Annotated in this window: 53 protein-coding genes, 5 tRNA genes and 3 rRNA genes (2 of these 61 running past the window's edge); 36 read left to right on the forward strand and 25 right to left on the reverse strand. The window is 55.4% G+C overall.

Features of this window, described 5'->3' with window-relative positions; all coding sequences use genetic code 11:
• On the reverse strand, positions 1-497 hold the start of the coding sequence (nnr, locus tag AC4OVS_RS20055; protein WP_491922667.1) for a bifunctional ADP-dependent NAD(P)H-hydrate dehydratase/NAD(P)H-hydrate epimerase. The gene continues 1,027 nt to the left of window position 1, outside the view; only the first 497 of its 1,524 coding nucleotides appear in the window; its start codon is at positions 495-497; its stop codon lies off the left edge, out of view.
• Here nnr and queG point away from each other — a divergent pair.
• The gene (queG, locus tag AC4OVS_RS20060) at positions 496-1,635 is read left to right on the forward strand and encodes a tRNA epoxyqueuosine(34) reductase QueG (RefSeq protein ID WP_491922668.1); all 1,140 of its coding nucleotides are present in this window, start codon (positions 496-498) and stop codon (positions 1,633-1,635) included. The two genes, nnr and queG, sit on opposite strands and share 2 nt — an antisense overlap.
• 270 nt (positions 1,636-1,905) lie before the next feature.
• Here the strand turns inward: queG and AC4OVS_RS20065 are convergent.
• The 4 genes from AC4OVS_RS20065 to orn all read right to left on the reverse strand — a co-directional run bounded on the left by AC4OVS_RS20065 (position 1,906) and on the right by orn (position 2,965).
• A tRNA-Gly gene (locus tag AC4OVS_RS20065) sits at positions 1,906-1,981 on the reverse strand.
• 45 nt (positions 1,982-2,026) lie between these two features.
• A tRNA-Gly gene (locus AC4OVS_RS20070) sits at positions 2,027-2,102 on the reverse strand.
• A 45-nt stretch (positions 2,103-2,147) separates the two neighbouring features.
• A tRNA-Gly gene (locus AC4OVS_RS20075) sits at positions 2,148-2,223 on the reverse strand.
• A gap of 196 nt (positions 2,224-2,419) precedes the next feature.
• On the reverse strand, positions 2,420-2,965 hold the full coding sequence (gene orn / locus AC4OVS_RS20080; RefSeq protein WP_038415130.1) for an oligoribonuclease: 546 nt from the start codon (positions 2,963-2,965) through the stop codon (positions 2,420-2,422).
• A 107-nt stretch (positions 2,966-3,072) separates the two neighbouring features.
• Here orn and rsgA point away from each other — a divergent pair, with 107 nt between their 5' ends.
• The 3 genes from rsgA (at position 3,073) to mscM (ending at position 8,534) form a co-directional block, all read left to right on the forward strand.
• Complete coding sequence (gene rsgA, locus AC4OVS_RS20085) at positions 3,073-4,125, forward strand: small ribosomal subunit biogenesis GTPase RsgA (RefSeq protein ID WP_072202591.1); 1,053 nt, start codon at positions 3,073-3,075, stop codon at positions 4,123-4,125.
• A gap of 97 nt (positions 4,126-4,222) precedes the next feature.
• Positions 4,223-5,191, forward strand: a complete 969-nt coding sequence (asd, locus tag AC4OVS_RS20090; RefSeq protein WP_491922669.1) for an archaetidylserine decarboxylase — start codon at positions 4,223-4,225, stop codon at positions 5,189-5,191.
• A gap of 19 nt (positions 5,192-5,210) precedes the next feature.
• A complete protein-coding gene (gene mscM, locus AC4OVS_RS20095) occupies positions 5,211-8,534 on the forward strand; it encodes a miniconductance mechanosensitive channel MscM (protein WP_022646812.1) in 3,324 nt (1,107 codons plus the stop codon).
• A 40-nt stretch (positions 8,535-8,574) separates the two neighbouring features.
• On the opposite strand, the gene yjeM is transcribed toward mscM, so the two are convergent.
• Positions 8,575-10,074 carry a glutamate/gamma-aminobutyrate family transporter YjeM gene (gene yjeM, locus AC4OVS_RS20100; RefSeq protein ID WP_032625184.1) on the reverse strand — a complete coding sequence of 500 codons (1,500 nt, stop codon included), beginning with the start codon at positions 10,072-10,074 and terminating at the stop codon, positions 8,575-8,577.
• Between the two features lie 178 nt (positions 10,075-10,252).
• Positions 10,253-11,230, reverse strand: coding sequence for an elongation factor P--(R)-beta-lysine ligase (gene epmA / locus AC4OVS_RS20105; protein ID WP_003855960.1), 978 nt, complete (start codon positions 11,228-11,230; stop codon positions 10,253-10,255).
• Positions 11,231-11,540: 310 nt separating this feature from the next.
• Here epmA and frdA point away from each other — a divergent pair, with 310 nt between their 5' ends.
• From frdA to frdD, 4 genes are read left to right on the forward strand one after another with little or no spacing between them, the layout of a single operon-like run.
• Positions 11,541-13,331, forward strand: coding sequence for a fumarate reductase (quinol) flavoprotein subunit (frdA, locus tag AC4OVS_RS20110; RefSeq protein ID WP_023305293.1), 1,791 nt, complete (start codon positions 11,541-11,543; stop codon positions 13,329-13,331).
• Positions 13,324-14,058, forward strand: coding sequence for a succinate dehydrogenase/fumarate reductase iron-sulfur subunit (locus AC4OVS_RS20115; RefSeq protein ID WP_022646809.1), 735 nt, complete (start codon positions 13,324-13,326; stop codon positions 14,056-14,058). The genes frdA and AC4OVS_RS20115 overlap by 8 nt, the downstream gene beginning before the upstream one ends.
• Before the next feature lie 10 nt (positions 14,059-14,068).
• Positions 14,069-14,464 (forward strand): fumarate reductase subunit FrdC, encoded by a 396-nt coding sequence (gene frdC, locus AC4OVS_RS20120; RefSeq protein ID WP_003855953.1) that lies wholly within the window; start codon positions 14,069-14,071, stop codon positions 14,462-14,464.
• 10 nt (positions 14,465-14,474) lie between these two features.
• Positions 14,475-14,834 carry a fumarate reductase subunit FrdD gene (gene frdD / locus AC4OVS_RS20125; protein WP_000609653.1) on the forward strand — a complete coding sequence of 120 codons (360 nt, stop codon included), beginning with the start codon at positions 14,475-14,477 and terminating at the stop codon, positions 14,832-14,834.
• A 29-nt stretch (positions 14,835-14,863) separates the two neighbouring features.
• Here frdD and ampR read toward each other — a convergent pair whose 3' ends face one another.
• Positions 14,864-15,739 (reverse strand): LysR family transcriptional regulator AmpR, encoded by an 876-nt coding sequence (gene ampR / locus AC4OVS_RS20130; protein ID WP_063841700.1) that lies wholly within the window; start codon positions 15,737-15,739, stop codon positions 14,864-14,866.
• Positions 15,740-15,871: 132 nt separating this feature from the next.
• Between ampR and AC4OVS_RS20135 the strand changes: the two genes are divergently transcribed.
• Positions 15,872-17,017, forward strand: a complete 1,146-nt coding sequence (locus AC4OVS_RS20135; RefSeq protein WP_045309142.1) for a cephalosporin-hydrolyzing class C beta-lactamase ACT-47 — start codon at positions 15,872-15,874, stop codon at positions 17,015-17,017.
• Between the two features lie 157 nt (positions 17,018-17,174).
• Positions 17,175-17,705, forward strand: coding sequence for a lipocalin family protein (locus AC4OVS_RS20140; RefSeq protein WP_023299124.1), 531 nt, complete (start codon positions 17,175-17,177; stop codon positions 17,703-17,705).
• Here the strand turns inward: AC4OVS_RS20140 and sugE are convergent.
• The gene (sugE, locus tag AC4OVS_RS20145; protein WP_015572453.1) at positions 17,702-18,019 is read right to left on the reverse strand and encodes a quaternary ammonium compound efflux SMR transporter SugE; all 318 of its coding nucleotides are present in this window, start codon (positions 18,017-18,019) and stop codon (positions 17,702-17,704) included. The two genes, AC4OVS_RS20140 and sugE, sit on opposite strands and share 4 nt — an antisense overlap.
• A 262-nt stretch (positions 18,020-18,281) precedes the next feature.
• Between sugE and AC4OVS_RS20150 the strand changes: the two genes are divergently transcribed.
• Positions 18,282-18,881 carry a helix-turn-helix transcriptional regulator gene (locus AC4OVS_RS20150; RefSeq protein WP_023299123.1) on the forward strand — a complete coding sequence of 200 codons (600 nt, stop codon included), beginning with the start codon at positions 18,282-18,284 and terminating at the stop codon, positions 18,879-18,881.
• Positions 18,882-18,918: 37 nt separating this feature from the next.
• On the opposite strand, the gene ecnB is transcribed toward AC4OVS_RS20150, so the two are convergent.
• From ecnB to efp, 3 genes are all read right to left on the reverse strand, one after another.
• A complete protein-coding gene (gene ecnB / locus AC4OVS_RS20155) occupies positions 18,919-19,065 on the reverse strand; it encodes a lipoprotein toxin entericidin B (protein WP_006178941.1) in 147 nt (48 codons plus the stop codon).
• A 108-nt stretch (positions 19,066-19,173) separates the two neighbouring features.
• Complete coding sequence (locus AC4OVS_RS20160) at positions 19,174-19,305, reverse strand: entericidin A/B family lipoprotein (RefSeq protein ID WP_006810410.1); 132 nt, start codon at positions 19,303-19,305, stop codon at positions 19,174-19,176.
• 57 nt (positions 19,306-19,362) lie between these two features.
• Positions 19,363-19,929: an elongation factor P gene (gene efp / locus AC4OVS_RS20165; RefSeq protein WP_003855940.1), complete on the reverse strand. Its 567-nt coding sequence runs from the start codon at positions 19,927-19,929 to the stop codon at positions 19,363-19,365.
• A gap of 40 nt (positions 19,930-19,969) precedes the next feature.
• On the opposite strand from efp, the gene epmB reads away from it, so the two are divergent.
• Positions 19,970-20,998, forward strand: a complete 1,029-nt coding sequence (gene epmB / locus AC4OVS_RS20170) for an EF-P beta-lysylation protein EpmB (RefSeq protein ID WP_491922670.1) — start codon at positions 19,970-19,972, stop codon at positions 20,996-20,998.
• Between the two features lie 65 nt (positions 20,999-21,063).
• Here epmB and AC4OVS_RS20175 read toward each other — a convergent pair whose 3' ends face one another.
• Complete coding sequence (locus tag AC4OVS_RS20175; protein WP_022646802.1) at positions 21,064-21,417, reverse strand: DUF4156 domain-containing protein; 354 nt, start codon at positions 21,415-21,417, stop codon at positions 21,064-21,066.
• 234 nt (positions 21,418-21,651) lie between these two features.
• Here AC4OVS_RS20175 and AC4OVS_RS20180 point away from each other — a divergent pair, with 234 nt between their 5' ends.
• Entirely contained in the window at positions 21,652-22,299 is a 648-nt protein-coding gene (locus AC4OVS_RS20180) for a nucleoside recognition domain-containing protein (RefSeq protein ID WP_048965857.1), read from the forward strand.
• Positions 22,296-22,757: a YjiG family protein gene (locus tag AC4OVS_RS20185; protein ID WP_022646800.1), complete on the forward strand. Its 462-nt coding sequence runs from the start codon at positions 22,296-22,298 to the stop codon at positions 22,755-22,757. The genes AC4OVS_RS20180 and AC4OVS_RS20185 overlap by 4 nt, the downstream gene beginning before the upstream one ends.
• Positions 22,758-22,898: 141 nt before the next feature.
• Here the strand turns inward: AC4OVS_RS20185 and groL are convergent, their stop codons facing one another.
• Together groL and AC4OVS_RS20195 are read right to left on the reverse strand one after the other, a co-directional pair.
• A complete protein-coding gene (gene groL / locus AC4OVS_RS20190; RefSeq protein ID WP_006810416.1) occupies positions 22,899-24,545 on the reverse strand; it encodes a chaperonin GroEL in 1,647 nt (548 codons plus the stop codon).
• 39 nt (positions 24,546-24,584) lie between these two features.
• The gene (locus tag AC4OVS_RS20195) at positions 24,585-24,878 is read right to left on the reverse strand and encodes a co-chaperone GroES (RefSeq protein ID WP_003855929.1); all 294 of its coding nucleotides are present in this window, start codon (positions 24,876-24,878) and stop codon (positions 24,585-24,587) included.
• 178 nt (positions 24,879-25,056) lie between these two features.
• Here AC4OVS_RS20195 and yjeH point away from each other — a divergent pair, with 178 nt between their 5' ends.
• Positions 25,057-26,304 (forward strand): L-methionine/branched-chain amino acid transporter, encoded by a 1,248-nt coding sequence (yjeH, locus tag AC4OVS_RS20200; RefSeq protein WP_491922671.1) that lies wholly within the window; start codon positions 25,057-25,059, stop codon positions 26,302-26,304.
• A gap of 23 nt (positions 26,305-26,327) precedes the next feature.
• Here yjeH and AC4OVS_RS20205 read toward each other — a convergent pair whose 3' ends face one another.
• Positions 26,328-26,792 carry an FxsA family protein gene (locus AC4OVS_RS20205; RefSeq protein ID WP_003855925.1) on the reverse strand — a complete coding sequence of 155 codons (465 nt, stop codon included), beginning with the start codon at positions 26,790-26,792 and terminating at the stop codon, positions 26,328-26,330.
• A 335-nt stretch (positions 26,793-27,127) separates the two neighbouring features.
• Here AC4OVS_RS20205 and aspA point away from each other — a divergent pair, with 335 nt between their 5' ends.
• From aspA to AC4OVS_RS20230, 5 genes are all read left to right on the forward strand, one after another.
• The gene (aspA, locus tag AC4OVS_RS20210) at positions 27,128-28,564 is read left to right on the forward strand and encodes an aspartate ammonia-lyase (protein ID WP_003855923.1); all 1,437 of its coding nucleotides are present in this window, start codon (positions 27,128-27,130) and stop codon (positions 28,562-28,564) included.
• Between the two features lie 116 nt (positions 28,565-28,680).
• Entirely contained in the window at positions 28,681-29,982 is a 1,302-nt protein-coding gene (locus tag AC4OVS_RS20215) for an anaerobic C4-dicarboxylate transporter (protein ID WP_008502949.1), read from the forward strand.
• A gap of 113 nt (positions 29,983-30,095) precedes the next feature.
• Positions 30,096-30,419, forward strand: a complete 324-nt coding sequence (cutA, locus tag AC4OVS_RS20220; RefSeq protein ID WP_003855908.1) for a divalent cation tolerance protein CutA — start codon at positions 30,096-30,098, stop codon at positions 30,417-30,419.
• Positions 30,395-32,098: a protein-disulfide reductase DsbD gene (locus AC4OVS_RS20225; RefSeq protein ID WP_491922672.1), complete on the forward strand. Its 1,704-nt coding sequence runs from the start codon at positions 30,395-30,397 to the stop codon at positions 32,096-32,098. The genes cutA and AC4OVS_RS20225 overlap by 25 nt, the downstream gene beginning before the upstream one ends.
• Positions 32,099-32,147: 49 nt before the next feature.
• Complete coding sequence (locus AC4OVS_RS20230) at positions 32,148-32,723, forward strand: transcriptional regulator (protein ID WP_017383972.1); 576 nt, start codon at positions 32,148-32,150, stop codon at positions 32,721-32,723.
• On the opposite strand, the gene AC4OVS_RS20235 is transcribed toward AC4OVS_RS20230, so the two are convergent.
• A complete protein-coding gene (locus AC4OVS_RS20235; protein WP_063148794.1) occupies positions 32,720-33,310 on the reverse strand; it encodes a LysE family translocator in 591 nt (196 codons plus the stop codon). The two genes, AC4OVS_RS20230 and AC4OVS_RS20235, sit on opposite strands and share 4 nt — an antisense overlap.
• Before the next feature lie 35 nt (positions 33,311-33,345).
• Positions 33,346-34,191: an AraC family transcriptional regulator gene (locus AC4OVS_RS20240; RefSeq protein ID WP_063163231.1), complete on the reverse strand. Its 846-nt coding sequence runs from the start codon at positions 34,189-34,191 to the stop codon at positions 33,346-33,348.
• Positions 34,192-34,360: 169 nt separating this feature from the next.
• Between AC4OVS_RS20240 and AC4OVS_RS20245 the strand changes: the two genes are divergently transcribed.
• Positions 34,361-34,436 (forward strand) — tRNA-Phe (locus tag AC4OVS_RS20245).
• A gap of 244 nt (positions 34,437-34,680) precedes the next feature.
• Here the strand turns inward: AC4OVS_RS20245 and rrf are convergent.
• The 4 genes from rrf to AC4OVS_RS20265 form a co-directional block, all read right to left on the reverse strand.
• Positions 34,681-34,796 (reverse strand): 5S ribosomal RNA (gene rrf / locus AC4OVS_RS20250).
• A gap of 69 nt (positions 34,797-34,865) precedes the next feature.
• A 23S ribosomal RNA gene (locus AC4OVS_RS20255) occupies positions 34,866-37,770 on the reverse strand.
• A gap of 183 nt (positions 37,771-37,953) precedes the next feature.
• Positions 37,954-38,029, reverse strand: a tRNA-Glu gene (locus AC4OVS_RS20260).
• Between the two features lie 84 nt (positions 38,030-38,113).
• Positions 38,114-39,655 (reverse strand): 16S ribosomal RNA (locus tag AC4OVS_RS20265).
• Together the 16S, 23S and 5S rRNA genes with 1 tRNA gene alongside form the textbook arrangement of a ribosomal RNA operon.
• A gap of 484 nt (positions 39,656-40,139) precedes the next feature.
• Between AC4OVS_RS20265 and AC4OVS_RS20270 the strand changes: the two genes are divergently transcribed.
• Positions 40,140-41,093 (forward strand): nickel/cobalt transporter, encoded by a 954-nt coding sequence (locus AC4OVS_RS20270; protein WP_046618245.1) that lies wholly within the window; start codon positions 40,140-40,142, stop codon positions 41,091-41,093.
• A 32-nt stretch (positions 41,094-41,125) separates the two neighbouring features.
• Here AC4OVS_RS20270 and proP read toward each other — a convergent pair whose 3' ends face one another.
• Positions 41,126-42,628, reverse strand: a complete 1,503-nt coding sequence (gene proP / locus AC4OVS_RS20275) for a glycine betaine/L-proline transporter ProP (protein WP_022646793.1) — start codon at positions 42,626-42,628, stop codon at positions 41,126-41,128.
• 646 nt (positions 42,629-43,274) lie between these two features.
• Here proP and kdgT point away from each other — a divergent pair.
• Positions 43,275-44,267: a 2-keto-3-deoxygluconate transporter gene (gene kdgT, locus AC4OVS_RS20280; protein ID WP_022646792.1), complete on the forward strand. Its 993-nt coding sequence runs from the start codon at positions 43,275-43,277 to the stop codon at positions 44,265-44,267.
• 33 nt (positions 44,268-44,300) lie between these two features.
• On the opposite strand, the gene AC4OVS_RS20285 is transcribed toward kdgT, so the two are convergent.
• Together AC4OVS_RS20285 and crfC are read right to left on the reverse strand one after the other, a co-directional pair.
• Entirely contained in the window at positions 44,301-45,179 is an 879-nt protein-coding gene (locus AC4OVS_RS20285) for a diguanylate cyclase regulator RdcB family protein (protein ID WP_022646791.1), read from the reverse strand.
• On the reverse strand, positions 45,176-47,530 hold the full coding sequence (gene crfC, locus AC4OVS_RS20290) for a clamp-binding protein CrfC (protein WP_491922673.1): 2,355 nt from the start codon (positions 47,528-47,530) through the stop codon (positions 45,176-45,178). The genes AC4OVS_RS20285 and crfC overlap by 4 nt, the downstream gene beginning before the upstream one ends.
• A 591-nt stretch (positions 47,531-48,121) precedes the next feature.
• On the opposite strand from crfC, the gene AC4OVS_RS20295 reads away from it, so the two are divergent.
• From AC4OVS_RS20295 to phnM, 13 genes are all read left to right on the forward strand, one after another.
• Positions 48,122-48,457, forward strand: a complete 336-nt coding sequence (locus AC4OVS_RS20295) for a zinc ribbon domain-containing protein YjdM (RefSeq protein WP_022646789.1) — start codon at positions 48,122-48,124, stop codon at positions 48,455-48,457.
• 80 nt (positions 48,458-48,537) lie between these two features.
• Complete coding sequence (yjdN, locus tag AC4OVS_RS20300) at positions 48,538-48,969, forward strand: VOC family metalloprotein YjdN (RefSeq protein ID WP_022646788.1); 432 nt, start codon at positions 48,538-48,540, stop codon at positions 48,967-48,969.
• Between the two features lie 173 nt (positions 48,970-49,142).
• Positions 49,143-49,931, forward strand: a complete 789-nt coding sequence (phnC, locus tag AC4OVS_RS20305) for a phosphonate ABC transporter ATP-binding protein (protein WP_003860210.1) — start codon at positions 49,143-49,145, stop codon at positions 49,929-49,931.
• A gap of 23 nt (positions 49,932-49,954) precedes the next feature.
• The gene (phnD, locus tag AC4OVS_RS20310; RefSeq protein WP_022646786.1) at positions 49,955-50,971 is read left to right on the forward strand and encodes a phosphonate ABC transporter substrate-binding protein; all 1,017 of its coding nucleotides are present in this window, start codon (positions 49,955-49,957) and stop codon (positions 50,969-50,971) included.
• A gap of 115 nt (positions 50,972-51,086) precedes the next feature.
• On the forward strand, positions 51,087-51,866 hold the full coding sequence (gene phnE / locus AC4OVS_RS20315; RefSeq protein WP_022646785.1) for a phosphonate ABC transporter, permease protein PhnE: 780 nt from the start codon (positions 51,087-51,089) through the stop codon (positions 51,864-51,866).
• Positions 51,867-51,886: 20 nt separating this feature from the next.
• Complete coding sequence (gene phnF / locus AC4OVS_RS20320; RefSeq protein WP_022646784.1) at positions 51,887-52,612, forward strand: phosphonate metabolism transcriptional regulator PhnF; 726 nt, start codon at positions 51,887-51,889, stop codon at positions 52,610-52,612.
• Complete coding sequence (gene phnG / locus AC4OVS_RS20325; protein ID WP_023299115.1) at positions 52,613-53,065, forward strand: phosphonate C-P lyase system protein PhnG; 453 nt, start codon at positions 52,613-52,615, stop codon at positions 53,063-53,065.
• The gene (gene phnH / locus AC4OVS_RS20330) at positions 53,062-53,646 is read left to right on the forward strand and encodes a phosphonate C-P lyase system protein PhnH (protein ID WP_023305278.1); all 585 of its coding nucleotides are present in this window, start codon (positions 53,062-53,064) and stop codon (positions 53,644-53,646) included. The genes phnG and phnH overlap by 4 nt, the downstream gene beginning before the upstream one ends.
• On the forward strand, positions 53,646-54,710 hold the full coding sequence (locus tag AC4OVS_RS20335; protein ID WP_022646782.1) for a carbon-phosphorus lyase complex subunit: 1,065 nt from the start codon (positions 53,646-53,648) through the stop codon (positions 54,708-54,710). Before phnH ends, AC4OVS_RS20335 begins: the two co-directional genes overlap by 1 nt.
• A complete protein-coding gene (gene phnJ / locus AC4OVS_RS20340) occupies positions 54,703-55,548 on the forward strand; it encodes an alpha-D-ribose 1-methylphosphonate 5-phosphate C-P-lyase PhnJ (protein WP_023299113.1) in 846 nt (281 codons plus the stop codon). Before AC4OVS_RS20335 ends, phnJ begins: the two co-directional genes overlap by 8 nt.
• Entirely contained in the window at positions 55,545-56,300 is a 756-nt protein-coding gene (gene phnK, locus AC4OVS_RS20345) for a phosphonate C-P lyase system protein PhnK (protein ID WP_003860225.1), read from the forward strand. The genes phnJ and phnK overlap by 4 nt, the downstream gene beginning before the upstream one ends.
• A 156-nt stretch (positions 56,301-56,456) precedes the next feature.
• A complete protein-coding gene (phnL, locus tag AC4OVS_RS20350) occupies positions 56,457-57,137 on the forward strand; it encodes a phosphonate C-P lyase system protein PhnL (protein WP_491922674.1) in 681 nt (226 codons plus the stop codon).
• A protein-coding gene (gene phnM / locus AC4OVS_RS20355; protein ID WP_491922675.1) for an alpha-D-ribose 1-methylphosphonate 5-triphosphate diphosphatase crosses the window boundary here: on the forward strand, positions 57,134-57,281 show its 5' portion. The gene runs 989 nt beyond the window's last position; 148 of the gene's 1,137 nt are visible here — the first part of the coding sequence; the start codon lies at positions 57,134-57,136; its stop codon lies off the right edge, out of view. The genes phnL and phnM overlap by 4 nt, the downstream gene beginning before the upstream one ends.

Genomic DNA, 57,281 nt, shown 5'->3' on the forward strand with positions numbered 1-57,281 from the left:
GCCACCACCGGGGCGGGGTGCGCATTAGCGTGGGTAATCAGCGCGGCGACGTCATCGCGAGGCGCGCGCATCAGCCCCGTTCCCAGCAGACCATCAACAATCACGTCGACATCCTCGGGCCAGATAATATCAGGCGCATGAATAATGCCCCCCGCATTCAGCCAGGCCTCTCTCGCCATGCCAGCCTCTTCCGGTAGCGGCTTGTCGCTCTCCAGCGCCAGCAGGGTGACGCGCAGCCCCGCCGCCACCGCAAGACGAGCCACCACATAGCCATCGCCACCGTTATTGCCGTGCCCGCACAGAATCAGGTAGTGCGAGGCATCCGGATAAGCCGTGCGCGCTACGTTAAACGCCGCCTCGCCCGCGCGCTGCATCAGTTCATAAAGGGTAACGCCCAGGCTATCTGCGGCCTCTTTTTCGGCCCGACGGATGTCATCCGCATGCCAGATGGAATGTGGTATACTTGCGGGGTTTTTCTTCACAGTATGGTCCGTCATGTCACAGCCCCTCGATCTCAATGAATTAGCGCAAAAAATAAAACAGTGGGGTGCTGAACTGGGCTTCCAGAAGGTCGGTATTACCGATACCGACCTCTCTGCCAGCGAGCCTAAGCTACAGGCATGGCTGGATAAACAATACCACGGCGAGATGGAGTGGATGGCGCGTCACGGTATGATGCGTGCCCGCCCCCACGAGCTGTTGCCGGGTACGCTGCGCGTCATTAGCGTACGCATGAACTATCTGCCCGCTAACGCGGCCTTTGCGCGCACGCTAAAAAATCCTTCGCTGGGTTACGTCAGCCGATACGCTCTGGGACGTGATTACCATAAACTTCTGCGCAACCGTCTAAAAAAGCTCGGGGAAACCATTCAGCAGCACTGTGTTTCGCTGAATTTTAGACCCTTTGTCGATTCTGCGCCTATTCTTGAGCGCCCGATCGCCGAAAAAGCCGGGCTTGGCTGGACAGGTAAGCACTCACTTATCTTAAGCCGCGACGCGGGCTCATTCTTTTTCCTGGGTGAATTGTTGATTGATTTACCCCTGCCGGTAGACGGTCCGGTGGAAGAAGGGTGTGGCCGCTGCGTGGCCTGTATGACCATATGCCCAACGGGCGCTATCGTTGAACCCTATACCGTTGATGCGCGCCGCTGTATCTCTTATCTCACCATCGAGCTGGAAGGTGCTATTCCAGAGGAATTTCGTCCGCTTATTGGCAACCGCATCTACGGCTGTGATGACTGCCAGCTGATTTGTCCGTGGAACCGCTATTCACAGTTGACGGACGAAGAAGACTTCAGTCCCCGCAAGGCGTTACATGCCCCGCAGCTGATCGAACTGTTCGCCTGGAGCGAAGCCTGGTTCCTGAAGGTGACGGAAGGTTCCGCCATACGTCGTATCGGCCACCTGCGCTGGCTGCGTAATGTGGCCGTTGCGCTGGGTAATGCCCCATGGGATGAAGCCAATCTTCAGGCGCTCGAAAGCCGCAGAGGTGAGCACCCACTTCTTGATGAGCACATAGAATGGGCGATTGCGCAGCAAATTGAGAAGCGAAATGCCGGCGTGGTTGAAGTACAATTACCGAAGAAACAGCGCCTGGTCAGGATGATTGAAAAAGGGCTGCCACGGGATGTGTGATATATTCACAGGCTGTGAATAAAAATAAGAATTCAGGCGCCATAAGGTTTAGCAAACAGGTCAAGTGATCTCAATAACATTTTGAAATCAAATTTTCTTCATAGATTACAGTTAATTACGAAGATATTATTCACCCTGCTAACATTTTGTACAACTGGGATTTATCACAGTTTCTGTGGATAACTCTGTTTACAAGAGTGTTTCAGATACAATAGAAAACGTCCCCAACGAAGCATTTCGCTGTGGATAATTTAGGGAAGAAGAAGAATTTGGAGCGGGAAACGAGACTCGAACTCGCGACCCCGACCTTGGCAAGGTCGTGCTCTACCAACTGAGCTATTCCCGCTTGGGTATTCTGGTGCTGTGCGTATCTTGCGATACTTTCAAATTTTGGAGCGGGAAACGAGACTCGAACTCGCGACCCCGACCTTGGCAAGGTCGTGCTCTACCAACTGAGCTATTCCCGCTTGGGTGTTCTGGTGCTGGCGTATCTTGCGATACTTTTCAAATTTTGGAGCGGGAAACGAGACTCGAACTCGCGACCCCGACCTTGGCAAGGTCGTGCTCTACCAACTGAGCTATTCCCGCAAATCTGTACTGCTTTTGTTGCTGTCGTAACGTGTAATTCTCTGTCGTTACGGGAGGCGCATTATACGAGAAATCCGTTTAGCTGCAACCCCCCTCAAAGCGATTTTTTTGAAATTCAGTTCAAGTGCTTATTTAATCGGCAAGCTGAACAATTTAGCGACAAAAACCCGGCCACGCAAGGCGCCGGATCGCAAAATTAAAGCTTAATAAAGTTTTCGCGATAGTACGCCAGCTCCGCAACAGACTCACGGATGTCGTCCATTGCCTGGTGCGTCCCCTGCTTTGTGAAGCCGTCGAGAATTTCCGGTTTCCAGCGGCGGGCCAGCTCTTTTAAGGTGCTCACATCCAGATAGCGGTAGTGGAAATAGGACTCCAGCTCCGGCATGTACTTAAACAGGAAACGACGATCCTGACCAATGCTGTTGCCACAGATAGGCGATTTTCCTGCCGGCACCCACTGCTTCAGAAACTCAATCGTCGCCAGCTCCGCTTCGCGGTCGCCCAGAGTGCTGGCCTTCACGCGTTCCACCAGCCCGCTGCCAGTATGGGTACGCACGTTCCACTCATCCATCAGCGCAAGCTGGTCATCGGACTGGTGCACGGCAATCGTTGGGCCTTCCGCCAGAATATTGAGGTTGGCATCGGTGACCAGTGTGGCGATCTCAATAATGCGATCGCGCTCGGGATCCAGGCCGGTCATCTCCAGATCGATCCAAATCAGGTTGTTTTCGTCCGCGCTCATGTTATTTTCCACCCTTCTCGCTTAACCGGCAGTAGCAGGTTAACTAGTATTAATTAGAGTGTATCATAGAGGTTTTGCCCGCTATGGGCGACCAGGAGCCAGCGCGATTGAGTAAAAATAAACTCTCCAAAGGGCAGCAGCGCCGCGTGAATGCAAATCACCAGCGCCGTCTTAAAACCACTACGGAGAAACCCGATTACGACGACAACCTGTTTGGCGAAGCGACGGAAGGCGTGGTGATTAGCCGCTTCGGTATGCATGCCGATGTCGAGTCTGCCGACGGGGACATCCACCGTTGCAATATCCGTCGCACCATCCGTTCCCTGGTGACCGGTGACCGCGTGGTCTGGCGTCCAGGCAAAGCGGCTGCGGAAGGGGTAACGGTTAAAGGTATCGTTGAAGCCGTGCATGAACGCACGTCGGTTCTGACCCGTCCTGATTTCTACGACGGCGTAAAGCCCATTGCCGCCAATATCAACCAGATCGTGATCGTTTCAGCGATTTTACCCGAACTTTCGCTCAACATTATTGACCGTTACCTGGTGGCCTGCGAAACGCTACAGGTTGAGCCGCTCATCGTGCTGAATAAAATCGATCTGCTGGATGACGAGGCCATGGCCTTTGTGAATGAGCAGATGGATATCTATCGCAATATTGGTTATCGCGTTTTGATGGTTTCCAGCCGCACCAAAGATGGCCTGAAGCCGTTAGAAGATGCGCTGACCGACCGCATCAGTATCTTTGCAGGGCAGTCTGGCGTGGGTAAATCGAGCCTGCTTAACAACCTGCTCGGCCTTCAGCAAGAAATCCTGACCAACGATGTGTCGGACGTCTCCGGGCTGGGCCAGCACACCACCACCGCCTCACGTCTCTATCACTTCCCGCACGGCGGCGATGTGATTGACTCCCCGGGTGTGCGTGAATTTGGTCTCTGGCATCTTGAGCCGGAACAAATCTTTAACGGATTTGTCGAATTCCATGACTATATAGGCGCTTGCAAATACCGCGACTGTAAACATGACAACGATCCGGGCTGCGCCATCCGCGAAGCGGTGGAGAACGGTGAAATAGCGGAAACCCGTTTCGAAAATTACCATCGTATTCTCGAAAGCATGGACCAGGTAAAAACGCGTAAAAACTTTTCTGATTCTGATAACTGACAACTAAGCTAAGCGTCGCTAAAATCGTCCCCTTTTTTCAGGTTCCGGCAGCGTACTGCCGGATCAGGAACGACAAAACAATGGCCTGGAGGCTACCTTGTTAAACTCATTTAAACTTTCGCTTCAATACATTCTGCCTAAACTGTGGCTCACTCGCCTGGCGGGCTGGGGCGCGAGCAAACGAGCGGGCTGGCTGACCAAACTGGTCATCGACCTGTTCGTGAAATACTACAAGGTCGACATGAAAGAAGCGCAGAAACCGGATACGGCAAGCTACCGCACCTTCAACGAATTTTTTGTGCGTCCGCTGCGCGACCAAGTGCGCCCGCTGAATACCGACCCGAACGTGCTGGTGATGCCTGCTGACGGCGTGATCAGCCAGCTGGGTAAAATTGAAGACGACAAAATTTTGCAGGCGAAAGGCCATAACTACAGCCTGGAAGCGCTGCTGGCCGGTAACTACATAATGGCGGATCTGTTCCGCAACGGGACTTTCGCGACCACCTATCTCTCCCCACGCGACTACCACCGCGTTCATATGCCGTGTAACGGCATCCTGCGCGAGATGATCTACGTGCCGGGGGATCTGTTCTCTGTAAACCACCTGACGGCGCAAAACGTCCCTAACCTGTTTGCCCGTAACGAGCGCGTCATCTGCCTGTTTGATACTGAATTTGGCCCAATGGCGCAGATTCTGGTAGGTGCTACCATTGTGGGCAGCATCGAAACCGTCTGGGCGGGCACCATTACGCCGCCACGCGAAGGCGTGATCAAGCGCTGGACCTGGCCTGCCGGGGAAGAAGAAGGTTCTGTGGCCCTGCTGAAAGGTCAGGAGATGGGCCGCTTCAAGCTGGGCTCAACGGTAATCAACCTGTTCGCACCGGGCAAAGTTAACCTTGTCGACGAGCTGGAAAGCCTGTCCGTGACCAAACTCGGCCAGCCTCTGGCAGTATCGACGGAGGTCTTTGCAACGCCAGACGTTGCGCCAGTCCCGTTGCCGGAAGAAGAGATCAAAGCCGAGCACGATGCCAGCCCGCTGGTTGACGACAAAAAAGACGAAGGTTAACAACAGAAGGATCGCTGACGTGCGCCCGATTATCGTATTACTGATGGCCTGGTGCCTCAGCATGGGGGCGTACGCAGCGACGGCCCCCGACGCCAAACAGATAACCCAGGAGCTGGAGCAGGCAAAAGCGGCGAAACCCGCTCAGCCGGAGGCCGTTGAGTCGCTCCAGTCTGCACTGAACGCACTTGAGGAACGAAAGGGTTCTCTTGAGCGCGCCCAGCAATATCAGCAGGTTATCGACAACTTCCCCAAACTCTCTCAAACCCTGCGCTCGCAGTTAAACAGCCTGCGTGATGAACCACGCCAGGTACCCGCAGGGATGACGTCCGAGGCGCTGAATCAGGAGATCCTGCAAGTCAGCAGCCAGCTGCTGGAAAAAAGCCGTCTGGCACAGCAGGAGCAGGAACGGGCGCGTGAAATTGCCGACTCTCTCAGTCAGCTTCCACAGCAGCAAACCGATGCCCGCCGTCAGTTAAATGAGGTGGAACGCCGCATTGGGACGCAGACCGGCAACACCCCGCAGAATCAGGCCCAAAATCTTGGGCTACAGGCGGAATCCGCCAGACTAAAAGCGCTGGTTGATGAACTGGAGCTGGCACAGCTGTCTGCTAACAACCGCCAGGAGCTGTCGCGGATGCGTTCGGAACTGGCGCAGAAGCAGAGCGAACAGCTGGATGCGTATCTCCAGGCGCTGAGAAATCAACTCAACAGCCAGCGTCAGCGTGAAGCTGAACGTGCGCTGGAAAGCACCGAGTTGTTGGCCGAAAACAGCGCTAACCTGCCCGACAGCATCGTCGCCCAGTTTAAGGTTAACCGCGAGCTTTCTGCCGCGCTGAATCAGCAGGCGCAGCGCATGGATTTGGTGGCCTCGCAGCAGCGTCAGGCCACTAATCAAACCCTCCAGGTTCGTCAGGCTCTCAACACGCTGCGTGAACAGTCCCAGTGGCTTGGCTCGTCTAACCTGTTGGGCGAAGCGTTACGCGCACAGGTGGCTCGTCTGCCAGAGATGCCAAAACCGCAGCAGCTTGATACGGAGATGGCGCAGCTGCGCGTTCAGCGTCTTCATTATGAAGACCTTCTTAATAAGCAGCCGCAAATCCGCCAGATCCGTCAGGCTGACGGACAGCCGCTCACCGGCGAGCAAAGCCGTATTCTGGAAGCGCAGCTGCGCACCCAACGCGAACTGCTCAATTCCCTGTTGCAGGGGGGCGATACGCTGATCCTCGAACTCACCAAGCTGAAAGTCTCAAACAGCCAGCTGGAGGACGCGCTGAAAGAGGTCAACGAAGCCACGCACCGTTACCTGTTCTGGACCTCCGACGTGCGGCCGATGACCTTCGCCTGGCCGATCGAGATCGTGCAGGATCTGCGCCGCCTCATTTCGCTGGACACCTTCAGCCAGCTGGGTCTCGCCAGCGTGATGATGCTCACCAGTAAGGAGACCATCTTCCCGCTGCTGGGGGCACTGATTCTGGTGGGTTTCAGTATTTATTCCCGTCGCCACTTCACCCGTTTCCTTGAGCGCTCCAGCGCCCGTGTGGGGAAAGTGACACAGGATCACTTCTGGCTGACGCTGCGTACAGTGTTCTGGTCAATTCTGGTCGCGTCTCCGCTGCCGGTGCTGTGGATGACGCTCGGATACGGCCTGCGTGAAGCCTGGCCCTATCCGCTTGCCGTCGCAATTGGCGATGGCGTGACCGCCACCGTTCCGCTGCTGTGGGTGGTGATGATTTGCGCCACGTTTGCGCGGCCAAATGGTCTGTTCATCGCTCACTTTGGCTGGCCGCGTAATCGCGTGGCGCGGGCGATGCGCTATTACCTGATGAGCATCGGGCTGATTGTGCCGCTAATTATGGCGCTGATCATGTTCGATAATCTCAATGACCGGGAGTTCTCCGGCTCGCTGGGACGGCTGTGCTTTATGCTGATCTGCGGGGCATTAGCGGTAGTGACGCTCAGCCTGAAGCGCGCCGGGATCCCGCTCTATCTCGACAAGTCCGGCAGTGGCGATAACATGTTTAACCGTCTGCTGTGGAACCTGCTGCTTAGCGCGCCGCTGGCGGCGATGCTGGCGGCGGCTGTCGGTTATCTCGCCACATCGCAAGCGCTGCTCGCACGACTGGAAACGTCAGTAGCTATCTGGTTCCTGCTGCTGGTGGTCTACCATGTTATTCGCCGCGGCATGCTGATCCAGCGTCGTCGTCTGGCGTTTGACCGTGCCAAACATCGTCGCGCAGAAATACTGGCCCAGCGCGCGCGGGGTGAGGAAGAGCCGAACCACGTCAACAGCACCGAAGGGACTTCAGACGCCGATGACGTCGAACTGGATCTCGATGCGATCAGTACCCAGTCCCTGCGGCTGGTACGCTCAATTCTGATGCTGGTTGCCCTGCTGTCGGTGATCTTCCTGTGGTCGGAAATCCACTCTGCGTTTGGCTTCCTGGAGAACATCTCTTTGTGGGATGTGACGTCGACGGTGCAGGGGGTCGAAAGCCTGGAGCCCATCACCTTAGGGGCCGTGCTGATTGCGATTCTGGTACTCATTATCACCACGCAGCTGATCCGTAACTTCCCTGCCCTGCTGGAGCTGGCGCTGTTGCAGCATCTGGATTTAACCCCCGGCACAGGCTATGCGATCACCACCATTACCAAGTATTTAATCATGCTGTTTGGTGGGCTGGTTGGCTTCTCGATGATTGGTATCGAATGGTCAAAACTGCAATGGCTGGTTGCCGCCCTGACCGTAGGCCTGGGCTTTGGTTTACAGGAGATCTTTGCCAACTTCGTCTCGGGTCTGATCATTCTGTTTGAAAAGCCGATTCGAATTGGCGATACGGTGACCATCCGCGATCTGACCGGCAGCGTTACCAGGATCAACACCCGCGCCACCACCATCAGCGACTGGGACCGTAAAGAGATCATCGTCCCGAACAAAGCGTTTATCACCGAGCAGTTTATCAACTGGTCGCTGTCTGACTCCGTCACGCGTGTGGTGCTGACCGTACCCGCTCCGTCGGATGCCAACAGCGAAGAGGTGACGCAGATCCTGTATACGGCTGCTGAACGCTGTTCGCTGGTAATCGACAACCCGCCGCCGGAAGTCTTCCTGGTTGATTTGCAGCAGGGGATCCAGATTTTCGAGCTGCGTATCTACGCCGCCGAGATGGGACACCGTATGCCGCTGCGCCATGAGATCCACCAGCTGATCCTGGCTGGCTTCCGCGAGCACGGAATTGATATGCCGTTCCCACCTTTCCAGATGCGTCTGGAAACGCTGGACGGACGTAAGACAGGAAGAACGTTGACATCTGCGGCGCGTTCGCGCCCGGCGGGAAGTTTATAATCCATTTCCCCCTCCCTTCCGGGAGGGGTTTTTTCATCCGCTATGCCACTTCTGCCACGCAGGTCATCATGCGGCGGCGGTAGTTCTCATAAATCCCCATTGCCAGCAGCGAGAAGAAGATCGGTCCGCCAACCATCCACAGCGTGCTGCTCCAGTCATTTGCCTCAACCACGGGCTGAATGACGGTAAAGATGTTGGCGAACGCGACGACCAGCACCACAACAGTGGTCGCCAGCAGCGTCGCCACGCGGGTTTTGAAGATCACAAACGGTCGCTCCAGATCCCGCTTCGCCTTAAAGAACGGGAACGCCAGCGCCAGGAATAGGTACGGAAGCGTCATCGATACGTTTGCCATCAGGGTCAGCTTGTTATAGAACGCCGACGCGGTATCGCCGCCAAAGGACACCAGCAGAATGAACACGCACACCAGCAGGCACTGCATCCACATCGCGTTGGCAGGCATACCGGCAGCATTCAGCTGCGTCATACGTGCGGGCCACAGCGCCTTTGGCGTCCCCTGAATAATCGCTTTCAGCGGCGAGTAGATCAGCGTGAAGAACGCGCCAGTATAGGCGAGGAACATCGACAAACCGGTAATCCGCGCAAACCAGATCCCCAGGGTGGCCGACGTTTCCGGCGCGAGATCCATGGCGTTGCCCAGCGTCACCCCCAGGCTTTTCATCAACACGTAGGTAATGTTGCCGAGGTTGGTGGTGTTATTGCTCAGTACCTGCTGCCAGTTGGTGCTGACGCCCCAGAGGAAAATCGCCAGCGAGTAGCCAATGGAAATGACGATGGCGGCAAAGATAATGCCTTTGGCAAAGTTCTTTTCCGGGTTTTCGGTTTTATCGACCAGCCCGCCCACGGCTTCAATTCCACCGTAAGCAAAGATGGCAAACACCACGAAGGAGAGCATGGCCAGCCCGGACTGGTAACCCGGATTAGGCGATGAAACGAAGTTGACTTCCTGTGCGAAATGCCCGCCGTTCAGGCACAGAATAGCGATACTGACCAGCAGCAGCACCAGGTTCAGGCACATCACGGAAATTCCGCCAACGGCAGTGATACGGGCAATTTTGTTGATGCCTTTCGAGGCCACCCGCGTGACAACCACCATCCAGCACACCGCCAGAATACCGACCACCTGTGTGGAACTCAGCCCCGCCAGAGACCAGACCTGCGTTTTATCCGCACCGAAGAGAAACGTTGAGAACGGCACCCAGACCTTGGCCGCCGTGCTGACCATCCAGACGACATAGGATGAAAACCACATGAACGTACCGATAAACGCATAACGCGGACCGACGCTGTTGTTCATCCACGAATAGATGCCGCCTTCTTCTTTCCTGTACGCCGACCCCATCTCCGCCATCATTAGCGCAAACGGAATAAAGAAGAACAGCGCGGAAACGATATAAAACGGCGTCGCGCTGTAGCCCATCAGATAAAACGCGGACGGGCTATTGGCAAAGCCAAAAACTGACGTAAAAATCATCAGGATGAGCCCGGTAAGGGTCATTTTTTTGAGTGAGTGAGACATATAACCATCCGAAACGGAATTAAACTGCGCGGATGGTAGCAGATGACCAGACAAATATTGTGGCTATCCGAGTCAAATTAAGAAAAAGACCCGTGCATAGAGAAGATAGTAGTTTTTAATGTGGCAGAGTTAAATGACCGAGTAGACCGGGTAAGCGACAGCGCCACCCGGCAATTCTTTATGCGCGATCGACCGTAAAGGCAATCACATCGCCCAGTTGTTCTGCGCCCAGCGCCAGCATGACCAGGCGATCCACACCCAGCGCCACGCCGGAGCAGTCCGGCAGACCGGCTTTAAGCGCTTCCAGCAGGTTGGTGTCAATCGGCTGCTGCGGCAGACCGCGCGCGTTGCGCTTGCGGTTATCCTGCTCGAAACGCTGTTGCTGTTCGCGCGCGTCGGTCAGCTCATGGAAACCGTTCGCCAGCTCGATGCCTTTAAAGTACACCTCAAAGCGCTCCGCCACGCGGTGATCTTCGGTGCTGATCTGCGCCAGTGAAGCCTGGCTGGCCGGGAAGTGATAGACAAACGTCGGACGATCTTTGCCAATCTGCGGTTCAACACCAAAGGTGAACAGCAGTTGCAGCAGCGTGTCGCGATCCTCTTCGTTATCCGCCACGTTGCTCAAATCCAGTTTTGCCGCCACTTCACGCAGCTGTGTTTTATCAGCCGACAGCGGATCAATTTCCAGATGACGCTGGAAGGCCTGCTGATAGGAGAGCGTTTCAGCTTCCGCGCAATCCAGCACCTGTTGGAGCAGATCGTCGACTTCGTTCATCAGACGATACATGTCGTAGTGCGGGCGGTACCACTCCAGCATAGTGAATTCCGGATTATGGTGTCGGCCCATCTCTTCATTACGGAAGCTACGGCACAGCTGATAGACCGGACCACACCCGGCCGCCAGCAGACGCTTCATATGGTATTCCGGGCTGGTCATCAGATACAGATTCATGCCCTGAGAGTGGCCTGGGCCAACAAAACGGGTTTCAAACGGGACCAGATGAATATCCGTGACCGTCGCCTGACTCATGCACGGCGTTTCCACCTCCAGGACGCCGCGATCCGCAAAGAAGCGGCGGATCTCCGCCATAATTGCTGCGCGCTTTAGCAGGTTTGGAATGGATGCGCTCGGCTGCCAGGTGGCCGTTTCGCTCATGAGTTATTTCTCCGTTTTCAGACAAGGGCACGAAGTCTACTCGCAAGCCGGGGCAGAGACAAATTTTGCACAGTAAAAGCTCCTTTTCATTGCACAGAGAAATACTGTGACGCCATTCATTAATCACGATGATAAATCACCGCACAGAACAGCAAAAAAATCGAACACGTCAAATTTCCCTCACTTCTACGCGGTTATACTGTTTTACCCATAAAGGAGCAGTGGAATCGCTTCCGCAATCGTCCGTTCGGGCAGGTGAACGTCCTTTAGCTCATCACGTTGCGGGAAAACAAAAATCTGGAGGAATGTCGTGCAAACTTTTCAAGCCGATCTTGCCGTAATAGGCGCTGGCGGGGCTGGATTACGCGCTGCAATTGCTGCGGCACAAGCCAATCCGAACGCCAAAATCGCATTGATTTCAAAAGTCTATCCGATGCGCAGCCACACGGTAGCCGCAGAAGGAGGATCCGCCGCCGTCGCGCAGGATCATGACAGCTTCGAATACCATTTCCACGACACGGTTGCAGGGGGCGACTGGCTTTGCGAACAGGATGTCGTTGATTACTTCGTGCACCATTGCCCAACGGAAATGACCCAGCTGGAACAGTGGGGATGTCCTTGGAGCCGTCGTCCGGACGGGAGCGTCAACGTCCGCCGCTTCGGTGGCATGAAGATCGAACGCACCTGGTTTGCTGCCGATAAGACCGGCTTCCACATGCTGCACACCCTGTTCCAGACCTCCCTCCAGTTCCCACAAATCCAGCGCTTTGACGAACATTTCGTTCTCGACATTCTGGTCGACGACGGTCATGCGCACGGACTGGTAGCAATGAACATGATGGAAGGCACGCTCGTCCAGATCCGCGCTAAGGCGGTGGTGATGGCAACGGGCGGTGCGGGCCGCGTATACCGCTACAACACCAACGGCGGCATCGTCACCGGTGACGGTATGGGCATGGCGCTCAGCCACGGCGTCCCGCTGCGTGATATGGAGTTCGTCCAGTATCACCCAACCGGCCTGCCGGGCTCCGGTATTCTGATGACGGAAGGCTGCCGCGGCGAAGGCGGTATTCTGGTCAACAAAAACGGCTATCGCTATTTGCAGGATTACGGCATGGGTCCGGAAACCCCGCTTGGCGAGCCGAAAAACAAATACATGGAACTCGGCCCACGCGACAAAGTCTCTCAGGCTTTCTGGCACGAGTGGCGCAAAGGCAATACCATCTCAACGCCGCGCGGCGACGTGGTACATCTCGACCTGCGTCATCTCGGCGAGAAGAAACTGCTGGAGCGTCTGCCGTTTATCTGCGAGCTGGCGAAAGCCTATGTGGGCGTCGACCCGGTGAAAGAGCCGATCCCGGTGCGTCCAACCGCGCACTACACCATGGGCGGTATCGAAACCGACCAGCAGTGCGAAACCCGCATCAAAGGGCTGTTTGCGGTGGGTGAGTGTTCCTCCGTCGGTCTGCACGGCGCAAACCGTCTGGGCTCGAACTCGCTGGCTGAGCTGGTGGTCTTTGGTCGCATGGCGGGCGAACGCGCGATGGAGCGTGCCGCAACGGCAGGTGAAGCTAACAGCGCGGCGCTGGATGCGCAGGTTGCAGACATCGAAAAACGCCTGAAAGGCCTGGTGAACCAGGAAGGTAACGAAAACTGGTCGAAGATCCGCGACGAAATGGGGCTGTCGATGGAAGAAGGCTGCGGGATCTACCGTACGCCAGAGCTGATGCAGAAAACCGTCGACAAGCTGGCAGAACTCCAGGAACGCTTCAAGCGCGTGCGCATCACCGACACCTCCAGCGTCTTCAATACCGACCTGCTCTATACCATTGAACTGGGCCACGGCCTGAACGTCGCAGAGTGTATGGCCCATTCCGCCCTGGCGCGTAAAGAGTCCCGCGGCGCACACCAGCGCCTGGATGAGGGCTGCACCGAACGTGACGACGTCAATTTCCTTAAACATACTCTCGCCTGGCGCGATGCGGATGGTACCACCCGTCTGGACTACAGCGACGTGAAAATCACTACGCTGCCACCGGCGAAACGCGTGTACGGTGCAGAAGCAGAAGCCGCCGATAAGAAGGAGAAGGCGAATGGCTGAGATGCAAAAACTGAAAGTTGAAGTGGTGCGCTACAACCCGGAAGTGGACGCCGCGCCGCACAGCGCTTTCTATGAAGTCCCTTACGACGAGCAAACCTCCCTGCTGGATGCGCTCGGCTATATCAAAGATAACCTGGCCCCGGACCTGAGCTACCGCTGGTCCTGCCGCATGGCAATCTGCGGCTCCTGCGGCATGATGGTCAACAAAGTGCCGAAGCTGGCGTGTAAAACTTTCCTGCGTGATTACACTAAGGGCATCAAGGTTGAAGCGCTGGGCAACTTCCCGATTGAGCGCGATCTGGTGGTCGACATGACCCACTTTATCGAAAGCCTCGAAGCGATTAAGCCGTACATCATCGGCAACCCGCGCACGCCGGATCAGGGGCCAAACACCCAAACGCCCGCGCAGATGGCGAAATACCATCAGTTTTCCGGCTGCATCAACTGCGGCCTGTGCTACGCCGCCTGTCCACAGTTTGGCCTGAACCCTGAGTTTATCGGCCCGGCCGCCATTACCCTGGCGCACCGCTATAACGAGGACAGCCGCGACCACGGCAAAAAAGAACGTATGGCACAGCTTAACGGCCAGAACGGGGTCTGGACCTGCACGTTTGTCGGTTACTGCTCCGAAGTCTGTCCGAAGCATGTCGACCCGGCCGCCGCCATTCAGCAGGGAAAAGTGGAAAGCTCGAAAGACTTTCTTATCGCTACCCTGAAACCACGCTAAGGAGTGCATGATGACGACTAAACGCAAAGCCTACGTGCGACCAATGCCGTCCACCTGGTGGAAAAAACTGCCGTTTTATCGCTTCTATATGCTGCGTGAAGGCACGGCTGTTCCCGCGGTCTGGTTCAGCCTCGAACTGATGTACGGGGTGTATGCCCTCAAGCACGGCCCGGAAGCCTGGGCCAGTTTTGTGGGTTTCCTGCAAAACCCAATCATCGTAGTTCTGAATCTGATTGTGCTCGCAGCCGCGCTACTGCATACCAAAACCTGGTTTGAACTGGCGCCAAAAGCAGCGAACATCATTGTAAAAGGCGAAAAAATGGGGCCAGAGCCGGTTATTAAAGGGCTCTGGGCAGTGACGGCAGTTGTCTCTGTGGTCATTCTGTTTGTCGCACTGTTCTGGTAAGGAGACTACTGTGATCAATCCAAATCCAAAACGTTCAGATGAGCCGGTCTTCTGGGGGCTGTTTGGCGCAGGCGGCATGTGGAGCGCCATTATTGCCCCGGTCATTATCCTGCTGGTCGGTATTATGCTGCCGCTGGGGCTGTTTCCGGGCGATGCGCTGAGCTATGAGCGCGTACTGGCCTTTGCGAGCAGCTTTATTGGCCGGGTGTTCATCTTCCTGATGATCGTCCTGCCGCTGTGGTGTGGTCTGCACCGTATCCACCATGCGATGCACGATCTGAAAATCCATGTGCCAAGCGGTAAATGGGTCTTCTACGGCCTGGCAACCATTCTGACGGTCGTCACGTTGATTGCCGTGGTCACCATCTGACTGAACAGGCCCGCCATCCGGCGGGCTTTTTACTTTTTCATCTTCTCCACCAGCCACCGGGAAAATTCGCGCATGGCAGGCGTTTCTGCCCGGGACTGCAATCGGGTCAGCCAGTAACTGCCGAGTTCAATCTGCGTTGCAAAGGGCTGCACAATGCGCTCGCTGGCTAACAGATGGGTAAACATATCGACAGGTGCAATGGCAATACCTACCCCTGCCTGAGCGGCCTCCAGCATGGTCACGGACGAATCAAATACCATCACACGGTGCGTTGGCGAAGGGGGGTGCTCGCCGGCCGCCTGCATCCACGCGGTCCACTCGTCGCGTCGGTAGGAGCGCAGCAGCGTAAACCTGAGGATGTCGGCCGGACTGTGCAGACAGGCGGCGATATCGGGCGTACACAGCGGCGCGAGCGGCGCATGACAAAGAAATTCAGCCTCGGTGCCATGCCACGCCCCGCCACCGTAGCGGATCGTATAGTCAAGCCCTTCGGCAGCCGGATCAACGCGGTTGTTATGGGTAGAAAGCTGAAGATCGATGTGCGGATAGCCACGGCGAAAATCGTCCAGCTGTGAGAATAAAACCCCGATGGCAAACGTACCCACCACGCCGATTTTCAGCTTCTCCTGCGCACGATGGTTAGCGAAGCGATCCAGCATTCCGGCTATACGATCGAACGAATCATTCAGTACCGGCAGTAAGTTTTCTCCCTCGGTAGTCAACATCAGCCCGCGCGACACGCGAACGAACAGCTGACAGTTCAGATGCTGCTCCAGCGTTTTCACATGCTGGCTAATGGCTGAATGGGTCACGTTCAGCTCAATGGCCGCATGCGTAAAGCTGAGATGTCTCGCGGCGGCTTCAAAGGCTCGAAGCGAATTGAGGGGGAGATAGCTTCGCGTCATGGTCTCTTCCGTTAGAAAAATTAACAGCTAATGCTAAATTTAACCGTTTGTCAGGCACAGTCAAATCCAACAGACTACGCCTGTCTGACGGGCCCGGACATCCCCTTGACTCGCTATTACGGAAGATTACTGATGATGAAAAAATCTCTTTGCTGCGCCCTGCTGCTCGGCATCTCTTGCTCTGCTCTCGCCGCGCCAGTGTCAGAAAAACAGCTGGCGGAGGTGGTGGCGAATACGGTTACCCCGCTGATGAAAGCCCAGTCGATTCCAGGCATGGCGGTGGCCGTTATTTATCAGGGTAAACCGCACTATTATACGTTTGGCAAAGCCGATATCGCGGCCAGCAAACCCGTTACGCCTCAGACTCTGTTCGAGCTGGGTTCTATAAGTAAAACCTTCACCGGGGTTTTAGGAGGGGATGCCATTGCTCGCGGTGAAATTTCGCTGGACGATCCGGTGACCAGATACTGGCCACAGCTAACGGGCAAGCAGTGGCAGGGGATTCGTATGCTGGATCTCGCAACCTACACCGCTGGCGGCCTGCCGCTACAGGTACCGGATGAGGTCACGGATAATGCCGCCCTGCTGCGCTTTTATCAAAACTGGCAGCCGCAGTGGAAGCCTGGCACAACGCGTCTTTACGCCAACGCCAGTATCGGTCTTTTTGGCGCGCTGGCGGTCAAACCTTCCGGCATGGGCTATGAGCAGGCCATGACGACGCGGGTCCTTAAGCCGCTCAAGCTGGACCATACCTGGATTAACGTTCCGAAAGCGGAAGAGGCGCATTACGCCTGGGGCTATCGTGACGGTAAAGCGGTGCGCGTTTCGCCGGGAATGCTGGATGCACAAGCCTATGGCGTGAAAACCAACGTGCAGGATATGGCGAACTGGGTCATGGCAAACATGGCGCCGGAGAAGGTTGCTGATGCCTCACTTAAGCAGGGCATCTCGCTGGCGCAGTCGCGCTACTGGCGTATCGGGTCAATGTATCAGGGTCTGGGCTGGGAGATGCTCAACTGGCCCGTGGAGGCCAACACGGTGATCGAGGGCAGCGACAGTAAGGTGGCGCTGGCACCGCTTCCCGTGGCAGAAGTGAATCCACCGGCTCCCCCGGTCAAAGCGTCCTGGGTCCATAAAACGGGCTCTACTGGCGGGTTTGGCAGCTACGTGGCCTTTATTCCTGAAAAGCAGATCGGTATTGTGATGCTCGCGAATAAAAGCTATCCGAACCCGGCACGCGTTGAGGCGGCATACCATATCCTCGACGCGCTACAGTAAAACATTGCGGGTGGCGCTGCGCTTACCCGGTCTACACAACGCATGAACTTTGTAGGCCGGGTAAGGCGAAGCCGCCACCCGGCAAAACACCCTGCACAATCTCCCGCATTTTCCCTGCTGTCATCTACACTTAACAAAAAACAGTAAGGAAACTCCTATGCGCATTCTGCCTGTTATTGCCGCAGTAACAGCCGCGTTTTTAGTGGTTGCTTGCAGTTCCCCTACTCCTCCGCCTGGCGTCACGGTAGTCAGTAATTTCGACGCACAGCGCTTCCTCGGCACCTGGTATGAAATCGCCCGACTGGACCATCAGTTCGAACGGGGCTTAGAAAAAGTCACGATCAGCTACAGCGCGATGGATAACGGCGGGATCCGGGTCATTAACCGCGGCTATAACCCGGATCGCCAGATGTGGCAGCAGTCAGTTGGTCAGGCCTATTTCACCGGCGCATCTAACCGCGCGGCCATGAAAGCCTCTTTCATCGGCCCATACTATGGCGGGTATAACGTCATTGCGCTGGACAGAGAGTACCGCCACGCGCTGGTCTGTGGGCCGGATCGCAACTATCTGTGGCTCCTCTCACGCACGCCAACGATCTCGGCGGAAATGAAACAGCAGATGCTGGACATAGCGACCCGGCAAGGGTTTGATGTGACGAAGTTAATCTGGGTAAAACAGCCGCATTAGTGCGTACTGAGTTTTAACCCGATGATACCCGCGACAATCAACGCGAGGCTGGCGATGCGCGCCAGACTCGCAGACTCCCCCAGCAGCAGAATGCCGGTAATGGCAGCCCCTACTGCGCCAATTCCCGTCCAGACAGCGTAAGCTGTGCCGACGGGTAAGGTTCGCATCGCCCATGACAGCATGACGATACTGACAATCATTGCGGCGATAGTGATGACGCTGGGCGTCAGGCGGGTAAAACCGTGTGTGTATTTCAGACCAATTGCCCATACCACTTCGAGCAAACCAGCAATAACAAGAACGATCCAGGACATTTCAGGCTCCTTAACTTAAAGACAAGTTGGGGCCGTCCCCGATGAGTGAAGCGCTTACGGGTCGTCCCGCAAGGCAGAAGTTGCGCCTTATATTTTGGTTAGCGTGGAATTTTTTTTCAAACTTTTTCTGCTGAACACCTTAAAGCAAGAAATAGCCTCAGTAAGGCACGTAGTTCAGGCATTTATGACTCATCCGACTTCTCTATGATGATAGGCTTTCTGATGGCAGGAAGCCAAACCACTAGCCGACTGCGAAAATTTTATGTTCAAAATTCTTTTGATTGACCGTTGTCACTTCACCCGCGCGGGATTTGAAGCCTGGGTCAATCATTCAGACCTGTTTTCGGGTCATTTCGTCGTAACCGGGGTAAATAATCTTTTCCTCGCCAGAGAGCATATCCTGCAATGGAAACCTGCGCTGGTCATCGCTGATTTATCTGGCTTCCGGCAGGATTTACACCATTTTCAGCAGCTTTCCTCCCTGCTAATTGCCAGCGAAACACTGCCTTTTATTATGCTGCAATCAGGGCAGGAGCAGGAGATGACTGATTATCTGGCGCAGTTCCCGATATGGTCTTCGCTCTCCAAAAATACCGATCTGGAAGCACTGGCGGCGGTGATAAACGATGCGCTAACGTCATGCGCGAGCGCGGAGCTACCGAAAATGGCGGCACCGTTGCTGACGCGTCAGGAAGAAAGAGTTCTGACCTTGTGGATGGATGGTGCGAGCAACCAGAAAATTGCCAGCAATCTTCGCATTAACGGAAAAACGGTATATACGTACAAACGCAATATCCGCATGAAGCTGCATATGGATACGCGCTACTCGCCGTTTTTATCGCTACAGGAAGTGGAGAATTGACGGTACGGTGTAATAACTTGCCGTACCGTCGCTTACATTAGTTCTGAGCTTTAGTTGCTGCGCCAGAAATCGCGCTACCACCGTCGGAGATATCTTCCCCTACGCCACGGGTGGTGTTACATGCAGTCAGTACCGAAGAAAGCACCAGAACAGAAAAGATCGCTGCAATTGTTTTCTTAACCATAATATCTTCCTTTTATAGCCAAAGTTATTTTGTGTATAGCAACTTAAGAATAGACAAAATCTTGCCGTTTGACGGAAAAGGAAGAATTTTTAGGAAAATTAGACGGAATTAGCTGGCCGCATGGGAAATGATATGGCCGAGATCCTGGATATCTTCACCCACGCCACGCGCGGTGTTGCAGCCGGAGAGAATTGCGCTGGAGAGCGCTAACAGAAGCAGAATTTTAACGGTACGTTTCATCTTCCCTGCCTGCAAAATCAGGCGCAGCGGGCGCTGCGCCTTTAATCATGACGTAAATTACTTCACGCGGGATACGTATTCGCCGGAGCGGGTATCCACTTTGATCACTTCACCGATCTGTACGAACAGTGGCACTTTCACCACAGCGCCGGTAGACAGGGTGGCAGGCTTGCCGCCAGTACCTGCGGTATCACCTTTCAGACCTGGATCGGTTTCAACGATTTCCAGCTCAACGAAGTTCGGCGGCGTAACCGCGATAGGCTGACCGTTCCACAGGGTCACGATGCACTCAGCCTGATCCAGCAGCCACTTGGCGTTGTCGCCAATCGCTTTCGCGTCCGCAGACAGCTGCTCGAAGGTTTCGTTGTTCATGAAGTGCCAGAACTCACCGTCGTTGTACAGGTAAGTCAGGTTCATATCGACAACATCAGCGCCTTCAGCGGAGTCAGTAGATTTGAAGGTTTTCTCAACACGGGTACCGGTCAGCAGGCGGCGCAGCTTAACGCGCGCAAATGCCTGGCCTTTACCTGGTTTAACGAATTCGCTGGCTTCAACCGCGTACGGTTCGCCGTCCATCATGATTTTAAGACCAGCACGAAAATCGTTGCTATAGTACGTTGCCATAAGGCCCTCTAAATTTGTTAACTGGTAGCTAAGCCACAAAATGGCGCATATTGTAACCCTAAACACCCCGTCCAGAGAAGATTGGTTATCGCAACTTGCCGATGTAATCACCAGTCCTGATGAATTGCTGCGTCTTTTAGACCTCGAACAGCACGAAGCGTTGCGTGCAGGCCGTGAGGCGAAGCGCCTTTTCGCCCTGCGCGTTCCCCGCGCGTTTGTTACCCGAATGGAAAAGGGTAACCCTGATGATCCATTATTAAAACAAACGCTGACCTCTCAGGATGAGTTTATTACCGCCCCCGGATACAGCACCGATCCGCTGGAAGAGCAGAACAGTGTTGTACCGGGTTTACTGCATAAATACCGCAATCGTGCCCTGCTGCTGGTTAAGGGCGGGTGCGCGGTAAATTGCCGCTATTGCTTCCGTCGCCACTTCCCGTACGCCGAAAATCAGGGTAATAAGCGCAACTGGCAGGTGGCGCTGGACTACATCGCAGCGCATCCGGAACTGGATGAAATCATCTTTTCCGGCGGCGACCCGCTGATGGCAAAAGATCATGAGCTGGACTGGCTGCTGACTCAACTTGAGACCATCCCGCACATTAAGCGTCTGCGCATTCACAGCCGTTTACCGATCGTCATCCCGGCGCGTATCACCGACGCCCTGGTCACGCGCCTGGAGCAGTCCCGTTTACAGGTGCTGCTGGTAAACCATATCAACCATGCAAATGAAATTGACGCGGACTTTCGTGCGGCGATGACGCGTATGCGAATGGCAGGCGTGACGCTGCTCAACCAGAGCGTATTACTGCGCGGCGTGAACGACAGCGCCCACGTGTTGGCCGATCTCAGCAATGCCTTATTTGATGCGGGCGTAATGCCCTATTACCTGCATGTTCTGGATCGCGTCCAGGGCGCGGCGCACTTCATGGTGACGGATGAAGAGGCACGGAAGATTATGCGCCAGCTGTTAACGCTGGTTTCAGGTTATATGGTGCCGAAGCTGGCACGTGAGATTGGCGGAGAGCCGAGTAAGACGCCGCTGGATTTGCAGCTGCGGCAGCAGTAAAAAAAGCAGGTGGCGCTACGCTTACCTGCCTACAGGTAAAGCGGCAGCGCCATCAAAATGTTATATCAGTTCGGGCACTTATAGACCTGGCCGTTCATCTGGCTGGCGGTTGGCACAAAGCTGGACAGCATACCCTGCGTCGGGCTGCTTACCCCGTAAATCACGTTGCCGCCCATTGCCGCAGCCTGATTACGCAGGGCATTGGCCGCACCGCGCATAGAGCCGCCCTCCTCGCCGTGCTGCCCTGACATCCAGTTGCTTTGCTCGCCAGAGGCGGTGCCTAACAGCTGGCATTCGCTGCCCGGCTTATCTTCCACAAAGCGAACGCTCTGGCCCGCTGCCGTCAGCTCATTGCTGGTGCTACAACCCGCCAGCAGCAATGCTGCACCTACAATCCCTGCACAGACTTTTATGCGCATGTTATTCCTCGTTTTCAATAAGCTGGACAGTAGTTGTCCGCGTGTAAACCTTATACTAAAAAGATGACCAAAAGAAAAATGCTGAGCATTTCTGCGAGCCAGATTCCGCTGGCACTCCTCCGACATCTTAAATGAATTCTGATAATAACCTTTGGGATATCGTGTTTTAGCCCCCGATCGTTTTTAGTGATGCGACGTACAACTTTTGTACGGGACTAAAAAAAAGGGGGTTTCATGAGTGCATCATCCTCAGGAGAGGAAAAAGTAACCTGGGTGGGCTATCTGGCGTTCGTGCTCACCATCGTATTTTTCTCAGGTTTTTTCGCCAAAAGTACTGAATGGTGGCGCGTGCTGGATTTTACCGTTCTGAACGGCAGCTTTGGACCGGTGAACGGCGCCCTAACGTTTCGCGGCGAGGGTGGCACAGGAGCGAAAGACGGTTTTTTGTTTGCCCTTGAACTGGCGCCCTCGGTCATTTTATCGCTCGGGATCATTGCCGTTACCGAGGGGCTGGGCGGGCTGCGCGCCGCACAACAGCTCATGACGCCCATTCTGCGCCCGCTGCTCGGCGTGCCGGGCATCTGCTCTCTGGCGCTTATCGCCAACCTGCAAAATACCGATGCAGCCGCAGGGATGACCAAAGAGTTGACCGACGAAGGGTCGATTACTGACCATGAACGCGCCATTTTCGCCACCTTCCAGACCAGCGGTAGCGCCATTATTACCAACTATTTTTCTTCCGGTGCCGCACTTTTTACCTTTATTACCGTCCCGGTGATCGCGCCGCTTGCCGTCATTCTGGTGTTCAAATTCGTTGGCGCGAACTTCCTGCGACTGTGGATCGCCCACATGGAAGTTCGTCGCGTTCAGGAGGAAAAATGATCGCCCAGACGCGTAAAAATATCATGGACTTGTTTATCGATGGCGCCCGCCGCGGCTTTACCATCGCCACCACCAGCCTGCTGCCGAACGTGGTCATGGCGTTTGTCATCATTCAGGCGCTTAAGGTGACCGGCCTGCTGGATATTGTCGGCAGGGTATGCGAGCCCATCATGGCCCTGTGGGGGCTTCCGGGTGCGGCGGCAACGGTACTTCTGGCCTCGGTGATGAGTATGGGCGGCGGCGTGGGGGTTTGCGCCAGCCTGGTCGTCGCCGGCACGCTCAGCGGCCATGATGCCACCATCCTGCTGCCCGCCATCTACCTGATGGGCAATCCGGTGCAAAACACGGGCCGCTGCCTCGGCACCGCGGGCGTGAACCCGAAATATTACCCGCACATCATCGCTGTCTGCGTCATCAACGCCCTGCTCTCGATGTGGGTGATGCAGCTACTCTTCTGAGGAGATAAAAATGGATTTTTCAGTGCTGGAACCGCATCTCTTCCGCCATGCACATCTTGTTTGAGTAACGGCTCGACGGGCAATAAAAAACCCCGGGCATCGCTGCCCGGGGTTCATTCTGAGAGGTTCAGAACAACATGATTACATCATGCCGCCCATGCCACCCATGCCGCCCATACCACCAGCAGCACCTAAGTCAGGCGCGTCGCCTTTAGGCATGTCGGTTACCATGCATTCGGTCGTGATCATCAGGCCAGCTACAGATGCCGCGTACTGCAGAGCAGAACGGGTAACTTTAGTTGGGTCCAGGATACCGAAGTCGATCATGTTGCCGTATTCTTCAGTTGCTGCGTTGTAACCGTAGTTACCTTCGCCCGCTTTCACGTTGTTCGCAACTACTGATGGCTCTTCACCGGCGTTGGACACGATCTGACGCAGAGGGGCTTCCATTGCGCGAAGCGCAACTTTGATACCTACGTTCTGGTCTTCGTTCTGAGCGGTCAGGCCAGCCAGTTTAGCGGCTACACGCACCAGCGCGACACCACCACCAGCAACTACGCCTTCTTCTACCGCAGCACGGGTCGCATGCAGGGCATCGTCAACGCGTGCTTTCTTCTCTTTCATTTCAACTTCGGTCGCAGCACCAACTTTGATTACCGCAACGCCGCCTGCCAGTTTCGCTACGCGCTCCTGCAGTTTTTCACGGTCGTAATCGGAAGTTGCTTCTTCGATCTGCTTACGGATCTGACCAACACGGCCCTGAATAGCGGCTTCTTCACCCACACCGTCGATGATGGTGGTAGTGTCTTTGTTGATCACAACGCGTTTCGCCTGGCCCAGGTCTTCCAGGGTCGCTTTTTCCAGCTCCATACCAATCTCTTCGGAGATCACGGTACCGCCGGTCAGGGTAGCGATATCCTGCAGCATCGCCTTACGACGATCGCCGAAGCCAGGTGCTTTAACCGCTGCCACTTTCACGATGCCACGCATGGTGTTAACCACCAGAGTCGCCAGCGCTTCGCCTTCAACGTCTTCAGCAATGATTACCAGCGGCTTGCCTGCTTTCGCAACGGCTTCCAGCACTGGCAGCATTTCGCGGATGTTGGAGATTTTCTTGTCAGCCAGCAGGATGAACGGGCTTTCCAGCTCAACAGCGCCAGTTTCTGGCTTGTTGATGAAGTATGGGGACAGGTAACCTCGGTCGAACTGCATACCTTCAACCACATCCAGTTCGTCTTCCAGACCAGTACCGTCTTCAACGGTGATCACGCCTTCTTTACCGACTTTATCCATCGCTTCAGCGATCAGTTTACCTACGGTTTCGTCGGAGTTAGCGGAGATAGTACCAACCTGAGCAATGGCTTTAGAGTCAGAGCACGGTACGGACAGCGCTTTCAGCTCTTCAACAGCAGAGGCAACAGCTTTGTCGATACCACGTTTCAGATCCATTGGGTTCATGCCCGCAGCAACGGCTTTCAGGCCTTCGGTGATGATCGCCTGCGCCAGTACGGTCGCGGTGGTGGTACCGTCACCAGCAGCGTCGTTCGCTTTAGAGGCAACTTCTTTCACCATCTGTGCGCCCATGTTTTCGAACTTGTCTTCCAGCTCGATTTCACGTGCAACAGAAACACCATCTTTGGTGATGGTTGGCGCGCCGAAGGATTTGTCCAGCACGACGTTACGGCCTTTCGGGCCCAGAGTGACTTTCACTGCGTCTGCCAGTACGTTTACGCCGCGGAGCATTTTTACACGAGCGTCGTTACCGAATTTTACGTCTTTAGCTGCCATGTTCTTATTTCCTCAAATTCGTACAGTTTCGTGCGTTAATTACGCTTCAACAATTGCCAGAATGTCGCTCTCGGACATGATCAACACTTCTTCATTGTCGATCTTCTCGGATTTCACGCCGTAGCCATCGTTGAAAATGACGATGTCACCAACTTTAACGTCCAGTGGCTGCACAGTTCCGTTTTCCAGGATGCGGCCCTTACCGACAGCGATGATTTCGCCACGCGTTGATTTTGCTGCTGCTGAACCGGTCAGAACGATGCCGCCAGCAGACTTGGTTTCAACTTCTTTACGTTTGACGATCACACGATCATGTAACGGACGAATACTCATTGATAGCTCTCCTTTGAGAAAGTCATTATCAGTTATGGATGACGCCGGTCCGCATGCGGTTTTCCGGCTAGTGCCCTGAGAGATGGGGATAGCTTTTTACCCCTTCAAGGGGTAATCGAAAAAAAATTTGCGAAAGTGTTACCATCCACTCTCTTTTGATGGTGGCGGGACGAGGTAAATGAGTGGACTCAGGCAGGAGTTGGGGCTGGCGCAGGGCATTGGCTTACTCTCAACGTCTTTGTTAGGCACGGGCGTTTTTGCGGTTCCCGCGCTGGCGGCGTTGGTTGCCGGCAATAACAGTCTTTGGGCATGGCCGGTGCTGATCGTGCTGGTGTTTCCTGTGGCGATTGTCTTTGCCATACTCGGGCGGCACTTCCCGAGCGCAGGCGGCGTAGCGCATTTTGTCGGCATGGCGTTTGGGCCGCGAATGGAACGCGTCACCGGCTGGCTATTTTTGTCGGTGATACCCGTTGGCCTTCCGGCAGCCCTGCATATCGCAACCGGCTTCGGACAGGCGCTGTTTGGCTGGCACGATGAACAGCTGCTGCTGGCTGAACTCGGTACGCTGGCGATTATCTGGTGGGTTGGCTCACGCGGGGCCAGTTCCAGCGCCAACCTGCAAACGCTGGTCGCCGTGTTAATCGTCGCGCTGATCGTCGCCATCTGGTTTGCGGGTGACATTACGGTGGCGGATATTCCTTTCCCCGCGATTAATGACATCGACCACACACAGCTTTTCGCTGCACTATCCGTCATGTTCTGGTGTTTCGTCGGTCTGGAGGCGTTCGCTCATCTGGCATCCGAGTTTAAACAGCCCGAGCGTGATTTTCCCCGCGCGCTGATGATTGGCCTGCTGCTGGCGGGCACCGTGTACTGGGCCTGTACCGTACTGGTGCTGCACTTCAACGCGTTCGGTGAAGAGAAAGCCGCCGCCGCGTCGCTGCCGGGCATCGTGGTGCAGCTGTTTGGCGTTAAAGCCCTGTGGGTAGCCTGCGTGATTGGCTATCTCGCCTGCTTTGCCAGCCTCAACATCTATATTCAGAGCTTCGCCCGGCTGGTGTGGTCTCAGGCACTTTATAAACCGGATAGCCCCCTCTCACGCCTGTCAAAGCGTCAGCTTCCGGTGAATGCGCTGAATACCGTACTGGGCTGCTGCGTGGTGAGTTCCCTGGCCATTTATCTCCTCGACATCAACCTTGACGCGCTGATTATCTACGCCAACGGTATTTTCATCATGATCTATCTGTTGTGCATGCTGGCGGGCTGTCGGCTACTGAAAGGACGCTTTAAGGCGCTGGCGGCTATCGGGTGTGTCCTGTGCCTGCTGCTGCTGGCGATGGTGGGATGGAAGAGTGTGTACGCCATCGTCATGCTGGCGGGGCTGTGGGTGTTATTACCGAAGCGGCAAAATCCGCAGGCCCGGTGAGCGAGCGCCACCGGGCAAGAAACTTACCGATCGTCTTTATGATCTAACCGGTCGCGCTGCTCATCCTTACGCTGATATTCCCCTTCAAAGGTATCCCCCGGGCCGGTGCTGAAACCACCGCCTGGCATACGGCTGAAACGCAGGTGCGGCAGCAGCTTCATGGTCAGATGCTTCTGCACCGGCGGCAACAGCAACAGCAGGCCAAGGAAGTCAGTGAAGAACCCAGGCAGGATCAGCAGCAGGCCAGCAATAATCAGCGACACGCTTTTGATCATCTCGGCGGCCGGGCTTTCGCCTGCGGCCATCTTCTGCTGCATTAACAGGAAATTTTTGAAACCTTGATTGCGCACCAGCGACATGCCAATGACGGAGGTGAAGATCACCAGAATCAGCGTCAGCAGGACGCCCAGCACATGGGCAACCTGGATGAAAATCGAAATCTCAATGTAAACATAAAGAAAGAAAGCAATAAATGGTATCCAGCGCACTGGCATCTCCTGTGTGGCAGGTGCCTTCTGGCCCCTGACTGAATGTGTTCGCGAAGCGCGTAGATAAGAAATGGTGACGGTTAGCCAAAATTCAATCGGTTTGCACGGATATTTTTTCTGGAAATATTAAAGCGGTGACATATTTCACAGATTAATAATTATCATGAAATCGGGTCGATAATAAGTGATCCAGCTTACGGCAATTCGCTATCATCAGCATATGATCTCGAACATCTGGCCGATTGAGGGAATAATCGTCGGTCATAAAATATTCAAAACCACATATCTACTGTGTGTTTAGTACAATCCATCGGCAGCTTGAAAAGAAGGTTCACATGTTAAACAACATTCGTATCGAAGAAGATTTGTTGGGTACCAGGGAAGTTCCAGCGGATGCCTACTATGGTGTTCACACTCTGAGAGCGATTGAAAACTTCTACATCAGCAACAGCAAAATCAGCGACATCCCTGAATTTGTGCGTGGCATGGTGATGGTAAAAAAAGCCGCGGCTCTGGCAAACAAAGAGCTGCAAACCATTCCTAAAAGCGCTGCAAATGCGATTATCGCCGCGTGCGATGAAGTGCTGAACAACGGCAAATGCATGGATCAGTTCCCGGTTGACGTCTATCAGGGCGGCGCAGGCACCTCCGTCAACATGAACACCAACGAAGTGCTGGCAAACATCGGCCTGGAGCTGATGGGTCATCAGAAAGGTGAATACCAGTATCTGAACCCGAACGACCACGTTAACAAATGTCAGTCCACCAACGACGCCTACCCAACCGGCTTCCGCATCGCGGTGTATGCCTCTGTCGTCAAACTGGTCGACGCGATTAATCAGTTGGGTGATGGCTTCCAGCGTAAAGCCGTTGAGTTCCAGGACATCCTGAAAATGGGTCGTACCCAGCTGCAGGACGCGGTGCCAATGACCCTCGGCCAGGAGTTCCACGCGTTTAACGTGCTGCTGAACGAAGAGACGAAAAACCTGCTGCGCACGTCCGAACTGCTGCTGGAAGTGAACCTGGGCGCTACCGCCATCGGTACACGCCTGAACACCCCGGATGGCTATCAGCAGCTGGCGGTACAGAAGCTGGCTGAAGTGTCCAACCTGCCGGTTGTGCCTGCAGAAGACCTGATTGAAGCCACCTCAGACTGCGGCGCCTACGTGATGGTGCACAGCGCATTGAAACGTCTGGCGGTGAAACTGTCCAAAATCTGTAACGACCTGCGCCTGCTCTCCTCCGGTCCGCGCGCTGGCCTGAATGAAATCAACCTGCCAGAGTTGCAGGCGGGTTCATCCATCATGCCAGCTAAAGTGAACCCGGTAGTGCCAGAAGTGGTGAACCAGGTTTGCTTCAAAGTCATCGGTAACGATACGACCGTGACCATGGCCTCCGAAGCCGGTCAGCTCCAGCTGAACGTAATGGAGCCGGTGATTGGCCAGGCGATGTTTGAATCTATCCACATTCTGACCAACGCCTGCTACAACCTGCTGGAAAAATGCATTAACGGCATCACCGCGAATAAAGAAGTGTGTGAAGGCTACGTCTATAACTCCATCGGCATCGTCACCTACCTCAACCCGTTCATCGGCCACCACAACGGCGATATCGTCGGGAAGATTTGTGCCGAAACCGGTAAGAGCGTGCGTGAGGTGGTTCTCGAGCGAGGATTGTTGACCGAAGCCGAACTGGACGATATCTTCTCCGCCCAGAACCTGATGCACCCGGCATATAAAGCGAAACGATATACCGATGAAAGCGAACAGTAACCGTTCAGGCTAAGCTTCCGAAAGGCACGTCACTTGTGACGTGCCTTTTTTCTTTATGGCCGTTACCAAAACACAACAATTCAATATCAACTTGTTAATAAGCAAGGCAGGTCTTTATGTTTGGAGCAGAACTCGTCATCGTCCTGTTGGCGATTTATTTGGGCGCACGACTCGGGGGTATCGGCATCGGCTTTGCCGGCGGTCTCGGCGTGCTCGTACTTACCCTGATCTTTCAGATTAAACCCGGCGCAATCCCTTTTGACGTTATCGAAATCATCATGGCGGTTATCGCTGCCATTGCGGCCATGCAGGTCGCTGGCGGTATGGACTACCTGGTGAGCCTGGCGGAGCGTATGCTGCGTCGTCATCCAAAATACATCACCTTCCTTGCCCCACTGGTGACCTGGTTTATGACCATTCTCGCCGGTACTGGCCATACCGCTTTCTCCACGCTGCCGGTCATCACCGAAGTGGCGAAAGAGCAGGGTATTCGCCCGTCTCGCCCTCTTTCTATTGCTGTAGTCGCCTCCCAGATTGCGATCACCGCCTCGCCCATTTCTGCGGCAGTGGTCTTTTTCGCGGGTATTCTCGAGCCGATGGGCGTAAGTTATCTGACGCTGCTGGCGATCTGTATTCCGGTCACGCTGATTGCGGTAATGATCACTGCCGTGCTGTGTAACTTCCTCGGCGCCGAGCTGAAAGACGATCCGGTTTACCAGGAGCGTCTGGCAAAAGGTGAAGTGAGCCTGCGCGGTAGCCAGGTCTTTGAGCTGAAGCCGCATGCAAAACGCTCCGTGCTGCTGTTCCTGATTGGTATCGTCGCCGTGATGTTCTACGCGACCGCCATCAGCGATACGGTAGGTCTGATCCAGAACCCGGTTCTGCCGCGTAACGAAGCGATTGTGGTATTTATGCTGACCATCGCGACGCTGATCAGTATCACCTGTAAAATCGACACCAGCGAAGTGCTGAACGCCAGCACCTTCAAATCCGGTATGAGCGCCTGCGTGTGCGTGCTGGGTGTGGCGTGGCTCGGTGACACCTTCGTGAAAGCGCACATCAGCGATATCCAGACAGTTGCAGGCGACCTGCTGCACAACTATCCGTGGCTACTGGCGGTGGTGCTGTTCTTTGCCGCAACGCTGCTGTACTCCCAGGCTGCGACCACCAAAGCGCTAATGCCTGCGGCACTGATGCTGGGCGTGACGCCGCTGACGGCGATTGCCTCTTTCGCGGCGGTTTCCGCCCTGTTCGTGTTGCCAACCTACCCAACCCTGCTGGCTGCGGTAGAGATGGATGACACCGGCTCGACCCGTATCGGTAAATACGTGTTTAACCACGCGTTCCTCATCCCGGGCGTGGTGGCGATTACGCTCTGCGTGGTCCTCGGCTTTATCATCGGCGGCATTGTGCTGTAAACGGTTAGCCGTTGTAAAAATAGTTAAAAACGGGCCGCGCTGCGGCCCGTTTCATTAATGACCAATCACATGGCGTGATATAGTGAAGACTTTCGTGATGAGGAAGTCGACTTGTGAACACACCTGATGCTGTTGTTGTACTGTGTACCGCCCCTGATGAAGCTTCCGCCCAGGATCTCGCCGCCAAAGTGCTGGCCGAAAAACTGGCTGCCTGCGTCACGCTACTTCCCGGCGCCACCTCCCTTTATTACTGGGAAGGCAAGCTGGAGCAAGAGTACGAAGTCCAGATGTTGCTCAAAACCAATTTGACCAACCAGCAGGCGCTCCTCGACTGCCTCAAGTCTCATCATCCTTACCAAACCCCGGAGCTGCTGGTGCTGCCAGTGGTCCACGGCGATAACGATTATCTCTCATGGCTCAACGCTTCTTTACGCTGATCCTGCTGCTGTGCAGCACGTCAGTTTTTGCCGGGTTGTTTGACGCGCCCGGCCGTTCGAACTTTATTCCTGCCGACCAGGCATTCGTTTTCGACTTTCAGCAAAACCAGCACGATCTCAGTCTCACCTGGCAGGTGAAAGAGGGTTATTACCTCTATCGCAAGCAGGTCAGCATCACGCCGGCAAAGGCTGACGTCGGCGCATTGCAGATGCCCGCTGGCGAATGGCACGAGGACGAGTTCTACGGTAAAAGTGAAATTTATCGCCAGCGCTTAAGCGTGCCCGTCACGGTGAATCAGGCGGATAAAGGCGCAACCCTGACGGTGACGTATCAGGGTTGCGCCGATGCGGGCTTCTGCTATCCCCCTGAAACAAAGGTCGTTCCGCTTAGCGAAGTGAAAGCGGCGGCCTCCCCTCTCCCCTCAGGGGAAATGGCCAGTGTGAGGGGTGAAGGCGAAGCCGCTTCAGACCTTCCGTTCTCAGCGCTTTGGGCGTTATTGATTGGTATCGGCATCGCCTTTACGCCCTGCGTACTGCCTATGTACCCGCTTATCTCTGGCATCGTGCTGGGTGGTAAGCAACGCCTTTCCACCGCCCGCGCGCTGTTGCTGGCCTTTATCTATGTGCAGGGCATGGCGTTAACCTATACGGCGCTCGGCCTCGTGGTCGCCGCTGCCGGGTTGCAGTTCCAGGCCGCCCTTCAGCACCCCTATGTGCTTATCGGACTGTCAGCAGTGTTTATTCTGCTGGCGCTGTCGATGTTTGGCCTGTTCACTCTGCAACTGCCCTCTTCCCTGCAAACCCGTCTGACGCGAATGAGCAACCGTCAGCAGGGGGGCTCTGCGGGCGGCGTGTTCGCCATGGGTGCCATCGCCGGGCTGATTTGCTCCCCCTGCACCACCGCGCCGCTGAGCGCCATCCTGTTATACATTGCCCAGAGCGGCAACCTTTGGCTCGGCGGCGGCACACTGTACCTTTACGCGCTCGGCATGGGTCTGCCGCTGATCCTTGTGACGGTATTTGGCAATCGTCTGCTGCCGAAGAGCGGCCCGTGGATGGAGACAGTGAAAACCGCGTTTGGTTTTGTCATTCTGGCGCTACCGGTATTCCTGCTGGAACGCATCATCGGTGATGTGTGGGGTACGCGTCTGTGGGCTATGCTCGGCGTGGCCTTCTTCAGCTGGGCATTTATCGTGAGTCTGGGTGCGAAGAAACCGTGGATGCGCCTGCTACAGATCCTTCTGCTGGCGGCCGCGCTGGTGAGCGTCCGTCCGCTACAGGACTGGGCGTTTGGCACCCCGGCAGGTCAAACACAGGCTCATCTGAATTTTATACAGATTAAAAACGTGGATGACCTTAACCGCGCCCTGGTGCAGGCGAAAGGCAAACCGGTCATGCTCGATCTCTATGCCGACTGGTGCGTGGCCTGCAAAGAGTTTGAAAAATACACCTTCAGCGATCCGCAGGTACAACATGCGCTGAGCGATACCGTTCTGCTCCAGGCGAACGTTACCGCCAACAGCGCGCAGGATAAGGCTCTGCTGAAGCAACTTAACGTGCTCGGGCTGCCTACCATCCTGTTCTTCAATGAACAGGGGGAAGAACAGCTGACGCAGCGTGTAACCGGGTTTATGGACGCGACGACATTCAACGCGCATTTGCGCAATCGCCAACCGTAAACAACACTTTAGACGGGACAAACCGTTGGGAATAGCGGAGGAGATAACCGTGCAACGCGAAGACGTACTGGGACAAGCCCTGCAATTACTTGAGATTCAAGGGATCGCCAGCACCACGCTTGAGATGGTAGCCGACCGTATCGATTACCCTCTGGATGAACTTAAGCGCTTCTGGCCGGATAAAGAGGCGCTGCTGTATGATGCCCTGCGCTATCTCAGCCAGCAGGTGGATATCTGGCGCAGGCAACTGATGCTGAATGAAGAGCTGACCACCGAGCAAAAGCTGCTGGCACGCTATACCGCACTGACGGAGTGTGTCACCAACAACCGTTACCCAGGCTGTCTGTTTATCGCCGCCTGCACCTACTATCCGGATCCCGGACACCCCATCCATCAGCTGGCAGATCAGCAAAAACGAGCCGCGCACGAGTTCACACACGAGCTGCTGACCACACTTGAAGTGGATGATCCGGCAATGGTCGCGAAGCAGATGGAGCTGGTGCTGGAAGGTTGCCTGAGCCGCATGCTGGTGAACCGTAGCCAGGCGGATGTGGATACGGCGCACCGTCTGGCGGAAGATATTTTGCGGTTTGCGCAGTGCCGTATGGGTGGTGCACTGACCTAAGCCAGCATTCCCGTCCAGGCGGAAATAAACAAACACAGCGCCATTGCACGTTGAAATCGCACCATCGCCACGGTGGTGCGGAAAATCCGGTTCACCGCCTTCCCCAGCCACGCCCAGCACAACAAACAGACCACTGAGATCGCCAGAAACCATAGCGCCATCAGCGAAATATCCCGTAATGCATGGTCGCTTGCCGGAGCAAACAGGCTGACGACGGCCAGCGCCATCATCCAGGTTTTTGGGTTTACAACCTGTAATAACGCCGCCGCCCGCGCGGTAAATCGGACATGACGCCTGGAGGAGAGATTCGCGGCCGGGGCGCTAAACAGCTGCCAGCTCATCCAGGAAAGCCACAGCACGCCCGCCCAGCTCATCACCTGACGTATCAGCGGATACTGGCGTAACACTTCTCCTGCCCCAGCGCCTGAAACCAGAACAATAGCGCTGGCGGCAATACACCCGCCCAGGATCGCAGGAACCGTATTTTTTACGCCAAAGTGCTGACTGTTAGCCAGTACCAAAATATTGGTTGGCCCCGGCGTAATCGAGGCGACAAATGCAAACAGCAGGAAGGGTATTAAATTCACAGGTGGCTCCTTTTAGTAGAGCCATGAATGTGCCGTTATTTTCTGGAAACGTCTGGAAGGTTTGTGCACAACCGACGGTAGTGTGCCGGAGAAATACGGTACGCCCGCTGGAACCAGCGACCAAGATGGCTTTGATCGGCAAAACCTACTGCCGTCGCCACATCAACAGGCAGTTCCCCATACGCCAGCATCTGTCGGGCCTTTGCCAGGCGCAGCTGGATAAGCCAGGCGTGCGGCGCAAGGTGAAATTCGCGCTTAAAGCAGCGGGTGAGCGTAAAGCGATCCGTCCCCGTCTCCCGCGCAAGGTCTGACAGCCCCACGTTCTCGCCGATATGCGCATAGAGATAGTCGCGGGCACGCTGCGCCACAGCGGAGCTTTGTAACTGCGACGGGAGCTTCTTCCGCCAGTGGCAGTGGGCTGTAATCTTAGTGAGCAGGTTATCCATTGTGCTCTGTTGTACGATCTTCATCTCATCGTTATGCAGCGAGGCAAATGTATCACCAATAGCGCGCACCAGCTGAGGCTCTCGCGTCAGCGTTTGGGCAAAGTGGAGGGTGTAACTCCCGGGAGTAGAGTCATACAGCCCTTGAAGCGTACGGGTGAGCCAGTGTTCATCCAGATAAAAGGTCAGATAAGTAAAGCCACCCTCTACCGGTGCATCACCGTCATGAATTTCACCAGGCTCAAGTAAAAAAGCATCGCCCGGCTGGCTACGGTGGCGTTCACGGCGACAGTGGAACTGCTGCGTACCGGAAAGGGTTATTCCGACCAGATAGCTATCATGCCAGTGGGGATCAAAGGCGTGTCCTTCGAAATGCGCCTTAATTGTCTCAATACCTGTTTCTGCATGCTGACGCAGCTCAAGCCAGTCGTTTGCCATACTGCCCTCCTCTTACCGTCAGCATTGTCACATCTTGCCTGAACTGTCTGGAAGATTTGTGCATTTTCAGCGCACAAACGGACAGATTGCCGCAAACTTAAGCAGTTGAACAGCTTTTCCCGAAATAATGTTGACGATCGCGCGCGATTGCGGTTTAATGCGCTCCGTTGCCCGGATAGCTCAGTCGGTAGAGCAGGGGATTGAAAATCCCCGTGTCCTTGGTTCGATTCCGAGTCCGGGCACCACTATTTAAAGAACCCAGCCTATGGCTGGGTTTTTGCTTTTCTGCGCTTATCAAAACCTTACCTAAATTTTATTCCTGTATCTCTTCCCGATGAGGTCGTGCGGCCAGCATTGCCCGGTGGCGCTGCGCTTACCGGGCCTACAAAACCCGCAGGCCAGATAAGGCGAAGCCGCCATCCGGCATGTTTTTCCGCGCACAAAGCAAAAAACCCCGCACCTTCCGGTACGGGGTTCTTTCTGTTTGATGCCTGGCAGTTCCCTACTCTCACATGGGGAGACCCCACACTACCATCGGCGCTACGGCGTTTCACTTCTGAGTTCGGCATGGGGTCAGGTGGGACCACCGCGCTAAAGCCGCCAGGCAAATTCTGTTAATCTGTATCAGGCTGAAAATCGTGTCTGTCTCTTCGCCAAAACAGCTTCGGCGTTGTAAGGTTAAGCCTCACGGTTCATTAGTATCGGTTAGCTCAACGCATCGCTGCGCTTACACACCCGACCTATCAACGTCGTAGTCTTCAACGTTCCTTCAGGAGACTTAAAGTCTCAGGGAGAACTCATCTCGGGGCAAGTTTCGTGCTTAGATGCTTTCAGCACTTATCTTTTCCGCATTTAGCTACCGGGCAGTGCCATTGGCATGACAACCCGAACACCAGTGATGCGTCCACTCCGGTCCTCTCGTACTAGGAGCAGCCCCCCTCAATTCTCCAGCGCCCACGGCAGATAGGGACCGAACTGTCTCACGACGTTCTAAACCCAGCTCGCGTACCACTTTAAATGGCGAACAGCCATACCCTTGGGACCTACTTCAGCCCCAGGATGTGATGAGCCGACATCGAGGTGCCAAACACCGCCGTCGATATGAACTCTTGGGCGGTATCAGCCTGTTATCCCCGGAGTACCTTTTATCCGTTGAGCGATGGCCCTTCCATTCAGAACCACCGGATCACTATGACCTGCTTTCGCACCTGCTCGCGCCGTCACGCTCGCAGTCAAGCTGGCTTATGCCATTGCACTAACCTCCTGATGTCCGACCAGGATTAGCCAACCTTCGTGCTCCTCCGTTACTCTTTGGGAGGAGACCGCCCCAGTCAAACTACCCACCAGACACTGTCCGCAACCCGGATTACGGGTCTACGTTAGAACACCAGCCATTAAAGGGTGGTATTTCAAGGTTGGCTCCACGCAGACTGGCGTCCACGCTTCAAAGCCTCCCACCTATCCTACACATCAAGGACCAGTGTTCAGTGTCAAGCTATAGTAAAGGTTCACGGGGTCTTTCCGTCTTGCCGCGGGTACACTGCATCTTCACAGCGAGTTCAATTTCACTGAGTCTCGGGTGGAGACAGCCTGGCCATCATTACGCCATTCGTGCAGGTCGGAACTTACCCGACAAGGAATTTCGCTACCTTAGGACCGTTATAGTTACGGCCGCCGTTTACCGGGGCTTCGATCAAGAGCTTCGCGTTGCCGCTAACCCCATCAATTAACCTTCCGGCACCGGGCAGGCGTCACACCGTATACGTCCACTTTCGTGTTTGCACAGTGCTGTGTTTTTAATAAACAGTTGCAGCCAGCTGGTATCTTCGACTGATTTCAGCTCCGCCCGCAGGGGCTTCACCTACACATCAGCGTGCCTTCTCCCGAAGTTACGGCACCATTTTGCCTAGTTCCTTCACCCGAGTTCTCTCAAGCGCCTTGGTATTCTCTACCTGACCACCTGTGTCGGTTTGGGGTACGATTTCGTGTTACCTGATGCTTAGAGGCTTTTCCTGGAAGCAGGGCATTTATCACTTCAGCACCGTAGTGCCTCGTCATCACACCTCAGCGTTAATAAGGTACCGGATTTACCTGGAACCTCCGCCTACATGCTTAAACCGGGACAACCGTCGCCCGGCTGACATAGCCTTCTCCGTCCCCCCTTCGCAGTAACACCAAGTACAGGAATATTAACCTGTTTCCCATCGACTACGCCTTTCGGCCTCGCCTTAGGGGTCGACTCACCCTGCCCCGATTAACGTTGGACAGGAACCCTTGGTCTTCCGGCGAGCGGGCTTTTCACCCGCTTTATCGTTACTTATGTCAGCATTCGCACTTCTGATACCTCCAGCACCCCTCACAGGACACCTTCAACGGCTTACAGAACGCTCCCCTACCCAACAACACATAGTGTCGCTGCCGCAGCTTCGGTGCATGGTTTAGCCCCGTTACATCTTCCGCGCAGGCCGACTCGACCAGTGAGCTATTACGCTTTCTTTAAATGATGGCTGCTTCTAAGCCAACATCCTGGCTGTCTGTGCCTTCCCACATCGTTTCCCACTTAACCATGACTTTGGGACCTTAGCTGGCGGTCTGGGTTGTTTCCCTCTTCACGACGGACGTTAGCACCCGCCGTGTGTCTCCCGTGATAACATTCTTCGGTATTCGTAGTTTGCATCGGGTTGGTAAGCCGGGATGGCCCCCTAGCCGAAACAGTGCTCTACCCCCGAAGATGAATTCACGAGGCGCTACCTAAATAGCTTTCGGGGAGAACCAGCTATCTCCCGGTTTGATTGGCCTTTCACCCCCAGCCACAGGTCATCCGCTAATTTTTCAACATTAGTCGGTTCGGTCCTCCAGTTAGTGTTACCCAACCTTCAACCTGCCCATGGCTAGATCACCGGGTTTCGGGTCTATACCCTGCAACTTAACGCCCAGTTAAGACTCGGTTTCCCTTCGGCTCCCCTATACGGTTAACCTTGCTACAGAATATAAGTCGCTGACCCATTATACAAAAGGTACGCAGTCACCCCATAAAGAGGCTCCCACTGCTTGTACGTACACGGTTTCAGGTTCTTTTTCACTCCCCTCGCCGGGGTTCTTTTCGCCTTTCCCTCACGGTACTGGTTCACTATCGGTCAGTCAGGAGTATTTAGCCTTGGAGGATGGTCCCCCCATATTCAGACAGGATACCACGTGTCCCGCCCTACTCTTCGAGTTCACAGCAAGTGTGCTTTCGTGTACGGGACTATCACCCTGTACCGTCGGACTTTCCAGACCGTTCCACTAACACACAAGCTGATTCAGACTCCGGGCTGCTCCCCGTTCGCTCGCCGCTACTGGGGGAATCTCGGTTGATTTCTTTTCCTCGGGGTACTTAGATGTTTCAGTTCCCCCGGTTCGCCTCGTTAACCTATGTATTCAGTTAACGATAGTGCAACGAATTGCACTGGGTTTCCCCATTCGGACATCGCCGGGTCAAAGGTTCATATCACCTCGCCGGCGCTTTTCGCAGATTAGCACGTCCTTCATCGCCTCTGACTGCCAGGGCATCCACCGTGTACGCTTAGTCGCTTAACCTCACAACCCGAAGATGTTTCACTTCCGATTGCGAAAATTTGAGAGACTCGAACACACCATTAAAGATGTGTCGTTTCAATTTTCAGCTTGATCCAGATTTTTAAAGAGCAAATATCTCAAACATGACTCGCAAGTCAGTTTTGAGATATGACGGCAGGTGACTTTCACTCACGAACCAGCAAGTGGCGTCCCCTAGGGGATTCGAACCCCTGTTACCGCCGTGAAAGGGCGGTGTCCTGGGCCTCTAGACGAAGGGGACGTACAGTCTCAATCGCAAGACGCCTTGCTATTTACTTTTCATCAGACAATCTGTGTGAGCACTACAAAGGCAGGTTCTTTAAGGTAAGGAGGTGATCCAACCGCAGGTTCCCCTACGGTTACCTTGTTACGACTTCACCCCAGTCATGAATCACAAAGTGGTAAGCGCCCTCCCGAAGGTTAAGCTACCTACTTCTTTTGCAACCCACTCCCATGGTGTGACGGGCGGTGTGTACAAGGCCCGGGAACGTATTCACCGTGGCATTCTGATCCACGATTACTAGCGATTCCGACTTCATGGAGTCGAGTTGCAGACTCCAATCCGGACTACGACGCACTTTATGAGGTCCGCTTGCTCTCGCGAGGTCGCTTCTCTTTGTATGCGCCATTGTAGCACGTGTGTAGCCCTACTCGTAAGGGCCATGATGACTTGACGTCATCCCCACCTTCCTCCAGTTTATCACTGGCAGTCTCCTTTGAGTTCCCGGCCGGACCGCTGGCAACAAAGGATAAGGGTTGCGCTCGTTGCGGGACTTAACCCAACATTTCACAACACGAGCTGACGACAGCCATGCAGCACCTGTCTCAGAGTTCCCGAAGGCACCAATCCATCTCTGGAAAGTTCTCTGGATGTCAAGAGTAGGTAAGGTTCTTCGCGTTGCATCGAATTAAACCACATGCTCCACCGCTTGTGCGGGCCCCCGTCAATTCATTTGAGTTTTAACCTTGCGGCCGTACTCCCCAGGCGGTCGACTTAACGCGTTAGCTCCGGAAGCCACGCCTCAAGGGCACAACCTCCAAGTCGACATCGTTTACGGCGTGGACTACCAGGGTATCTAATCCTGTTTGCTCCCCACGCTTTCGCACCTGAGCGTCAGTCTTTGTCCAGGGGGCCGCCTTCGCCACCGGTATTCCTCCAGATCTCTACGCATTTCACCGCTACACCTGGAATTCTACCCCCCTCTACAAGACTCTAGCCTGCCAGTTTCGAATGCAGTTCCCAGGTTGAGCCCGGGGATTTCACATCCGACTTGACAGACCGCCTGCGTGCGCTTTACGCCCAGTAATTCCGATTAACGCTTGCACCCTCCGTATTACCGCGGCTGCTGGCACGGAGTTAGCCGGTGCTTCTTCTGCGGGTAACGTCAATCGACAGGGTTATTAACCCTGTCGCCTTCCTCCCCGCTGAAAGTACTTTACAACCCGAAGGCCTTCTTCATACACGCGGCATGGCTGCATCAGGCTTGCGCCCATTGTGCAATATTCCCCACTGCTGCCTCCCGTAGGAGTCTGGACCGTGTCTCAGTTCCAGTGTGGCTGGTCATCCTCTCAGACCAGCTAGGGATCGTCGCCTAGGTGAGCCGTTACCCCACCTACTAGCTAATCCCATCTGGGCACATCCGATGGCAAGAGGCCCGAAGGTCCCCCTCTTTGGTCTTGCGACGTTATGCGGTATTAGCTACCGTTTCCAGTAGTTATCCCCCTCCATCAGGCAGTTTCCCAGACATTACTCACCCGTCCGCCACTCGTCAGCGAAGCAGCAAGCTGCTTCCTGTTACCGTTCGACTTGCATGTGTTAGGCCTGCCGCCAGCGTTCAATCTGAGCCATGATCAAACTCTTCAATTTAAAAGTTTGATGCTCAATGAATTAAACTTCGTAATGAATTACGTGTTCACTCGTTGAGACTTGGTATTCATTTTTCGTCCGAGGACGTTAAGAATCCATGTCACTTTGAGTGCCCACACAGATTGTCTGATAAATTGTTAAAGAGCAGTTGCGACGCGCTTCAGCGCTCTGTCGCGAGGTGGCGTATATTACGCTTTCCTCTTTCAGAGTCAACCCGTTATTTCAGGATTTTTCTCTTCAACCGACCGGGTAGTCTGTGAAGTGATTCACATCTGCCGTGTCGATGGAGGCGCATTATAGGGAGTTCCCGAGCGACCGCAACAGAAAAGTTGCAAAAAAATGACTGACTGCTGTATTCCCCAGCAAAACCCCGCCTTATACCCTTTTACGCACAGAGTTATCCACAATCCATTGACGATCCCGGTGCGATCCCGCTAATTGAACACTATACTAGCGGCAAATATTCCTCTCGCAGACCAACCTGATGACGACACAACGACTTCAACGTGACTGGCGTATCCCAACCGCCGGGCTCGCCGTGCTGGTGTTACTTATGGCAGGTTTCGCACTGCATACGCACTGGAATGCTTTTATTCAGTGGTGCCTCGCCGCTCAGATCACCCTGCACCGTTATCTGGTGATGTATTTGCTGCAACTTAATAATCATCAGTACAGCGGTGGGCTGTGGTTGTTAACCGGTGCGTTTCTTTATGGTGTACTCCATGCCGTTGGACCAGGACACGGCAAATTTATCGTCGCCACGTATCTCAGCACCAATAAAGAGAGCCAGCTCGCGGCGCGCGTCGTACCGTTTATCGGTAGCCTGATGCAGGGCGTCAGCGCGATCCTCTTTGTGTTTATCCTGGCGGTTGGATTGAACCTCGCGTCAGGAGATATCAGTACCAGCCGTTGGTACGTCGAGAAAATCAGCGCCTTACTGATTGCCGCCTTCGGTGCGTTTATCATTTATCAGGCGCTCAGCAGCCTGCGTCCGCGCAAAATGGCGATTAGCGCCATCAAGCCGCATCATCAGCACAATGAACACTGTGGCTGCGGCCATCACGGCGTAGGGGTGGATCTGGCTAAAAGCGACTGGAAAACCCGTCTGGGCGTGGTGCTGGCCATTGGCGCACGCCCGTGCAGCGGAGCAATTATGATCCTGATGTTCTCGAATGCGCTCGGCATTATTAGCTGGGGAATTACTGCTGTGATGACAATGTCGCTGGGCACGGCGCTGTCGATTATGGGGCTGTCGCTGGCAGTACGTTACGCGCGTGAACGCACAGTAGCCTGGTTTAGTGGCGGCACTTCCCTGAACTGGGTAATGCCGATGGTCAAAATAGCCGGAGGAGTTGTTCTGATACTGTTCGCAACTATCCTCTTCCTGACGGTGATCCCCGTCAGCGTCAGCGGCGACTATATCGCCGCAGGATGCTAATAAAAGAAAACCCGCCAGCGGCGGGTTTTTTATCACTCGTTAATTCGCGGATGCTGGTCAACCAGGCGAGAACGTTTTTTCTGAAGCTCTTCAATCTCTGCGTCAATATCTTCAATCTTCTGCTCTACGTTATCGTAGTGCTCGCGCAGGATCTCCTTCGCTTCCTGAATATCGGACGCCGCAGGCGTTGCCCCTTTCAGTGGACGGTTCGCCGTCTCCTTCATAGTAATACCGGTAATCAGGCCAATCACCGCAATAACCATCAGATAGTAAGCAGGCATCATCAGGTTCTGCGTGCTCTCCACCAGTGAAGCAGCAAGCGTCGGCGTCAGGCCCGCAATCAGAACGGAGATATTAAAGGCTGCCGCCAGCGCACTGTAGCGAATATGCGTCGGGAACATTGCCGGTAGCGTAGAAGCCATCACCCCGATAAAGCAGTTGAGGATCACCGCCAGCATCAGCAGACCGGCGAAAATCAGCCCCAGCACATTGCTGTTAATCAGAATAAAGGCCGGGATTGCCAGCGCGAACAGCGCGACGCTACCGAGAATAATGAATGGCTTACGGCCAAAGCGGTCGCTCAGCAGACCCATAATCGGCTGCACGAACAGCATGCCTACCATGATGGCGATAATAATCAGCACACCGTGGTCTTCCGAGTAGTGCAGGTTATGCGACAGATAGCTCGGCATGTATGTCAGCAGCATGTAATAGGTCACGTTGGTGGAAATCACCAGACCGATACAGGTCAACAGGCTGCGCCAGTGTTTGGTCGCAATCTCCTTGAACGACACTTTCGGGCCATCCTGCAACCCTTCACGGTCGCCCTGCTCCAGCTTTTCAACGTGCTGCTGGAACGCAGGCGTCTCTTCCAGGGCGTGACGCAGGTAAAGACCGATGATGCCAAGCGGCAGCGCCAGGAAGAACGGAATACGCCAGCCCCAGTCGAGGAAGTTCTCTTCACCCACTACGGTTGAAATCAGAACCACAACTCCCGCGCCCATGACAAACCCGGCAATCGAACCAAAGTCGAGCCAGCTGCCCATAAAGCCGCGTTTTCGATCCGGAGAATACTCAGCGACAAAAATCGATGCACCGGTATATTCGCCGCCAACGGAGAAGCCCTGCGCCATCTTACAGATCAACAGTAGGATCGGTGCCCATATACCAATGGTCGCATAGGACGGAATAAGGCCGATACAGAATGTACTTATCGACATGATGACAATAGTAATAGCCAGGATCTTCTGGCGACCATATTTATCACCCAGCATGCCGAAGAACAGGCCACCGAGAGGGCGAATAAGGAAGGGAACAGAGAACGTACCCAGCGCGGCAATCATCTGCAAGCTGGGATCGGCACCGGGGAAGAACACTTTACCAAGCGCATAGGCAACAAAGCCGTAGACACCAAAATCGAACCACTCCATCGCATTACCGAGCGAGGCCGCCGTAATCGCTTTGCGCAGTTTCGCATCATCAATAATGGTGACATCGCGCAGCGTGATGGGTTTTACTTTTTTCCTTCTAAGCATAGCTTTCCTCGTAGACTCAGCCCCGTCCGTTTCACAGCGCATTTGCAAGCTGTGAACCAGAGATCCGCTCCATGCGAATCTCCTTATTCAAGCGTAGCAGGTTTACTTACATTGACGTTTTACCTCAATACAACCGAACCTGTTGACGCCTGTCTGGGCAGTTAAAGACCTTTTTACCCTACCAGCGTTTATATATGTGATCAACTTCACATATATTTTTCCGGTTCGTAAGTTGGCTTCAGGTTTTGTCAATTCACGATAAATAAGGTCATTCTCACCCCCTTTATCAAGCACATCTTAACACCCGTTATTATTCCTCTTAAAACAAAAAACAATCACATTTCTTCACATCGAATTTACACAAAATTTAATTATTAACAGCGGGCATTCCTGTTTACATTCAATATGTGACGCAGATAACTAAAACAGTGTTTTATTTTCATTGAATCGCAATTCCAAAGATCGCATGATAAACCCGAACACAATATCCCAGCGGCTTTCAAATGAAGGAATGCTAAGCACCTGAATTTCGCTTTACAGCATAAGTAACGAATCGATTGGTCTTCAAAAAAGGCAATCATTTGAATTTGTTGATCTATTTTTTGAGATTTCCGCCAGCCACGCGGGCGAGATGTGAGGGTTAATGATGAAGATTAAAGCAACAATAGAACGCATCCCGGGCGGGATGATGCTGGTCCCGCTGGTACTTGGCGCGATATTAAATACGCTGGCCCCGAATACCGGTGCTTATTTTGGCGGTTTTACAAAAGGTATGATCACCGGAACGGTGCCGATTCTGGCAGTCTGGTTCTTTTGCATCGGCGCATCTATTAATTTACGTGCAACTGGTACGGTATTACGTAAATCAGGGACGCTGGTCATTACTAAAATTGCGGTCGCCTGGGTCGTTGCCATGATCTGCGCGATGTTCATTCCGGAGAATGGCATACAGACCGGATTCTTCGCCGGATTATCCGTTCTGGCCATTGTTTCAGCAATGGATATGACCAACGGCGGTCTCTATGCCAGCCTGATGAATCAATATGGCACCAAAGAAGAATCAGGCGCGTTCGTGCTGATGTCCCTGGAGTCGGGTCCGCTGATGACCATGCTGATTCTGGGTTCTGCCGGCCTTGCCTCCTTTGAACCCCACCATTTTGTCGGGGCGATCCTGCCGTTCCTGATTGGTTTTGCGCTAGGCAACCTCGATCACGATCTGCGCGATTTCTTCAGCAAAGCCACCCCGGTACTGATCCCGTTCTTCGGCTTCGCGTTGGGCAATACCATCAATCTGAACGTGATTCTGGAAACCGGCCTGCTGGGTATTGTGCTGGGTGTTGCCGTCATCGTCATCACGGGTATCCCGCTAATTATTGCAGACCGCGTCATTGGGGGCGGTAACGGAACCGCAGGTGTGGCCGCCTCGTCGGCCGCAGGCGCTGCGGTAGCTAACCCGGTGATTATCGCCCAGATTAACCCGGCCTTTGAACCGGTGGCGGCTTCCGCCACGGCCCTGGTTGCCGCCAGCGTGATTGTGACGGCGATTCTGGTCCCGATCATCACGGCGCTGTACGCCAGACGTTTTGGACAGGTTCCGGAAACCCAGGCAGAGCCGAAAGCGGTAGAAATGCACCACTAAGCCGTTCGCCCCCTCCTTAAAAAGAGGGGGCAATCACGCACTAAATATCTCTTCCACCATGCCATCCACCAGTCGTTTTGCCGAACAGAGTCTCGGCATACCCAGCGCGACCGTTTGCCAGCTCTGCGTCACTGACCAGCTCACCGGATGTTTATCCGCCTGACACCAGTCCCCCAGCCAGCCAAGCATATCTTTATAATCCATCAGACCAGGAGAAGCGGGCGTCGTCAGCCACTGATGGTAAAAATGCCGGGTGGTGGGAGAAGCGTTAATCCCCTGTGCCAGATAGTTTGCGGCCATGCTGCGCAGGTTATCTTTCAGCATGGCCGCCACATCACTATTCGCCAGACGACAGGCATCGCCAAACGCGCCCCAGCGCAACTCTTCCAGCACGATAAAGCAGCGGCCAGCCAGCGACCAGCCGTCATACTGCCCGGCTCGCCAGCGGGTAAAAATTTGCTCGCTGTGCTCACCCGCCTGAACCGTAAGGCCGCGCTGCGCGAGCGCTTTCTCTTTATAGGCGGCACGCTGGTTGAAATGTGCGGAGAGCGCCTCGTACTGTTGCAACAATCCGGAAGGTTGAGGGAGGCGTGGATTAACCTGCTGGCGCAGGGCTACCAGCTTGTCGGACATGCGGGTCAGCGCCAGGTGTCCCGGGTCGAGCATACCGGCCAGTTTCTCCGCCAGACCCAGCCGCAGTGCTGCATTTTCGTTGAGCATTCCCGCCATTGCCCATGGCCGCAACCGGGTCTGCGTAACGATCTCCTGCGTCAAACGCTCACGAAATTGCAGTTGCTGTGGCCCCAGGAGGGTGTGACGAGCAGCATCCGCCCCCTGGACCAAATCGACCATAAATTTTGGATGAATACACTCCAGCGTCCGCCCGGGACCGTCCAGTAGCTGTGTTGTCATGGTTGCTCTGCCGCGAATAAGGTTTGAATATCATCGCGTAACAGTCGGGTATCTTCCTGAATCCACGCCGCTGTGGTCATACTTTGCTTCAACAACTGGCTAAGCGCCCGGGTTGAATGCTCATTCTGCTGCCGCACGGCAAGGCTATCACGCAAGCTTTCCTGTAACCCGGTCAGGCACAACGAAAACTCTGCAAAGAACGTTGCCATACCTGCCGTAACAGAGACATCGACCTGCGCGGCCAAAGCTTTACGTATTTGATCGCAAAACTGATCGGTATGCTGCGTAAATTTGCCATGAAGCTGGGCGATATCGATGACATATCGGGTGCGCGTCTCCACATACGCTTCCCAGCCCCAGCCGGGATGATTGAGCCAGCGCGAGACGGTATTACGTACGCTGCCCGCCCCTGCAGGCTGACTGGCGGGAGGGGTGTCCTGCACAATGGCATCATTAAATAAGCCGCGCGTATTGAAGTTAAGCTGGTTTGCCTGAAACGCCGGAAAGCTAATCCGCGCCCGAAAGCCGGCATGACTGAGCTGTTCCTTAATTTGCATCTCGATGGGGCGCATCGCCTCATTCAACGATCGGGCGAGCGTAGACTCCAGCTGATCGAAGCGTAACGCCAGCTCCCGGCTAATTCTGCTCTGCGCATTCAGCAAAATCTGCTCGCATGACGATCGGATCTTGCTCAGGACAATCTGTGCCTGCCCTTCATCGTCAAGCACCAGTTGCTGGTTCCCATCCGTGTCGTCTGTACGCATGCTGGATGGCTCGCGCCCGGCTAAATCAAGAATTAACGGGCGGCTAAACATGTCGTCCAGCGCCTGGTGAAGTTCGCCTTTCTGACTAAGCAGAAATGTATCCGCTGCGTTGAGCGCCTCTTCAACTTCATGCTGGACCTCATCGCTCACTACGCTCTGCCGCTGACGCAGCATCGCCATGTCCTCTTCCAGGCGCTTAATATTCCGCTCCAGCTCATCAAAGGCGACCGTCAGTCCCTGATGGCGAAAATCCAGGTATTCTCTGGCATTTTGCGCATAGTTCAGCAGCTTATGCGATGCCGACCGCAGGGCGAACAGCGAGGCGTTGGCGTAAGCCGCGTAAATCAGCTTGCGGATGGGCTGTTCGAACAGCGAATCCTCCCACAGCAGATCCGCCGCATGGCGAATATGGTCACTATCGTCGAGATCGGCCGTACGCCAGCGGCGGCCCAGCGCGGCCTCGGCAAAATCCTGTACCCAACGCTGATCCTGATGATCGGGAAGCCGCCCATGGGTGTTCATCTCATAGCGGGCGCGGTTTGCCAGGTAGGCCCACATGGAAGAGACCGGATAAATTTGTCCCGGAGAAATATTCCCTTTCATCAGCGTGCCGGAAATCATCGCCCGTACCTGCTCTTCATCGTCGCTGTTACGATCTTTCTGATCGAATTTATTGACCAGGGCGTAAAGCGGCAGGGATTTCCCCGCCGCCGAAATTGCCTGACGAACCTCGGCGTCGGAAATAGATTTAAGCTGGGTATAGTCCATCACCGCCAGCACGGCGGAGGCGCGCGCCAGCTGCTCGCTGAGCATTTTTTGCAGGTGCGGCTGTCCGGCCTCGTTCGGCCCCGGCGTGTCGAGCAGCGTCAGTTGCCCCAGGTGCGCATCCAGACCGGCGAGGTGCACAAATTCCACCTCAATCACCGGAATATGTTCAATCGCGGCGTACTCAGAAAAAGGAAACTCCACGCCCAGCGCCTGAGAAAGCCGCACCAGATCGTTCAGGCTTTTCAGACAATGAAAGATGGGCTCCGCGCCCAGGTGATGTTTTCCGAACGCCTCACCTCTTTCGATGCGCTCCAGCAGCGTATTCATGTCCTTGTCGATTTCCAGACGCCGCGCCAGCTTGCCGCGATCTTTATCGCACAATTTCGTCTGCAACTGGGAAATCAGGGTATCAATGGGCGCAACGTGCAAAAAATGCAGCACCGGCTCCTTCTGGCCCGGCGTATGGCGGATCAGCGTGGGCAGCGCCGTCATCGGACGATTGCGGTTCGGCAGCACTTCCGTGCCCACAATCGCATTAATGGTGGTCGATTTTCCCGCTTTCATGGTACCCACAATCGCCAGCACCATTTCGAGGCGGGTTATTTTGCGTAATTCGTTATTCAGCAACGCCTGCTGAGCGTCGACACCCCGCGCGCTAAAATGTAATGGCAAAACGTTGTTATTAACGCCGCTCATGGCAGCGGCTGTGCTATCCAGCTTTGCAATCGGCATTGATTTTAATGAATCAAGATTGTTCAGAGCCAGCTGTAACAAACGTTCGGCTTCCTGGCTTAATTCAAATATGGTCTGTGTGTGCATGATAAAAGCCTTCCCTTAACGCAAATTTATTACTTTTATTAAGCCACGTTTTTTTAATTATACTGTTCAGGCTTATATGATCACGTATGGAAAACATGTTCATTTAATACAAGCCACTGAAGATAATGAGAATTTAAATCTCACCCTTCTAATACGTGTAAAACATCCCTCTGGTCAGAAGACCAAAAGTAAATAGACAAAACGCATTTTCAGGAAACATCAGGAGATATCATCGTTATTTACCCACCAAAAAAGAGAGGTATTCCCTGACACCAAAAGATGTATAGCATCAGAAAGGATAGATAAATAACGGCTTGTTCCTTCACCTTATCCGAAATGGCACAGCGTAGCAATTTGCTGTAATAAAATATTCGATATATTTATCATCATAACGATCACTGCCGTGCAGGGCATAAGCTTCCCCTAATTCACTGACAGTTCGTGTCATCTTTTACGCATTTTTGCGCTATTTTTCTAAAACAATATCACCGACAAAAGTGGGGATTTGCGTTATACTCGCTGCCTTTTTCGGCACACTGCCGTCATTTAGCTGGCGTTTTCCAGCGTGTTAACACTTTTGAGGATACCAACATGCAACTTCCACACTGCCCGAAATGCAATTCTGAATACACCTATGAAGACAATGGCATGTTCGTTTGCCCGGAATGCGCCCATGAATGGAACGATGCGGAGCCTGCGCAGGACAGCGATACGCTGATTGTGAAAGACGCGAACGGCAACCTGCTGTCAGACGGCGACAGCGTTACCGTTGTGAAAGATCTGAAGGTAAAAGGCAGTTCTTCCATGCTGAAGATTGGTACCAAAGTGAAAAACATCCGTCTTGTTGAAGGCGATCATAATATCGATTGCAAAATTGACGGCTTCGGTCCGATGAAACTGAAATCTGAGTTCGTGAAAAAGAACTGATTGACCCGCCCGGTGACGCTTCGCTTACCGGGCGTCCGGGAACTACACTTAACGGGCTTTTCTTACGTGAGGTAAAGATTATGCCGTTAAGTCCCTACATCTCTTTCGCCGGCAACTGTGCGGAGGCCACCGCCTTCTATCAGCAGGCCGTCGGCGCAGAACTCCTCTACAAAATCACCTTCGGCGAAATGCCTAAAGACGAAAACAGCGAAGAAGGCTGTCCGTCCGGCATGAACTTCCCGGATACCGCCATCGCCCACTCTAACGTCCGCATCGCGGGCAGCGACATTATGATGAGCGACGGGATACCGCCTGGCAGCAGCGCGCAATACGCGGGTTTCACACTGGTGCTCGACACCCAGGATGTGTCGGAAGGCAAGCGCTGGTTCGACAACCTCGCCGATGGCGGCAATATTGAAATGGCCTGGCAGGAGACCTTCTGGGCGCACGGATTCGGCACTGTGACCGACAAATACGGCGTGCCGTGGATGATTAACGTCGTTAAATCGTAGGCTGGATAAGCGCAGCGCATCCGGCAACAGCGTCCGGTGGCGCTGCGCTGACCGGGCCTACGGTGATTGTCATCAAATCCCCCTCAACTCTTCAAACTCCCGCAACCAACACTTAACCTGAATGTCATATTGATGCGCCAGCATGAGGCCACATTTATCGTGAGGCCCAGCACATGCAAACTGTCATTCGCGTCGAGAAACTGAGCAAAACCTTCCATCACAACAAGGCGCTGCATGCCGTTGATCTGACCGTCCAGCAGGGCGAAATGGTGGCGCTGCTGGGGCCATCCGGTTCAGGAAAATCCACCCTTCTTCGTCACTTAAGCGGCCTCATTACCTGTGACAAAACGCCGGAAAGCCGCGTCGAGCTGCTGGGTAACACCGTGCAACATGCGGGGCGTCTGGCGAGCGATATTCGCAAAAGCCGCGCGCAGACGGGCTATATCTTTCAGCAGTTCAACCTGGTGAACCGCCTGACGGTGCTCGAGAACGTGCTGATTGGCGCGCTCGGCAGCACCCCGTTCTGGCGCACCTGCCTGCGCTGGTTCTCCCCTTCCCAGAAACAAGAAGCCTTACAGGCGCTGACCCGCGTCGGCATGGCGCATTTTGCCCACCAGCGCGTCTCAACGCTCTCCGGCGGACAGCAGCAGCGCGTCGCCATCGCCCGCGCCCTGATGCAGAAAGCCAAAATCATTCTGGCCGATGAGCCTATCGCCTCGCTGGATCCGGAATCGGCCCGCATCGTGATGGAAACCCTGCGCGACATCAACCAGAACGACGGCATCACCGTGGTGGTGACGCTGCATCAGGTGGATTACGCCCTGCGCTACTGCGAGCGCATCGTCGCCCTGCGTCAGGGCCACGTGTTCTTCGATGGCGCCAGCCATCAGTTTGATAACGAACGTTTTGATCATCTCTACCGCAGCGTAAACCGCGTCGAAGAACGCGCGCAGGCTGCTTAACGCCCCGATAACGAGGAATGGAAATGAACTACAAAGCCGTTGCCGCGCTGGCCTTCACCAGCATGTTCAGCATCAGCACCCTGTTAAGCCCGGCCTGGGCAGAGGAACAGGAAAAAGCGTTGAACTTTGGCATCATTTCAACGGAATCACAGCAAAACCTGAAGCCGCAGTGGGAACCGTTCCTGAAAGATATGGAAACCAAACTGGGGATCAAAGTGAACGCCTTCTTCGCCCCGGACTACGCGGGCATTATCCAGGGAATGCGCTTCAACAAAGTCGACATCGCGTGGTACGGCAACCTCTCTGCCATGGAAGCGGTAGATCGCGCCAACGGCCAGGTCTTTGCCCAGACCGTTGCAGCAGACGGCTCCCCGGGCTACTGGAGCGTGCTGATCGTTAACAAAGACAGCCCGATCAACAACCTCAACGATATGCTCGCCAAACGCAAAGAGCTGACCTTTGGTAACGGCGACCCGAATTCTACGTCCGGCTTCCTCGTCCCGGGTTACTACGTCTTCGCGAAAAACAACATCTCCGCCAGCGACTTCAAGCGCACGGTCAACGCCAGCCACGAAACCAACGCCCTGGCCGTAGCAAACAAGCAGGTAGACGTTGCCACCAACAACACTGAAAACCTCGACAAGCTGAAGACCTCCGCGCCGGACAAGCTGAAAGCGCTGAAGGTGATCTGGAAATCGCCATTGATCCCGGGCGACCCGATCGTGTGGCGTAAAAACCTCTCCGAAAGCACCAAAGACAAGGTCTACGACTTCTTTATGAACTACGGCAAAACGCCGGAAGAGAAAGCAGTGCTGGCGCACCTGGGCTGGGCACCGTTCCGCGCGTCCAGCGATTTGCAACTGGTGCCGATTCGCCAGCTGGCGCTGTTTAAACAGATGCAGGGCGTGAAGGACAACAAAGGTCTGAAGGAAGAAGAGAAGACCAGCAAAGTGTCGGAAATTCAGGCGCAGCTGGACGATCTCGACCGCCTGACCGCCGCGCTCGGCGCGATGACCAGCGTGAATAAAGCGGTGCAGTAACTCAAGTCCCCTCTCCCTTGAGGGAGAGGGTTAGGGTGAGGGGGAAAGGCGCACGCTGATGCCCTCACCCCGGCCCTCTCCCACAGGGAGAGGGAGAACAGATTAAGGAGCCAACATGCAAACCATCACCCTCCCGCCGCCAAAGCGCAGCTGGTTCTCGCTCATAAGCTGGGCCGTTCTGCTGGCGGTGCTCGTTATCTCCTGGAAGGGCGCGGAGATGGATCCGCTGCTGCTCTTCAGGGACTCGGGCAACATGGCGACCTTCGCCGCCGACTTCTTCCCGCCGGACTTCAGCCAGTGGCAGGACTACCTCAGTGAAATGGCCACCACCCTGCAAATCGCCGTCTGGGGCACCGCCCTCGCCGTGATCCTCTCCATTCCGTTTGGCCTGATGAGCGCCGAAAACATCGTGCCGTGGTGGATCTACCAGCCGATGCGTCGCCTGATGGACGCCTGTCGCGCCATCAACGAAATGGTCTTTGCGATGCTGTTCGTGGTCGCCGTCGGCCTGGGTCCGTTCGCTGGCGTGATGGCGCTGTTCATCCACACCACCGGCGTACTCTCCAAGCTGCTCTCCGAAGCGGTTGAAGCCATCGAGCCCGGCCCGGTGGAAGGCATCCGCGCAACCGGCGCGAACAAAATCGAAGAGATCCTCTACGGCGTCCTGCCGCAGGTCATGCCGCTGCTCATCTCCTATTCGCTATACCGCTTCGAGTCCAACGTTCGCTCCGCCACCGTGGTCGGCATGGTGGGCGCAGGCGGTATTGGCGTCACCCTGTGGGAAGCGATTCGCGGTTTCCAGTTCCAGCAAACCTGCGCATTGATGGTGCTCATCATCGTCACCGTCAGCCTGCTGGATTTCCTCTCTCAACGCTTGCGTAAGCACTTCATCTGAGAAGCGAGGCTTTGATTGGTATGCACTTATCCAGACATCCGACCAGTTACCCTACCCGCTGGCAAGAGATTGCGGCAAAGCTCGAAGTGGAGCTGCGCACGCACTATCGGTGCGGCGACTACCTGCCTGCCGAGCAGCAGCTTGCCGACCGCTACGAAGTGAATCGCCACACCCTGCGTCGCGCCATCGATCAGCTGGTGGAACGCGGCTGGGTCCAGCGTCGTCAGGGCGTCGGCGTGCTGGTGCTGATGCGCCCGTTTGACTACCCGCTCAATGCTCAGGCGCGTTTTAGCCAGAACCTGCTTGATCAGGGCAGCCACCCCACCAGCGAAAAGCTGCTGTCTGTCCTGCGCCCGGCCTCCCGCCACGTAGCGGACGCGCTGGGGATTCAGGAGGGCGACAACGTCGTTCACCTGCGCACGTTGCGCCGGGTGAACGGCGTGGCGGTCTGTCAGATCGACCACTACTTCGCGGACCTCTCCCTCTGGCCCGTGCTGCAACATTTCGCCAGCGGTTCCCTGCATGATTTTCTTCAGGAGGCGACGGGTATCGCGCTCAAACGCACCCAGACGCGCATCAGCGCCCGCCGCGCGCAGGCTAAAGAGAGCAAGGTGCTGGAGATCCCCAACATGGCCCCGCTGCTCTGCGTGCGCACCCTCAACCACCGTGACGGCGACGTCAACGCAACGGAATACTCCGTCAGCCTGACCCGCGCCGACATGATTGAATTTACCATGGAGCACTGAATGCACTTCGACACCTCCACTCGTCAGCGCTGGATGCGCGTGCTGGCCCACAGCCAGCCTGCTGCGCTGGCTGCCCGCATGAACGCGCTCGGCCTGACGCCGGACTACGACACGATCCGCGCGCCGGAGATCGGCCTGGTGCAGATCCAGGCACGCATGGGCGGCACCGGCGAGCGCTTCTTCGCCGGCGATGCCACCCTCACCCGCGCGGTGATCCGCCTGAGCAGCGGCACGCTGGGCTACGGCTACGTACTTGGACGCGACAAAACGCACGCCGAGCGCTGCGCGGTTATCGACGCGCTTTTACAGGAACAGCCGCATTTTCAGACCTTAATGGAAACCCTTATTGCCCCGCTGGAAGCTGACCGCGCCGCACGCCTTGCCGCGCGTCAGGCCGAAGTGAATACCAGCCGGGTCGACTTCTTTACGCTCGTTCGCGGAGACAACGCATGACGCTTCAACCTGCCTTTACCCTGGCCGTCCAGGATGCCCAACAGAGTTTCCGTCGCCTGCTGAAAGCCATGAGCGAGCCCGGCGTGATCGTCTCGCTGCACCAGCTTTCGCAGGGCTGGCTGCCGCTGAATCTCGCCTCTACCAGCGTGCTGCTGACGCTGGCGGACAACGACACGCCGGTATGGCTGTCAGGGGCATTGCTGAACGATATCGCCAGCCAGAACCTGCGCTTTCACACCAACGCGCCGCTGGTCGAGCAGCCCCAGCAGGCGGTCTTCGCCGTGGCAGACGAGCAAATCAGCCACGAGCAGCTTAACGCCCTGAGCGAAGGCAGCGCCGTCGCCCCGGAAACCAGCGCCACGCTGATTTTGCAGGTCTCCAGCCTGAGCGGTGGTCGCATGCTTCGCCTGACGGGTGCAGGCATCGCCGACGAGCGGATGGTCGCCCCCCAGCTGCCGGAGTGCATCATCCATGAGCTGACCGAGCGCCCGCATCCGTTTCCGCTCGGCATTGACCTGCTCCTGACCTGCGGCGAGCGCCTGCTGGCGATCCCGCGAACCACTCACGTGGAGGTGTGCTGATGTACGTTGCCGTCAAAGGGGGCGAGAAGGCGATCGCCGCCGCCCATGCCTTGCAGGCGCACAGACGCCGGGGGGATGACGCTCTTCCCGAGCTGAGCGTCGCCCAGATTGAACAGCAGTTAAACCTGGCCGTCGACCGCGTGATGACCGAAGGCGGCATCGCGGACCGTGAGCTGGCGGCACTGGCGCTGAAACAGGCTAGCGGCGATAACGTGGAAGCCATCTTCCTGCTGCGCGCTTACCGCACAACGCTTGCGAAGCTGGCGGTGAGCGAGCCGGTAAATACGGCGGAAATGCGTTTAGAGCGCCGTATTTCTGCGGTGTATAAAGATATTCCTGGCGGCCAGCTGCTTGGCCCCACCTACGACTACACCCATCGTCTGATGGACTTCGCTCTGCTGGCAAACGGTGAAACACCGCAGCTCAGCGCCTCTGATGCTGAACAAGACGCCTCCCCGCACGTCTTTAGCCTGCTGGCAAACCAGGGGCTGGCGAAGGCGGAAGAAGACACCGGCAGCACACCGGATGACATCACCCGCACGCCGCCGGTCTATCCCTGTTCGCGCTCGTCCCGTCTGCAACAGCTGATGCGCGGCGACGAAGGCTATCTGCTGGCGCTGGCCTACTCCACGCAGCGCGGCTACGGGCGCAACCACCCGTTCGCGGCAGAGATCCGCAGCGGCTATCTCGATGTCGAAATTGTGCCAGAAGAGCTGGGGTTTGCGGTGAACATCGGCGAACTGCTGATGACCGAGTGCGAAATGGTCAACGGTTTTGTCGCGCCAGAAAATGAAGATCCACACTTTACCCGCGGCTACGGGCTGGTGTATGGCCTGAGCGAGCGCAAGGCGATGGCGATGGCGCTGGTTGACCGTGCGCTCCAGGCGCCGGACTACGGCGAGCATATTGCAGGCCCGGCACAGGACGAAGAGTTCGTGCTGGCCCACGCGGATAACGTTGAGGCCGCGGGCTTTGTCTCGCACCTCAAGCTGCCGCACTACGTCGATTTCCAGGCCGAACTGGAACTGCTGAAACGCCTGCAACGGGAGCGCGCCAATGGCTAACTTAAGCGGCTACAACTTTGCCTATCTGGACGAGCAAACTAAACGCATGATCCGCCGCGCCATCCTTAAGGCTGTGGCGATCCCCGGCTACCAGGTGCCGTTCGGCGGCCGCGAAATGCCGATGCCCTACGGCTGGGGCACCGGCGGTATTCAAATCACCGCCAGCGTGATTGGCGAAGCGGACGTGCTGAAGGTCATCGACCAGGGGGCAGACGACACCACCAACGCCGTGTCGATCCGCAACTTCTTCAGGCGCGTAACGGGCGTCAACACCACTGAAAAAACCGAAGACGCGACGCTGATCCAGACCCGTCACCGCATTCCGGAGACCCCGCTGACTGAAGATCAGATTTTGATTTTCCAGGTGCCGATCCCGGAGCCGCTGCGCTTTATCGAGCCGCGGGAAACCGAAACCCGCACCATGCACGCCCTGGAAGAGTACGGGATCATGCAGGTCAAACTGTATGAGGATATCGCCCGCTTCGGCCATATCGCCACCACCTACGCCTACCCGGTGAAGGTGAACGGCCGCTACGTGATGGACCCGTCGCCGATCCCGAAATTCGATAACCCGAAGATGGACATGATGCCCGCCCTGCAACTTTTTGGTGCCGGACGTGAAAAACGCATCTACGCCGTACCGCCGTTTACCCGCGTAGAGAGCCTGGATTTCGACGATCACCCGTTTACGGTGCAGGAGTGGGACGAGCCGTGCGCCATCTGCGGATCCAAACACAGCTATCTGGATGAAGTGGTGCTGGACGACACTGGCAAACGGATGTTTGTCTGCTCCGACACTGATTACTGCCGCCAACAGAGCGAGGCGAACAGCCAATGAAACCGCTGCTTTCGGTTAACAACCTGACTCACCTTTATGCGCCGGGCAAAGGCTTTAGCGACGTGTCGTTTGAGCTGTGGCCGGGCGAAGTGCTGGGCATTGTCGGCGAGTCCGGCTCCGGTAAAACCACCCTGCTGAAGTCCATCTCCGCGCGCCTGACGCCGCAGAATGGCGACATTTTGTATGAGGGCGTGTCGCTGTATGGCATGAGCGAAGCCGAGCGCCGCCGCCTGCTGCGCACCGAGTGGGGCGTGGTGCATCAGCACCCGATGGACGGCCTGCGCCGTCAGGTGTCAGCGGGGGGCAACATCGGTGAACGGCTGATGGCCACCGGCGCACGCCACTACGGCAATATCCGCGCCACGGCGCAGCACTGGCTGGAGGAAGTTGAAATCCCCGCCTCGCGCATCGACGACCTGCCGACCACCTTCTCCGGCGGCATGCAGCAGCGTTTACAGATTGCCCGCAATCTCGTCACCCATCCGAAGCTGGTGTTTATGGACGAACCGACCGGCGGGCTGGACGTATCCGTGCAGGCTCGCCTGCTCGACCTGCTGCGCGGCCTGGTGGTGGAGCTGAACCTGGCGGTGGTGATTGTCACCCATGATTTAGGCGTCGCGCGCCTGCTGGCGGACCGTCTTCTGGTGATGAAGCAGGGTCAGGTGGTGGAAAGTGGGTTAACCGACCGGGTGCTCGACGATCCCCATCATCCGTACACCCAGCTGCTGGTGTCGTCCGTATTGCAGAACTGAGGGCGCTGTTGCCGGGTGGCGCTGCGCTTACCCGGCCTACGAACAGCGCACCTGTAGGCCGGGTAAGGCGAAGCCACCACCCGGCAAAACGAACACCGCACCCGTAGGCCGGGTAAGGCGAAGCCGCCACCCGGCAAAACGAATCGCGAGGCAAAAATGATCCACGTTGAAAATGTCAGTAAAACCTTTGTGCTCCACCAGCAAAACGGTGTCCGCCTGCCGGTACTGCAAAATGCCTCATTAGAGGTCAGAAACGGCGAATGCGTGGTGCTGCATGGCCATTCCGGCAGCGGAAAATCCACCCTGCTGCGCTCCCTGTATGCCAACTACCTGCCGGACGAAGGCCATATTCATATCCGCCATAACAATGAATGGGTCGATCTGGTCCAGGCTCCCGCGCGCAAGGTGCTGGAAGTACGCCGCTGGACGATCGGCTGGGTCAGCCAGTTCCTGCGGGTGATCCCGCGGATCTCTGCCCTGGACGTGGTCATGCAGCCCCTGCTGGATCTCGGCGTGCCGCGCGAAACCTGCACCGCTAAAGCCGCCAGCCTGCTGACGCGTCTCAACGTACCGGAGCGTCTGTGGCACCTCGCCCCGTCGACCTTTTCCGGCGGCGAACAGCAGCGCGTGAACATCGCCCGCGGCTTTATCGTCGATTACCCGATTTTACTCCTGGATGAACCCACCGCCTCGCTCGACAGTAAAAACAGCGCAGCGGTGATGGAACTGATCGAACAGGCCAAAGCGCGCGGCGCGGCGATCGTCGGGATCTTCCACGACGACGCCGTACGCCATCGCGTGGCGGACAGACTGCACCCGATGGGGACAAACGCATGATTATCAATAACGTCAGGCTGGTACTGGAAAATGAGGTCGTGAACGGCTCGGTTGAGGTCCGGGACGGTGTCATCCGCGCGTTTGCTGAAACCCAGAGCCGCTCACCGGACGCGATGGATGGCGAAGGCGGCTGGCTGCTGCCGG

The sequence above is a fragment of the Enterobacter sp. 4974935 genome (assembly GCF_058661735.1).

Coding starts and splice junctions, on each gene's coding strand:
- orn (WP_038415130.1), bottom strand. CDS start 2,965: ATGAGCGCGGACGAAAACAACCTGATTTGGATCGATCTGGAGATGACC.
- AC4OVS_RS20160 (WP_006810410.1), bottom strand. CDS start 19,305: ATGAAACGTACCGTTAAAATTCTGCTTCTGTTAGCGCTCTCCAGCGCA.
- AC4OVS_RS20195 (WP_003855929.1), bottom strand. CDS start 24,878: ATGAGTATTCGTCCGTTACATGATCGTGTGATCGTCAAACGTAAAGAA.
- phnH (WP_023305278.1), top strand. CDS start 53,062: ATGACGCTTCAACCTGCCTTTACCCTGGCCGTCCAGGATGCCCAACAG.
- ampR (WP_063841700.1), bottom strand. CDS start 15,739: ATGACGCGAAGCTATCTCCCCCTCAATTCGCTTCGAGCCTTTGAAGCC.
- AC4OVS_RS20185 (WP_022646800.1), top strand. CDS start 22,296: ATGATCGCCCAGACGCGTAAAAATATCATGGACTTGTTTATCGATGGC.
- epmA (WP_003855960.1), bottom strand. CDS start 11,230: ATGAGCGAAACGGCCACCTGGCAGCCGAGCGCATCCATTCCAAACCTG.
- AC4OVS_RS20295 (WP_022646789.1), top strand. CDS start 48,122: ATGCAACTTCCACACTGCCCGAAATGCAATTCTGAATACACCTATGAA.
- phnD (WP_022646786.1), top strand. CDS start 49,955: ATGAACTACAAAGCCGTTGCCGCGCTGGCCTTCACCAGCATGTTCAGC.
- yjdN (WP_022646788.1), top strand. CDS start 48,538: ATGCCGTTAAGTCCCTACATCTCTTTCGCCGGCAACTGTGCGGAGGCC.
- queG (WP_491922668.1), top strand. CDS start 496: ATGTCACAGCCCCTCGATCTCAATGAATTAGCGCAAAAAATAAAACAG.
- kdgT (WP_022646792.1), top strand. CDS start 43,275: ATGAAGATTAAAGCAACAATAGAACGCATCCCGGGCGGGATGATGCTG.
- yjeH (WP_491922671.1), top strand. CDS start 25,057: ATGAGTGGACTCAGGCAGGAGTTGGGGCTGGCGCAGGGCATTGGCTTA.
- AC4OVS_RS20335 (WP_022646782.1), top strand. CDS start 53,646: ATGTACGTTGCCGTCAAAGGGGGCGAGAAGGCGATCGCCGCCGCCCAT.
- AC4OVS_RS20270 (WP_046618245.1), top strand. CDS start 40,140: ATGACGACACAACGACTTCAACGTGACTGGCGTATCCCAACCGCCGGG.
- sugE (WP_015572453.1), bottom strand. CDS start 18,019: ATGTCCTGGATCGTTCTTGTTATTGCTGGTTTGCTCGAAGTGGTATGG.
- AC4OVS_RS20135 (WP_045309142.1), top strand. CDS start 15,872: ATGATGAAAAAATCTCTTTGCTGCGCCCTGCTGCTCGGCATCTCTTGC.
- phnK (WP_003860225.1), top strand. CDS start 55,545: ATGAAACCGCTGCTTTCGGTTAACAACCTGACTCACCTTTATGCGCCG.
- phnE (WP_022646785.1), top strand. CDS start 51,087: ATGCAAACCATCACCCTCCCGCCGCCAAAGCGCAGCTGGTTCTCGCTC.
- phnJ (WP_023299113.1), top strand. CDS start 54,703: ATGGCTAACTTAAGCGGCTACAACTTTGCCTATCTGGACGAGCAAACT.
- frdC (WP_003855953.1), top strand. CDS start 14,069: ATGACGACTAAACGCAAAGCCTACGTGCGACCAATGCCGTCCACCTGG.
- AC4OVS_RS20140 (WP_023299124.1), top strand. CDS start 17,175: ATGCGCATTCTGCCTGTTATTGCCGCAGTAACAGCCGCGTTTTTAGTG.
- AC4OVS_RS20215 (WP_008502949.1), top strand. CDS start 28,681: ATGTTTGGAGCAGAACTCGTCATCGTCCTGTTGGCGATTTATTTGGGC.
- phnC (WP_003860210.1), top strand. CDS start 49,143: ATGCAAACTGTCATTCGCGTCGAGAAACTGAGCAAAACCTTCCATCAC.
- crfC (WP_491922673.1), bottom strand. CDS start 47,530: ATGCACACACAGACCATATTTGAATTAAGCCAGGAAGCCGAACGTTTG.
- proP (WP_022646793.1), bottom strand. CDS start 42,628: ATGCTTAGAAGGAAAAAAGTAAAACCCATCACGCTGCGCGATGTCACC.
- AC4OVS_RS20150 (WP_023299123.1), top strand. CDS start 18,282: ATGTTCAAAATTCTTTTGATTGACCGTTGTCACTTCACCCGCGCGGGA.
- yjeM (WP_032625184.1), bottom strand. CDS start 10,074: ATGTCTCACTCACTCAAAAAAATGACCCTTACCGGGCTCATCCTGATG.
- efp (WP_003855940.1), bottom strand. CDS start 19,929: ATGGCAACGTACTATAGCAACGATTTTCGTGCTGGTCTTAAAATCATG.
- AC4OVS_RS20175 (WP_022646802.1), bottom strand. CDS start 21,417: ATGCGCATAAAAGTCTGTGCAGGGATTGTAGGTGCAGCATTGCTGCTG.
- phnL (WP_491922674.1), top strand. CDS start 56,457: ATGATCCACGTTGAAAATGTCAGTAAAACCTTTGTGCTCCACCAGCAA.
- epmB (WP_491922670.1), top strand. CDS start 19,970: ATGGCGCATATTGTAACCCTAAACACCCCGTCCAGAGAAGATTGGTTA.
- AC4OVS_RS20115 (WP_022646809.1), top strand. CDS start 13,324: ATGGCTGAGATGCAAAAACTGAAAGTTGAAGTGGTGCGCTACAACCCG.
- groL (WP_006810416.1), bottom strand. CDS start 24,545: ATGGCAGCTAAAGACGTAAAATTCGGTAACGACGCTCGTGTAAAAATG.
- AC4OVS_RS20180 (WP_048965857.1), top strand. CDS start 21,652: ATGAGTGCATCATCCTCAGGAGAGGAAAAAGTAACCTGGGTGGGCTAT.
- AC4OVS_RS20225 (WP_491922672.1), top strand. CDS start 30,395: ATGGCTCAACGCTTCTTTACGCTGATCCTGCTGCTGTGCAGCACGTCA.
- ecnB (WP_006178941.1), bottom strand. CDS start 19,065: ATGGTTAAGAAAACAATTGCAGCGATCTTTTCTGTTCTGGTGCTTTCT.
- phnG (WP_023299115.1), top strand. CDS start 52,613: ATGCACTTCGACACCTCCACTCGTCAGCGCTGGATGCGCGTGCTGGCC.
- AC4OVS_RS20240 (WP_063163231.1), bottom strand. CDS start 34,191: ATGGCAAACGACTGGCTTGAGCTGCGTCAGCATGCAGAAACAGGTATT.
- phnF (WP_022646784.1), top strand. CDS start 51,887: ATGCACTTATCCAGACATCCGACCAGTTACCCTACCCGCTGGCAAGAG.
- AC4OVS_RS20285 (WP_022646791.1), bottom strand. CDS start 45,179: ATGACAACACAGCTACTGGACGGTCCCGGGCGGACGCTGGAGTGTATT.
- aspA (WP_003855923.1), top strand. CDS start 27,128: ATGTTAAACAACATTCGTATCGAAGAAGATTTGTTGGGTACCAGGGAA.